Source organism: Cobetia sp. MC34 (assembly GCF_018340035.1).
Lineage (GTDB): Bacteria > Pseudomonadota > Gammaproteobacteria > Pseudomonadales > Halomonadaceae > Cobetia > Cobetia amphilecti.
On sequence record NZ_JADPPY010000007.1, the window covers coordinates 1 to 56753 of the forward strand.

Below are 56753 nucleotides of genomic sequence, written 5' to 3' on the forward strand. Positions count from 1 at the left end.
CGCCGCTGTCGCTGGTGGTGCGGTGGCCGCTCAGCTCGACACGGACAGAGCCGTTGCATGAGGGCGTCCAGGTCGTTAGGGTTTCACCCATGGCGAGTGGTCCTCTTGAATCGTGTTCTGGCAGGAACATCCTGATTCTACAAGAGAAAACCACTCGCCATCTTCGTTTTCAGGTCGGCCTCATGAATAAGCCGGGTTAAAGACTCATCTATGTCATATTGTTATTTTGCTGCTTGGTGCTGGTGCAGCAATATGTCCTGTGCAAAGCATGATTTATCATTGGTAAGTATTTTTTCTTTTTTAGCTGCACTAGGTATTTCAATCCTTATAGCAGTGAAGCGGTATGAGCGAAAATGGTATGGCGCAAGAGCTGTAGCTGAGTCAGTTAAAACGGCTACTTGGCGATATATGATGCGGGCAGATCCTTTCCTAGACGCTGCGTCAATATCAGACGCTAATAAGAAATTCACGGACTTGCTTGTTGAAATCTTGAGGTCTAATAATCAAATAGGAGAGATTCTTTCAGGTCAAAGTTGTACTAATGATCAAATTACCAGTAGTATGATGCAAGTAAGGTCTCAAAGTTTGACTGATAGGAAAGCTTTTTATCTTCAAGAGCGTATCGATGATCAATTAGTCTGGTATGAGAAGAAGAGTAAGCAGAATAAACGTAAAGGAAGTATCTTCTTTGGACTCTTGATCTTTGTACAATCCATAATTATTGCTCTTATGATTACCAAAGTGGTTGCACCTAGCTTCTTGGATATATGGCCTGTTAGCATGCTTGTTGTTGCTGCAAGTTCAATAACAGTGTGGATGCAATTAAAAAGATTTAGAGAAATAAGTTCAGCATATGCACTAACAGCTAATGAAATTGGCATTATTAAAACAAAGCTTCAGTACTCTAATACTGATTCTGATTTTTCAGACTTTGTCCGAGATGCTGAGAATGCATTCTCAAGAGAGCACACACAATGGATAGCTAAAACTGAAGATAGTGTCTCGCCTCACATCCCCTGATGCCGACACGCCAGCGCCATGTGATAGACGATTTCATCGGCTAGGGCGTTGTCGAGGGTGCGTTCAAGATCGATGATCAGCTGGTTGGGGTAGTAGGCACTGAGGTCCAGCCCGACGCCGAGGCCGAGGATGGCCTGGCGGCCGGAGCGGGTCTGTTGCGCGACCACCTGCTTGAGGTGGCTGTCGAGGTACTGTTCATCATTGGCCATGTTGGTGGCGCTGTCACAGGGGCTGCCATCGGAGATGACGACCAGCAGACGGCGTGCGCCTTCGTCGGCAGGAGTGTTATCGGCGAGTCGTGAGCAGGCCCATTGCACGGCTTCGCCATCCACGCCTTCGCGGTAGAGATCGGCCTTGAGCAGGGCGCCGAAGTTGCGGCGCGCACGGCGCCACGCCAGTGAGGCTGGCTTGAAGACCAGATACTGCACTTCATTCAGGCGGCCCGGACGCGCGGGCTTGCCGGCGCGTCGCCAGTCCTTCAGGGCGCGGCCGCCATTCCAGGCGCCAGTGGTGAAGCCGAGCACCTCGGTGGGCACACCGGCCATGTCGAGCGCGCGGGTGAGTATCTCGATCAGCATCGCCACCGCCTCGCCATGCACCTTCATCGAACCGGAGCAGTCGATCAGGAAACTGACCTGCGCACTGGCCTCGGGCACCCAGCGCTCGCGCTGGAAGACCCGCCGCTCGGCCGGCGAGGAAATCACCTGACTCAGCCGCCGCCCATCGATGATTCCTTCCTCCTCCCCGAAGTGCCAGCCCTCACGCTGCGGCGAGCTGAAATGGCGCGCCAGCTGACGTGCCAGGCGCCGCACGTTGATCTTCTGCTCCGCCAGACGCGTATCCAGCGCCTGACGATACTCATCGAGCAGGGCCGCGCGCATGCGCCTGGCCGGTTCCAGCTCGCGGTCATAGGCCGTGGTGAACACCTGATAGGGCAGCAATTCCTCCGGCGCGCCACGCCGATGACTCGGCAGCTGCGATGCCGCCTGCTCCTCGAGCAGGCTCGCTTCCTCATCCTCGTTTTCCAGAAACAGCGCGAAGCGCTGACTGGCCTCAGACTCGTCATCCTCCTCGCCGTCCTGCTCCTCCAGCGATGCGGCCAGTTCCTGCTCCAGCCACAGGCTGATGTTCAGCGCATGCTGCTGATAGGCCGCCTGATCGAAACGCGTGCGTCTCAGCCCCGCCATGTCAGCGCCCAGCGCCTGATAGAAGGAGGCGCGCGTCGTCTCGATGTAATCCTCCGTCTCGTGGATCACCGCACAGGCCATCAGGCGCGACCAGCACGACTGGATGACGCTGTAGATGAGGATGCCGCTGCTCGTCTCGGTCAGGCCCGCGTGATAGAAGGCCAGGCACCAGTCGGTGAAGCGCCGCGCCAGATTCTCCTTCACGCCGGGCATGTCAGGGTCGACCAGCGCCTCGACGCGCAGCTGCTCCAGCAGGTCATAGATCAGGCGGGTTTCCGGCAACGCCGGACGCGCCGCCAGATGCAGCGCCTCGTCGGTGTGGAGCAGGCGCAGCGCGATGGCATCGCTGACCGCGCGATAGTTGTCGAGCGTGCAGTCATCTTCCTCAAGGCGCAGATGCGGGGTGCGCAATGGCAGTGCCTGAGCATGCCGACTCAGGCGCCGCCCCCGATAGGCCCAGCCGGCCTGACCGCTGAGTGCCCCGAGACTCGCAGCCGAAAGCTCCTCGAGATACTGCTGACGACGGCGTACCTGCTGGGCCGCACTCATGCCCGGGCTCCCTTGTCGCTGTCCTGTTCATCCATCAGGTCGCTCTCCATCAGCGCCGCGGATTCCTCAAGCTCCTTGGCGAAACAGCGCTGATAGAACTCGGCGACCAGCGGGCGCTCATGCTCATCGCACTTGTTGAGGTAGGAGAGACGGAAGGCCAGCGCCGGGTTGCGGAAGATCTCGCAGTTCTCCGCCCAGGTGATCACGGTACGCGGCGACATCAGGCTCGACAGGTCGCCATTGGCGAAGCCCTTGCGGGTGAGGTCGGCCACCGCGACCATCGCGCGAATCAGGGCGCGGCCACGCTCGTTGTCCTTGGCGGGCACACGCGCCAGCACGATCTTCACCTCTTCCTCACGCGGCAGGTAATCCAGCTTGGCGACGATGTTCCAGCGGTCGATCTGCGCATGGTTGAGCAGCTGGGTGCCGTGATAGAGCCCATCCTGATTGCCAAGCCCGACGGTATTGGCGGTGGCGAACAGCCGGAATTGCGGATGCGGGCGAATCACGCGGTTCTGATCGAGCAGCGTGAAGTGGCCGTCGCGCTCCAGAATGCGCTGGATGACGAACATCACGTCCGGACGGCCGGCATCGTACTCATCGAAGATCAGCGCGATGGGGCGGGTCAGCGACCAGGGCACGATGCCCTCCTGGAATTCGGTGACCTGCACGCCGTCGCGAATCACGATGGCGTCCTTGCCGACCAAGTCCAGCCGGCTGACATGGCCATCGAGATTGACGCGCAGGCACGGCCAGTTGAGGCGCGCGGCGATCTGCTCGATATGGGTCGATTTGCCGGTGCCGTGCAGGCCCTGAACCATCACGCGGCGGTTGTTGGTGAAGCCGGCGAGAATGGCGAGGGTGACATCGGGATTGAAGCGATAGGCGTGGTCGATTTCCGGTACGTGGGCGTCGCGCTCCAGAAATACCGGCACCTTGAGATCACTGTCGATGCCGAACAGCTCGCGCACGCCGCGCAGCTCAGTGGGCTGCAACTGACCGGCGGGCAGCGGCTGCTCGGCAGAGGCGGCGGGGCCTGCATCGCTGGCAGGGCTTGTATCGCGGCTGGAAGGCGTCAAGGTGGCGTCGCTCACGGGGTGTCTCCCTCGTCATTCTTGTTGGTGGCTGCCCGGCAGACCTGTCGCGGGGAGACAGGCAAAACGGGCGGCGGTAATGCTGTGAATATAGCTTTGTTTCTAAAAATAATGCAAATCGTATCGAAATATGAGATTTGTGATTATTCATTCCCCGCAGGAGCAAGGCAGATGAGCGATACCCTGATCATTGGTGGCGGCGTGATGGGCATGATGATGGCGTGGCAGCTGGCCGAGGCCGGCCAGACGGTCACGCTGCTGGAGCGCGGTCAGTGCGGACGCGAGGCATCGTGGGCCGGTGGCGGTATCGTCTCGCCGCTGTATCCGTGGCGCTATTCGAGCGCCATCTCGTCACTGTCACGTTGGTCAGAAGGCGAATACCCCAGACTTGCCGAGGCGCTCAAGGACGCCACCGGCATCGACCCCGAATACCGCCAGAAGGGCCTGATCTACCTGCGGGTCGAGGATGAGGCGCTGGCGCTGGACTGGGCGCGTACCCAGCACAAGCCGCTGGAGGTGATCGAGCGTGAGGCGCTCTACGCGCGCGAGCCGCATCTGGTCAGTGGCCATCAACAGGCGCTGTGGATGCCGACGCTCGGCAGCATCCGCAATCCGCGTCTCGGTCAGGCGCTGCGTGCGCGTCTGCTGGCGCATCCGCGTATCCGGGTGCGTGAAGACTGTGAGGTCACGCAGCTGGTGCTTGCCACCCCGTCGCGTGTCACGGGCGTCCGGCTTGTTGATGAGACCGTCAGCGCAGATATCGTCGTGGTGTGTGGCGGCGCCTGGAGTGGCAGGCTGCTGGCCGCCGCCGGTGTGCTGCTGCCGGTGCGCCCGGTGAAGGGCCAGATGATGGTGTTCAATCCGGTGGCGGCGGGGCTTTGCAGTGTGGATGTGCCGCTGCTGTCGCGGGTGGTGCTGTGCGATGGCCGCTACGTGATCCCGCGCGCCGATGGGCGGATTCTGATCGGCTCGACCCTGGAGCATCAGGACTTCGACAAGTCCACCACCGCGCAGGCACGTGAGTCTTTGCATGCCAGCGCCGCGAGCATTCTGCCGGCGTTGGGTGAGCTGGCGCCGGAGCATCACTGGGCCGGTCTGCGTCCGGGCACGCCGGATGGCACGCCCTTCATCGGCGCGGTGCCGGGGCTTGATGGCCTCTACGTGAATGCCGGTCACTACCGCAATGGCCTGGTGCTGGCGCCCGCCGCCACGCGCCTGCTCAGCGACATCCTGCTCGGGCGCGAGAGCTTCATGTCAGCGGAGGCCTTCATGCCACCGGGCGTGGCAGCGCCCACGGCCCTCGCAGGTTGAGTCGTCCCAAGGCGGCGCAATGGGACCAGTTGGCACCAGGGCAGCCCCGCTGGTGCCAACTGGCCCAATCGGTGGCAGCCAACTGGTGCTAAAGGGCGGTGCAAGTGTCGGCGTAGTCTCGGGTCATGGCGCAGCGCTTGCTGCCGCTCATCAGCTCAACAACAAGCCCAACAACAAGACTGCGGAGCCCGACCCATGACTCACCAAGCCACCATCGAACTGCTGACCGCCTTCTGCGACGCCCTCAACCGTCACGACATCGACGACTGCCTGTCGATGATGACCGATGACTGCGAATTCCTCGCCATCGCCGGGCCGGAACTCGAAGGCAAGACCTTCGCCGGTCAGGACGCCGTGCGTGCGGGCCTCTCCGCCGCCTGGCAGAACGCGCCGGATGCCCAGTGGATCGACGCGGAAATCTTCGCCGATGGCGAGCGTGGCTTCGTCATCAGCACCTACACCGGCACCACCGCCGATGGCGCGCGCAGCGAAGCGCGCATGATCGACGCCTTCACGCTGCGTGACGGCAAGATCGCGATCAAGAACGCTTTCCGCAAGAACCGTCCGCCCGTCAACGTCTGAGCGCCAGCGGCGCACCGATCAGGGAAGAGGTTTCTGAAGCTGTCTTTGCCTCGGGGGCAGCACGTCATGGCGTCAGATCATGGCGTGCGCCCCGTAGGTGAGAGGAGGTGTTCGAGATGGAAACTATCGTGCAGCACGGCGCCCGGCCGTCGGACATGGGCAACGAATCAGAGCAGCGCCCGGCCACTCAGGCCTCGCGGCCGTATGACCCGGCCTACGACCCGCTGGTGAGCGCCACCCCCGGCGAAGGGCGTGACTACGCGCCGACCTACTGGGTTGCCACCGCCGGTGAGCCGCCGGCAGACGACGGGCCGGTGATGGGCGATATCGACGCCGATGTGGTGATCGTCGGCTCCGGTTTCACGGGCCTGACCGCCGCCATCGTGCTGGCCGAGAAGTACGGCATCAAGGCCACCGTGCTGGAGGCCAATCGGGTCAGCTGGGGCTGTTCGACCCGCAATGGTGGTCAGGCGCAGTGCGCCACCGGCCGCCTCAAGCGTTCGCAGTGGATCGAGCGTTACGGACTCGAGGCCGCCCACGGCCTGCACCGCGAGTGCGTCGAGGGCATGGAGAATTTCAAGGAGCTGATCAAGGACATCGACTGCGATCCGCAGCCGGGCGGCCACCTGTATATCGCCCACCGCGAGCGCATGATGCCGGGGCTGGAGAAGGAAGCACGCCTGTTGCGCGAGACCTTCAATTACGATGCCCGCATCATCGATGGTGCCACGGTGCGCAATGAGTGGGTCGGTGATGAAGAGGCCTGCGGTGCGATGCACGAGCCGGAAGGTATCGGCGTGCACCCGGGCAAGTTGGCCTTCGGCTATCTGCGCAAGGCGCGCCGCCTGGGCGTCAAGGTGCACCCGGCAAGCCCGGTGGAGAGCTGGGAGACCCGCGATGGCGTGCACTATCTGACGACGCCGGGTGGCGTGGTCAAGGCGCGCTCGGTGGGCATGGCGACTGGCGGCTACACCTCCGGCAAGCTGCATCCGGAGCTCGACAAGCGCCTGATGCCGGTGCTCTCCAACTCGCTGGTGACGCGCCCGCTGACGGCGCAGGAAATCGAGGCGACCCGCTTCCATACCCACCAGGTGCTCACCGACACCCGCGTGCTGCGCCACTACTACCGCCTGCTGCCGGACAACCGCCTGCAGATCGGCAGTCGCAGTGCCGTCTCGGGGCGTGACGCGCCCAAGGCGCAGTACGAGCAGCTGCTGATCGCCGACATGCACCGCAAGTTCCCCGCGCTGAGCGGCATCGAGGTCGACTATTCCTGGTGGGGCTGGGTGGATGTCAGCCACGACATGATGCCGCGCATCCATCAGCCGGACCCCAAGCAGAGCATCTATTACGCCATGGGCTATGGCGGCAACGGCGTGATGTATTCCGCCCAGGCGGGCAAGCGTCTCGCCCAGTGGATCGCCAAGGACGCGGCGGACCTGGTACTGCCGATCTTCCAGTCACGCCTGCCGTACCCCAATGTGCTCAACAAGGTCGAATCCCCGCTGTTCGCACCGTTCCGCCGCACCGGCCAGCGTTGCCTGTATCGCTGGTACGCGATGAAGGATGAGGCGCAGTAGGTGTGACTCGCCACTGATGCCACGATGACCCGAATGCTCCCGCATTGATCGCGTTTCATGATCGGTGCGGGAGCACTTTTCTTATCCAGAAGATAATCATTGCGAGTTATCGTTGCTTGGGAATGGCGCAGGGTTTGCCTCAGCCATGGTCGCTATGGCGGCTCGCCTCGCCTTTCTTCTCCTTGCCTTTCATCTCCTCGCAAGGGGCAGGCTAGCTGGCGCGCTGCCGACGTGATGCGCCGTGGGGAGTGGGCAGGGCGGGCTGAGGGGGTAACGACTGTGCTTGTGTTTCCGGTGCGTCCGTCTTCGTTGCGTCCGTCTCCGGTGCTTCGGTCTCTGTGCCCGCAACTGACGGCGCCTCGTCCATCGCCAGCGGCACCAGCGCGGCCAGCTTGAGGATGCCGGCTTCGATGCGTGCTTCCGGAATCGCCGAGAAGCCAAGCCGGAAGTAGTGGCGGTGGCTGCTGCGATCGCAAAAGAAGTGCAGGTCACCGACCTCGATCAGGATGCTCTGCTCGCGGGCGAGGGCGGCCAGGCGGTGGGCATTCAGATTCTTCGGGCCGTGCATCCAGAAGCAGGAGCCGCCGTAGGTAGCCGGCGTGCTCATCATCGGCAGATGGCGCTGGATGGCGTCACGCATCAGCAGGAAGCGCCGCTGCATCACCTGGTGCATCTGATTGATCAGGCTGTCGTGATAGCCGCGCGCGATGAACAGCCCCACCGCACGCTGATTGTTGGTCGGCGGATGGCGCAGCATCAGGCGGCGCAGGGCGCGGGCCTCTCGAATCAGGGTCGGGTGCGCGACCATGTAGCCCAGGCGCAGACCGGGGGCGAGGGTCTTGGAGAGGCTGCCGACATAGATGACGCGCTTGTGGCGGTCGAGGCTCTTGAGCGCGGGTGTCGGGTTGTCGGCGTAGTTGCTCTCGCTCTCGTAGTCGTCCTCGATGATCAGGAAGTTGCCGGTCTCGGCCATGTCCAGCAGCTGGCGGCGGCGCTCCAGCGGCAGGGTGATGGTCGTCGGCGACTGGTGGCTGGGCGTGACATACACCAGGCGGCAGTCCTTGAGCGATTCCAGCGGCTGCATGCCCTTGTCGTCGATGGGCAACAGCTGGATGTCATCGGTGAAGGTGCTGGCGATGTTGTACATGTCGACGTAGCCGGGGTTCTCCATCGCGAAGCGCTGGCCCTGCTTGAGCAGCAGCATGCAGCTGATCCACAGCGCCTGCTGCGTGCCCACCGTGATCAGGATTTCCTCCGGGCTTGCCCAGACACCGCGGCGGGGCAGCAGCCGCTGGTGAATCTGCTCGATCAGCAGCGGGTCGTCATTGTTGAGATGGTCCACCGACCAGCTGCGAATCGACGGCACGCTCATCGAGTCGCGGCTGCATTCGCGCCAGTGCTGGGTGGGGAAGAATTCCGGGTCCAGCTGGCCATAGAGAAAGGGATAGTCGTACTGGTGCCAGTCGCCGGGTTTCTCGATGGCGCGCTGCACAGAAGGCTTGAAGGCCAGCCGCTCATCCCAGTCGAGGCTGTCGGCCTCGATGTCATTGAGGCGCACCGGCGTGTCGGCGCGACCCTTGAGAATCTCGGGATTGATGAAGTAACCGCTGCGCTCGCGGGCGATCAGAAAGCCGTCTTCCAGCAGCTGCTCGTAGGCCAGCATCACGGTATTGCGCGCGACATTCAGCTCGCGGGCCAGCTTGCGGCTGGAGGGCAGCGCGACATCACGTGGCAGATGGCCTTCGAGAATCGCCTGGGAAATCTGCTCGCGAATCTGGAATTGCAGGCTTTCCTTGCGCGAGGAATCGAGGTGAAACAGCGGGTGGCTCATGCGTGTTCTCTATTGTTTTCGCGAGCGTGTCGTCACGAGGACTTTCCAGCGGAAGTGCCCGTTTTATATGCATTTTCTGTACCTGATTGCCCCGCGGTGCGCCGTCAGTGAGTGGCGCGCGGGACGCTGCCTGCCCTGAGGTGGCAGCCACCGGTACGGCTTCATTGAGGCAGACCCCCGTCGGGAGAGCAATAGCCAGCCGGGACTGGCCCCATCGATGCCGACGGACTGGTTCTATCGAGGAATGGCGCACGGGGAGAAAGTGATCTGGCAGGTACAACGAAAGCACAGTTCAAGCACGACGCGACTTCACACTCCCTTTCCTGGGGCTGTAGATGAGCAGGTGATGGCAATCGTGAATGACATGAGGCGCTGCAAGATAGTGGTGCAGACGCGAAGTCATTGACGATATGAGGTGCAGTACCCCGCTCGCTATCACGCGCAGCCGTCAGGAGCCCGCAACAACAATAACGACGGGACAGACAAGATGATCGACTCGACACAGACCCTTTCAGACCTCCGCTTGCTGACTCGCACTGGCGTATCTTGCACCAGCGTATCTCGCGCCAGCGCCTTCAAGTCCTCGCTGGCCATCGCGGTGGCTGCCGCGAGCCTGAGCATGGCCGCTGGCGCCAATGCCGCAACCTGGAAGATGGCCCTCGGTGATGCGGCCGGCGGCACCCAGTATGAACTGGGCAAGACCTTCGCAAGCCTGGTGGAAGAGAAATCCGGCGGCGACATCAAGGTGGACCTGTTCCCCAACGGCCAGCTGGGCAGCGAGCAGGATACCGTCAACAACGCCAGCATGGGCCTCGTTGACCTGTCCGTGGTGGCGATCAACAACCTGACGCCATTCTCGCCGACCGTCGGCGTGCTGACCCTGCCGTATGTCATCCACGGCCCGGACGATGCCAAGGCGCTGACGCAAGGCAAGATAGGCGATGAGCTGCGCGAGAACACCCTGCGCGATTCCGGTATCCGCATTCTGGGCTGGGCCTATTCTGGCTGCCGCCGTCTGACCAATTCCAAGCAGGCGGTCGCCTCACCGGAAGACCTGGAAGGCATGGTCATTCGCGTGCCCAAGAACGAGATCATGATCTCCTCCTACCAGTCCTGGGGCGTCAACCCCAACCCGCTGGCGTGGTCCGAGACCTTCACCGCCCTGCAACAGGGCGTCGTCGATGGTCAGGACAATCCCTACATCACCATCGATGCCATGAAGTTCTATGAGGTGCAGAACCACGTCACCGACAGCTGTTACGTGTTCTCGATGGAACCGCTGATCATGGGCGAAGGCACCTTCCAGAGCCTCAGCGAAGAGAACCAGCAACTGGTGCTGGCGGCCGGTGAAGAGGCGACGTCGCACAGCTATGACTACCTGCTGGCCACCGAGGATTCCATCAAGAAATCGCTGGTGGAAGAGCACGGCATGACCATCACCCAGCCCGCCAATGACGAGCAGGAATGGATCGCCAAGGCCTCCAGCATCTGGCCGGACTTCTACGACAGCATCGGCGGCCGCGACAAGCTGGTCGAGGTGCTCGAGACCCTCGGGCGTGATCCGTCCACCGCGCCCTGATGACCTCCTGAACGGCTGAGGCTTTCAAGGCCCGCCCGGATTCCCCTGCCTGCCGGCACCTGTCATGAGCATGCCAAGCATGTCGTCGACATGTGATCGCTGGCAGGGGAGACGTGGCGTCAAGTGGTCATCGCTGGCGATGTCGGGGGATGTGTATCCATGCGGGTATTGTTGAAGTTTCTGGATAATATCGAGAACTATCTCTGCCAGTTTCTGCTGGTGGTGTTTGTCATCATTCTCTTCACGCAGATCATGCTGCGTAACCTTTTCAGCTACTCGATTCCCTGGGGAGACGAGTTGGCGACCTATGCCTTCGTGTGGTTTGCCTATCTAGGGGCCGTCTACGCCACACGCATGTCGGCGCATAACCGCGTGACCTTCCAGTTTCGATTCCTGCCGCGTTGGGTGGAAACCCTCTGCGGTGTTCTGACCGATATCATCTGGATCGTCTTCAATGCGGTGTTCATCTATTACAGCTACGACTTCGTGTTCAACAAGATGAATCTGTTCTGGAAGTCACAGACGCTGGGTGTGCCGATGAAGTACTTCTATCTGATTCTGCCGCTGGCCTTTACCGCCATGACGGTGCGCATCATCCAGACCAATTATCTCAAGTTCGTGCGCAAGGAAGACATCGTGGACCCGGATTTCCAGGCAATGGAGGAATTGAAGCAGGGCGGTGACGGCCAGGCCATTGATCCACAGCCCAGTGACAGACAGGAGGGCGGCAAGTCATGATCGATTCCACCATCATCTACATCCTGTTTGGCGTCTTCTTCCTGCTGCTGGTACTGGGCGCACCGATCACCGTCTCGCTGGGTGTCGCGGCGCTGGCGACCTATCTGAGCATCGATGAAAACCCGATGGCGTTCGTGCAGATCGCCTTTACCTCGGTGGGTTCCTTCCCGCTGATGGCCCTACCGGCCTTCATTCTGGCCGGGGCGCTGATGGAGGCCGCCGGCATCTCGCGACGGCTGGTCGATATCGCCGAGGCCTTCGCCGGGCCGGTAACGGGCGGACTTGCCGCCGCCACGGTATTTGCCTGCATGTTCTTCGGCGCGATTTCCGGCTCGGGACCGGCCACCACGGCGGCGGTCGGCATGCTGATGATTCCGGCGATGGCCAAGCGCGGTTACGACCGTGGCTATGCCTCGGCGATCACGGCCTCTTCCGGCGGGCTGGGGGTGGTGATTCCGCCGTCGATCCCGATGGTGATCTTCGGGATTTCCGGCATGGGGCTGCAGCCGCCGCCCGAAGCGGTGGCCATGCACGGTGACTTCCAGACACTGTCGATCCCGAAACTGTTCATCGCCGGCGTCATGCCCGGCGTGGTGATCGCCGGCTTCCTGCTGATGATCAACTACGTGATCTCGAAGAAACGCGGCTATCGCGGGCTGACCAACAGCTGGTCGTGGCCACATATCCGCGCCACCTTGAAGAAGGGCGTCTGGTCGATGCTGGCGCCCTTCATCATCCTGGGCGGCATCTACAGCGGCCTCTTCACGCCGACCGAATCCGCCATCGTCGCCATCGTCTACACCCTGATCGTCGGCATCTTCCTGCACAAGGAACTCAAGTGGAAGCCGACGCTGCGCACCCTGGAGACCACCACCTGGATCACCGGTCGCGTGCTGCTGATCCTGTTCACGGCGACGGTCTTCGGGCGGCTGCTGGTCGAGCAACGCGTGCCGGCCCATATCGCCGAGGGCATGCTGGCGATGACCGACAACCTCTACCTCATCTGGGCGATGATCATCTTCTTCCTGCTGTTCGTCGGCATGTTCATGGAGACACTGGCCGCGATCATGATTCTCACCCCGGTGCTGCTGCCGATCATGTACATGCTGGGGATGGACCCGGTGCACGTCGGCATCGTGGTGGTCTGCGCGCTGGCCATCGGCTTCCAGACACCGCCATTGGGGGAGAACCTCTTCGTGGCCTCGGGAATAGGCGGGGCCTCCATCGAGGAGATATCCCTGAAGGCATTGCCGTTCGCGGCGGGCTCGGTGGCGGCCATCTTCCTGATCGCCTATGTGCCTGAAATCTCGCTGTGGTTACCCAGGGTAATGGGGTACTGAAGCACCACCTGAACGTCAGCCCTGCAACGAATGAGGAGAAGGACGATGCCGGCAGTCAAACGGATTCTGTGTTGTGTGGGCCTGCGAGGAGACTGCGAGCGGGTCTTGGCGCGCTCGGTGTGGCTGGCGGGCGCGACTGGCGCCGAGCTGCACGTGCTGCACGCCGTCAAGTCACTCTCGGATGATGTGATGAACACCCTCAAGGTCAACATCCGTCACAAGCCGACGCTGGAGGGCCTGATGCAGCAGCGGCTCGATCAGGCGAAAGAGAGCCTGGAAAAGATGCTGGAGGACTTCTGGAGCACCCATGACAACGGCGACCCGCGCCCGGTGATCGCCGGACTGAATGTGGTGGAGGGCTACCCGGCCTCGGAGATCATCCGCTACGCCACGCGCCATGACTGCGACATGATCATCATGGCCACCAACAAGCGCGGCTTCGTGGCCTCCTATGCGGGCAAGGTCACCAAGGGGGTGATCAAGCGCGCCAGCATTCCGGTGGTGGTGGTACCGACGCCCTGACCGCAGGAGAGAAACGCTTGAGGGATAGCGGTACTCAGCAATTTGGCAGATGAAAAAAAGTCCGCTGAAAAAAGCTCGCCCCCGCAGACAATCACTGTCTGCGGGGGCGAGCGTTTTGGATCATGGCCCATCGTCAGCGTGGCTCAGGTGTCACCCGGGGCTGGACGGGATCACCTCATGAGTCATGTGCGCACAAGGTGCACGCATCAAAGTGTGCCTTCCAGCTCAGTGGCGATCTGGCGCATCAGCGGCGCCCACTCCAGCAGGGAGTCGATGGAGTGGCGCAGGCGCGGCGCGTGGATCGCCAATGTCGCCTGGATCTGGCCGACCTCATCGAAGACCGGCACCGCGATGGCGACCATGCCCTGGATGAACTCCTCATCATCGGTGCTCAGCTGATTGCGCGCCACGGTGTCGAGTGCCTCTTCCAGCGTGGCACGCGAGGTCAGGGTGCAGGGCGTGTGCGCCTCCAGCGCCAGGTGGGCGAGCAGGGCGCGGCGGCGATGCAGCGGCATCAGCGCCAGAAACAGCTTGCCGCTCGCGGTGCAGTGCAGCGGCAGGCGTGAACCGGGCGCCAGCTGGATGCGCACCGGCCAGTTGGTTTCCACGCGGTCGTAATACATCACCTCGTGGCCATCGAGCAGCGTCAGGTTGCAGGTCTCGCCGACTTCCTTCGCCAGCCGTTCCAGCAGGACACGGCGCGGCACCTTGAGGCCTTCATTGGCCAGTGCACCCAGCGACATGCGCCGAAAGCGCGGGCCGGGCAGCAGGTGACGGCCATCCAGATCACGGCTGATCAGCTGCTGTTCTTCCAGCTGCTTGAGCAGGCGATGGACAGTCGGCTTGGGGATGTCGAAGCGCTTCTCGAGGTCGGCGGCGCTGACGGCGTGCTGGGTGGTGACGATTTCTTCCAGCAGGCCGAGTGCGCGAAAGAGCGTCGAATTGGTGGGCGTGTCTTTGCTCATCTAGTGTCCTCATCCTGCTGTCGGGCGCATGTCACTCGGGGTGACCGGGGCCGACAGGGGCAGGGTGGCAAGGCGTCAGTGCATCGATTCATCACGGCAGTGGGCCCCTTGGCGAAGGCTGCCCTGATGAGACGAAGACAGCCCCTCGCGGGGCTGTCGATGAGGCTAGTGTTACAGGTTTACCAGGAACAGGGAAAGGGAAGGCACCAGGCAGATGGCCAGCCAGCAGGCGATCAGCGCGATGAAGTAGGGAATCACGTACTTGACCAGTCTGACGTAGGAAATGCCGGTGATGCTGCTGGCCACGTACAGGTTGAGCCCGAAGGGTGGCGTGACGAAGCCGATGGCGGCACCGACCAGGAAGATGACCGAGAAGTGGATCGGGTCGACCCCGGCCTGCTGGGCGATGGGCGCGAGAATCGGCGCCAGGATGATCGTCACCGGCAGACTTTCCAGAATCATGCCCGCCAGCAGGATGATCAGCATGCAGGTGCCCAGCGTCAGGTAATAGTTGTCGATGCCGCTGAGCATCTCGCTCAGCGCCTGACCGGCACCCAGCACCGACAGCAGCTGCTGCATGACCACCGAGATGGCGATCAGCGGCGCCAGCATGCCGGCGATCTGACCCGAGCGCAGCATGATGGTCGGCAGCTTCCTGAGGCTGATCTCGCGGGTGATCAACAGCCCCGCGATCATGGTGAAGCCCACGGTGATGGCGGCGGCTTCGGTCGGCGAGAACTTGCCCGAGTAGATGCCGTAGACCACCACGCCGATGGTCGCGAAGCCCAGGTAGGCCTTGCGCGCCAGCCTGGCGCTGACACCGGCCTTGAAGGGCTGCAGCTGGCCCCAGCCATTCTTGCGCGCCACCAGATAGCAGGCGCCCATCATCGCGACCACCATCAGGGCGCCCGGCACCATGCCGGCGATGAACAGGTCACTGATCGACAGGTTCATCATGAAGCCGTAGACGATGAAGATGATGCTGGGCGGAATGATGATGCCCACGGTGCCGCCGGAGGCCGCCGTGGCGGCGGCGAAGCGTTCGTCATAGCCGTTCTTGACCATCTCGGGCTGCATGATCGAACCGATGGTGGCGGTGGTACCAGCGTTGGAGCCGGAAATCGCCGCGAACAGCCCGCAGGCGCCGAGGGTCGACATGCCCATCCCGCCGCGCATCCAGCTCAGCGTCGAGTAGGCGAAGTCGGAGAGTCGCTTGGCGATGCCCGCCGCGTTGATCAGGTCCCCCGTGAGGATGAACAGCGGCAACGCCAGCAGGCCGAAGAAGCTCAGGCCCTGGAAGAGGGTGACGCCGACATTGGCCAGCGTGAAGTCGATCACCAGACTGGTGCCGACCACCCACAGGCCGATGACCAGGAAGATGGGCACGCCGAGCAGGAAGAAGGCGGTCACGCCCGCCGTGATCAGGGAGATCCAGATACCGTCTGTCATGCTGACCTCCTCAGTCCATGATGGACGGTTGCAGGTTGAAGGAATCGCCGCGGCGATAGCGCGCCCAGTCGGCGTAGAGGTTCTGCAGTACGCGATAGATGATCATCACCCACGCCAGCGGTGTGGCGAGATAGAACCACCACTGCATGACGTTGTCGGTGCCCGGCACGATGGCGTAGTTGTCGTAGGCCAGCGTCACCTGGGTGGTGGTGAAGTAGATCACCATCAGCCCGAAGCCGATCCACAGCACGGCATCGAGGATCAGACAGGCGAACTGGCCACCGCGCGGTAGCTTCATGCGAATCTCGTTGAGGCTCAGGTGGGTGCGCTTCTTGACGTTGAGCGAGGCGCCGAACCAGGTCAGCCACAGGAACAGCAGCACGGGAATGCTGGTGCTCCAGGGGGCCTGCAGGCCGAAGAAGAAGCGCCGGATGACTTCGACGAAGATGATGCCGGCCATGCCGGAATAGGCGATCAGAATGACGACCTGTTCCAGATGGGCATCCAGCCACAGGAAGGGGCGCGCCCAGGGCGCGGCCTTCTTGAGGGCAGGTTTCTTGGTCGGTTGGCTGAAAATGGTGGTATCGCCCATTACCCCCTCCACCAGCGCTGCGGCTTGACGTTGACGGCGGCGACATCACGCGGAATCTCGCGCGCGACATCATGGATTTCCTGATAGATATCGAGACCGCCGGACCACTTGTTGAGGCGTTCGCGCCACTGCTCCCACGGATCGGGATTGAATTCCGGCGAGCACATCTGTTCGGCGCGTGAGCGTTCGGCGTCCGACAGCGGCGCCACGCGCACGTTGTTCTCGGCGAAGACGGTGCCGGCGGCGGGGTGCTCGGTGGCACCGACGATCTCGAAGCGCCCGGCCTCGTTCATGCCCTGGGTGAAGATCTGCGCGCAGTAGGCGGACTCCATCACCTGGTCCTGCAGCTCGGAACCGAGGCTGTCGAACTTGGGCAGGCTCATGCCGGTGTGTTCGGTACCGGCGAAGAAGCGCAGGTCGACCGCCTGGGACACCACCGGTGCCATGCCGGCGTAGGCCACGGCGCTCATCCAGGTCTCGGCGCCATCCAGCAGGCCCTGACGCAGGCCATCGAGGGTCTCTTCCCAGGCGACCGGCACCGGGTTCAGGCCCAGCTGCTCCATCGCGATGCGTCCCATCTGGGTGCCGGTGACGCGATTCTTGGTGCCCTTGAGATCATCGATGCTGGTGACCAGCGGTTTGTCCTGCCACTTGAGGCCGAGCATGATGCCGCGCAGGTCACAGTGGGTGAACAGGAACTGCAGGTTGTGGCGATGGCGCAGCGGTTCGCGCAGCAGCTGCTCACTCTTCTTGTGATAGAAGAAGTGGAACATCGAGGCGACGGTGGGGAACATGTAGGCGAAATCGAGCACGTTCAGATACGGCGCGCTGCCCGAGGAATTCTGGGTGGAGGCCGAGTAGATATCGACGATGCCCTGCTGGGTCTTGCCGACGCAGTCCAGCTGGTTGCAGACCTCGTTGCTGCCCATGAACTCGACGCGGATGGCGCCGTTGGTGCGCTCTTCCAGGTCACGCGCGAAGAACAGCTGACCGGATTTCTGGATATCGAGATTGCGCTCATTGAAGCCCGAGGCACCGAAGCGCAGCTGGAACTTGGGCGCTGTCTTGTAGCGTTTCTGCTGCTCCTGGTCGGCGGCGCGCGCCAGCGTGGACGCGGTGAGACCTGCGCCGAGGCCGGTGGCGGCCAGCAGGGTCGAGGTCAGACCGAAGCGACCCGAGATGTCGAGGAAGTCACGGCGTGACAGCTTGCTGAGTGGCGATGGCATGGTAGTGCTCCCGGTATTGTGTTTGCTTTTGTGGTGGGATGCAGGCCTGACGGCCGGGAAGTGATGTCGTATCACTCGCCCTGTGTTGGCGTTGTTATGGGTCTTGCGGTGCGGGGCTTGCTTCCGCTGTTTGTCTGGCAAGCCGTTCGTTGATCACTTCTTTAGCCAAGTGCTTGTTTATCCATCCTTATTTGCTGTCCTGATTTGCCCATCTTTATTTGTCAGGCGTTTTCGCAGTGCTTGTTCAGAGAGTGTCTCTTCAGAGAGTGCTGGGGCGCTTGTCAGACATATCCGCTATTTCTTCAAAGCCACTCCAAAACCACTCCAAAGTCTCTTCAAATTCTTCTCCACTCCCTCTTCAAACTCTCCTCAAGCATGTCTCCAGAGCCCATGAGCCCTGCTTCTGGCCTCTCTGGTGACTGCCATTGATGGCGGTCTGTGTCGTTCTCGCTAGTTCGTCTTACATAGTTGGTCGTATAACGAGACGAAAAGTACCGTTACCGGCGTTTCAAATCTCAATGTAGGGCACTTTTTCAGCTTTGGCAAAGATATTGAGACAATACGTTTCGTATTTGACGAATCCAAATTTTTATACCATGATTATGAGACAATATGTCTCGATATGGTATATAAAATAATGAAAACAACACGTTACGCCAATGCCGACGCATCAGCCGCCTATGACTACATCGTGATCGGAGCGGGGTCAGCCGGTTGCGTGCTAGCCAATCGTCTAACCGAAGACCCCTCCATCAAGGTCTTGCTGCTGGAAGCCGGCGGCTCGGACTGGAATCCGTGGATTCATGTGCCGGTCGGCTATTTCAAGACGATGCATAACCCGGCCACCGACTGGTGCTATCTCACCGACCCTGACAAGGGCATCAATGGTCGTCGGCTGCAGTGGCCGCGGGGCAAGGTGCTGGGCGGTTCCAGCTCGCTCAATGGGCTGCTGTATATCCGTGGCCAGCACGAGGACTACGACGACTGGGCGGCCGCGGGCAATCAGGGTTGGGACTACGCGTCAGTGCTGCCGTACTTCCGCAAGTCGGAGTGTCAGGCGCGCGGCGCCAACCAATGGCACGGTACCGATGGGCCGCTGCATGTCTCTGACCTGCGCCTCAAGCGCGAGATCGCCGAGCGCTTCATCGAGGCGGCGGTGGAGGCGGGGATTCCGCTCAACCAGGACGTCAATGGCGAGCGCCAGGAAGGGGTCGGCTATTTCCAGCAGACCACCTACAAGGGCCTGCGCTGCAGCACGGCCAGGGCTTTCCTGCGCCCGGCGCTTACACGCAGCAATCTGACGCTGGTCAAGCATGCGCACTGTCGCCGCGTGTTGCTGGAAGGCAAGCGTGCGGTGGGAGTGGAATACGAGGTGAAGGGCACGATCCACACGGCGCGCGCCGAGCGCGAGGTGCTGCTGTCCAGCGGCGCCATCGGCAGCCCGCAGATTCTGCAGTGCTCCGGTATCGGTGAGCCCGAGCATCTGGCCAGTGTCGGCGTCGAATGCCTGCACGCGCTGCCGGGAGTCGGGGAAAACCTGCAGGACCACCTGCAGGTACGGCTGGTGTTCAAGACCCAGTGCCGCACCCTCAATGACGAGGTGCGTCATCCGCTCAAGAAGCTGGCGGTCGGCACCCAGTACCTCTTCACGCGTACCGGCCCGCTGACGCTGGCGGCCAGTCAGGTGTGCGCCTTTACCCAGTCGCGCGAGGGACTGACGCGCCCCGATATCCAGTTCCACATGCAGCCGTTGAGTGCCGACAAGCCCGCCGATGGCGTGCATCCGTTCTCGGCGTTCACGTCCTCGGTATGTCAGCTGCGCCCGCACAGTCGCGGCCAGGTGCGCATCACCAGCGCCGACGCCAGCATCTATCCTTCCATCCAGCCCAACTATCTGAGCGCCGAGGAAGACCGCCGCGTGGTGGTCGATGCCATCAAGGTGGCGCGACGTATCGCCCAGGCGGCGCCGCTGGCCTCGGTGATCAGCGAGGAGTACGTGCCGGGCGCGCACTACCAGAGCGATGAGGAGTTGCTGGAAGCCGCGCGTCAGTTCAGCCAGACCATCTATCACCCGGCGGGCACCTGCAAGATGGGTCACGATGCGCTGGCGGTGGTGGATGACGAGCTGCGTGTCCATGGCCTGCACGGCTTGCGCGTGGTGGATGCCTCGATCATGCCGGTGATCGTGTCCGGCAATACCAATGCGCCGACCATCATGATCGCCGAGAAGGCCGCCGACATGATCAAGGCCGCCCAGGTGAACATGGCCCAGGCCAGCTAGCAGGCCTGCGTGCCTGAACGACACATCGCGGCGGGGCAGCTTGCCCGTCACCGCTTGCTGGTCTTCAAGAGGAATCCGCGTGGCCACTGACAACAGTTCATCACTGCACGACACACCCACCCCGCCCACCAGCCTGTGGCGGGCCCTGGAAGGGCGCGTGCGCACCATCATGCCGGGCCTGTTGATCTGCATCATCATCGCGCTGGCGACCACCTTCATCGCCGATCACTACGGCGGCCCGACGCTGCTCTATGCGCTGCTGTTCGGCATGTCGCTACACTTTCTCTCCGAGGAGGGGCCGTGCAAGGCGGGAATCGAGTTCGCCTCCAAGACGGTACTGCGCCTCGGCGTGGCCCTGCTGGGGGTGCGCATCACGCTGGAGCAGGTCGCGAGTCTCGGCCTCGGCCCGGTGATCACGGTGGTGCTCGGGGTGGTGGCGACCATCCTGTTCGGCGCGCTGCTGGCCCGCGTGATGGGGCTGGACCGCGACATGGGGCTATTGACCGGTGGCTCGGTGGCCATCTGCGGTGCCTCGGCGGCACTGGCGCTGTCGGCGGTGATGCCGCGCAACGCCACCAGCGAGCGCCACACCATCATGACCGTGGTCGGGGTGACGACCCTCTCGACCGTGGCGATGATCACCTATCCGCTGATCGTCAGGCTGCTGGGGCTGGATGATGCCGAGGCCGGCATCTTCCTCGGCGGTACCATCCACGACGTGGCTCAGGTGGTGGGCGCGGGCTACATCATTTCCGAGCACACCGGGGACGTTTCGACCTTCGTCAAGCTGCTGCGGGTGGCGATGCTGGTGCCGGCGGTGATGGTCTTCATGCTGCTGTTCCGCAGTGCGCGCCAGGCCAATGGCGATGAGGGCGGCAAGGTGCCGATGTTCCCCACCTTCCTGATCGCCTTCGTGGCACTGGTGTTGATCAACAGCCTCGGCTGGGTGCCAAGCGTCGCCGTGGAAGGCTTCACTGATCTGTCGCGCTGGTGTCTGGTGGCGGCGATTGCCGCGCTGGGCGTCAAGACGTCGTTCCAGAAGCTGGCGGTGGTGGGCTGGAAGCCGGTGATCCTGATGGTGGTGGAAACCCTCTTCCTGCTGGTGCTGGTGACGCTGTGCATCAAGTTCGGGCTGGCCAGCATCTGAGCGACTCTTGGGTGTGCTCAAGTGCGAAGGGCCCCGCCGTGACTGGCGGGGCCCTTCAGGTTGAGTGCAGGGGGTCGTTAAGTTCGTTCGGGTCAGGCGAATGTTCAGATCAGGCGGGCTCATACAGCCAGCCAATCAGGGCGATAAGGTGGCTCAATTGCTTCCTGGCCCACGAGTCGTATGATCTGCGCTTATCGGTACGCGTCTGACGGTTGACCGTCACGTGGCGCGCCGCATCCCCATTTCTCTGGAGTCCGATCATGTCTGAATCCCTCGTGCTGGCCTGTCCGCAATGTCTCGCTCTCAATCGTGTGGCCACCGCGCGTCTGGATGACAACCCCAGCTGCGGCAAGTGCAGCGCCGCCGTACTGCCCCAGGAGCCGCTGGAACTGACCAGCGACAACTTCGAGGCCCTGGTGGTGCGCAGTGAAATGCCGGTGGTCATCGACTTCTGGGCCAGCTGGTGTGGCCCGTGCAAGATGATGGGGCCGATCTTCAATGAAGTCGCGGCGCAGATGGGCACCCGTGTGCGTTTCGCCAAGATCGACACCGAAGCCCAGCAGGCGCTGGCCGGTCGTTTCGGCATCCGCAGCATTCCGACGCTGCTGGTGATGAAGCAGGGCAAGGAGCTGGCGCGCGAATCAGGCGTGATGCAGGCCGGTCAGCTCAAGCAGTGGCTGGCACCGCACGCGGTGTGACCACGGCCCGCTCAAGACAAGTCCGTAGTTGAGCGTTCAGGGAATCCGGACGCAGCTCAAGAACTGACAACGCCTGACGTGCAATCGCGTCAGGCGTTGTCGTCTCGGTCGGCCTTGTCGTCTCAGTCGGCCTTGTCGTCTCAGTCGGAATAGACCATCTTGCGCGTCATGCCGCCATCGACGACATGATTCTGGCCGGTGATGAAGCCGGCCTTGTCCGAGATCAGGAAGGCCACCAGCGCGGCGATGTCATCGACATGGCCGACGCGCCCGACGGGATGCTGGGCATGGTCTTCGTCACTCAGCGACTCGGCCTCGCCGCTTTTCTGCAGGGCGCTGACGTCGATCCAGCCCGGACTGACCGCATTGACGCGAATCTCCGGCCCGAGGCTCATCGCCATGGCGTGGGTGAGGGCGACGATACCGCCCTTGCTGGCGGCGTAGGCTTCGCTGTGCGGCTCGGACTGAAGCGCGCGGCTGGAGGCCAGATTGACGATGCTGCCGCCAGTCTCGCGCAGATGACGCGCCGCATGCTTGGCGGTCAGGAAGCTGCTGGTCAGGCTGGTGTCGAGTACCTGATGCCAGCGCTCGAGTGACAGCTCCTCAAGCTTGCCCTGGAAGGGGTCGGCGATCGCGGCATTGTTGATCACCGTGTCCAGCCGCCCGAAGGCCTCGCAGGTAGCCGCGAGGCTGGCTGCCACGGATTTCTCGTCACGCACATCCAGCGTGAAGACGCGCAGGCGCTCGCCGATGTCTTCTGCGGGCTGCTCGCCAAGCGGCGCTCCCGAGCGTTGTGCAAGCTCCCCCGACGGCGCTGCAGGCTCCTCTGTGAGCCCGCTCGCCTGTCGCTTCTTCATCTCTCGATATTGCTGGCCTGCCTCGGCATCGATATCCGCCACGGCCACGCGCCAGCCGTGGGCGAGCAGGTAGTCGCTGATGCCGCGGCCGATGCCTTGAGCACCGCCGGTGATATAGGCCACCTTGGCTGTCTTCATGTGATTCTCCTGATGAGGTGCCGGCAGGGCGATATGACGAAGCGCTTCACACATGCTTCGTCGATGGCGCGGTGTGCCCCTGCGGGCAATGATATAGGTGCGGCTGGCGCGCGAGACAAGGGCGGTGCCCGCAGACACCGCGCGGCGACCATGCCTCAGCATGACAGGCCTCAGAGTCGTGATGGGGCTGGCGGGTGGCGCGGCGCCTCACGGCCTGCGTTGAGGGCTGATCCTGATGGCTGATTCTATTGGTCAGGGAGTTATCGCCTCGCGTGGCAGCTGTCAGACTGTGCATGAGTCCACGTCAGGCGTCAGGTGCGTCTGGGTGACCACGAGATATCGCCATTCGACGCGAGGGGCGAGGAACTCGACTGCCGGGCCGTTGCCCGAGTCCCCTCAAGCCGCAAGCGAGTGAATGAGCGAGCGGGTAGCCCCCGATGAAGTATCAGTCGCGCGAGGAATGAAGATGAACAAGGGGATGCAACACTGGCAGGCGATGGTGGCCGTGGCGGTGATGCTGATGGCCACAACGGGATGCGATGGCGTCAATGGCCCGCGCCCTACCAGCGTGGCGACGCTGCTGGAACACTCCGAGGCCTGGCAGGGCGAGCAGGTGGCCGTGCAGGGCAGGGTGCGCAGCGAAGACGTGCCCAACCGCTACTGGCTGGAAGGCGAAGGACAGCAGCGCCTGGAACTGCTGCCACCGGAGCGCATCGGTGCCTATATCGGCCGCGAGGTCCAGGTGAGTGGCCGCTTTGAATTCGAGGTCGGCGGTCAGCGCCGCATACGCCTTTCCAAGGTCACGCCGCTCGACAAGACGTCGCCTGAGGAGTGAGTGGGCACTTGCTGGGGTGGTGGGATGTAGCGCGCTGGAGCGGGCCAGGGCTGGCCAGAGCAGGCTGAACAAGGCGCCTCGGCAAGCCGGAAATGACGGGCTGGAAACGACAGTCCGCAAACGACGATGCCCCGTCGCGCACAGAGCGCAGGCGGGGCATCGTCGTATCAGGCAAGCAGACCTATCAGGCTTTCTTGACGAAGATCGACTTGAGCTTCATCGGGCCGACGCCATCGATCTTGCAGTCGATGTCGTGATCGCCATCCACCAGGCGGATGTTCTTGACCTTGGTGCCGACCTTGACGACGGAGGAGGTGCCCTTGATCTTCAGGTCCTTGATGACGGTGACGGTGTCGCCATCGACCAGCTCGTTGCCGTTGGCATCGCGGAATACCGGGCCGGCTTCCTCGACGGCGGCTTCCTTGGACCACTCATGGGCACATTCAGGGCAGACGTACTGCATGCCGTCGTCGTAGGTGAATTCGGAATTGCAGGCCGGGCAGTTCGGGAGGGCGCTCATCACGGTGTCCTGAAAGCTGTCTCGCGCTTCACCCGCTAAGAAGACGGGCGAAGATTCAGGCCGAGACATGGTGTTGGAAGGCGCGCATCGGGCTCAAGCGGTGCGCGAACGGCGGCAAGCCTACACCGATTCCATGATAGCGACCATCCAGTGCGGCCCTTGGTCGCAATCAGCGCGCGCCACTGCGGCCTCGCTTGGCAGCGTCTCAAACTACTGGTCTTGAGCCACCCACCCTCAACAACTCGCCATCAGCGCCTGACCGACGCGTGAGCCATTCGGCCGCCCAAGCTCACGGCTGATCCAGTCGCCGGTGCGGGCCAGCGATGCCAGATCCACCCCCGTCTCGATACCCATGCCCTCAAGCAGATAGAGCACGTCTTCACTGGCGACATTGCCCGAGGCGCCCTTGGCGTAGGGGCAGCCGCCCAGACCCGCCACCGAACTGTCGATCACCGCGATACCTTCCTCCAGCACGGCGTAGAGGTTGGCGAGCGCCTGGCCGTAGGTGTCGTGGAAGTGGGCGGCGAGCTGCGTGATCGGCACCTCGCGACTGACCTGCTCCAGCATGTGCTTGGCCTTGAGCGGCGTGCCGACGCCGATGGTGTCGCCCAGCGAGACTTCGTAGCAGCCCATGGCCTTGAGCTCGCGAGCGACGGCGGCCACCTCGGCGGGGGCTATCTCGCCTTCATAGGGGCAGCCGAGCACGCAGGACACATAGCCGCGCACACGCACACCGGCCTTGAGGGCGTGTTCTACCACTGGCGCAAAGCGCTCAAGCGATTCGGCGATCGAGCAGTTGATGTTGCGCTGCGAAAAGGACTCGCTGGCCGAGCCGAATACTGCCACCTCGCGCACACCACACTCCAGTGCCGCCTCAAGTCCCTTCATGTTGGGCGTGAGGGCGGAGTAAGTGGTCGCTGACTTGGCGGTTGTTGACTTGGCGTGGCCGTCGCGCAGCGCCAGCATGATCTCGCGGTGATCGGCCATCTGCGGCACCCACCTGGGCGAGACGAAACTGGCGGCCTCGACATGCGCAAGACCGCTGTCGCTCAGACGCCGGATCAACTCTAGCTTGGTGGTAGTCGCGACGGGCACCGACTCGTTCTGCAGTCCGTCGCGTGCCCCCACCTCGACGATGCGTACCTTGCGGGGAAAGTGCATGCTGACTACTCCTTGTCCGACTCGACCTGCGCGGCCGTGAATTCGAGCAGCACATCGCCCTGGACCACGCTGTCACCGGCCGAGAAGTGGAACTGGGCGACCTCGCCATCGGCGGGGGCATTGAGGGTGTGCTCCATCTTCATCGCCTCCATCACCATCAGGGGTGTGCCCTGCGGGACATGGCTGCCCGGCGCGACCAGCTGCGCGACCACGGTGCCATTCATCGGCGCATTCAGGGTCGCCTGGGTCTCGTGGCGCGCGTGGTCCACGGCATCGGCGCGCCGCCACAGCAGGCGTGATTCCCCCTGTGGAGTGCTGCCGGACTGGCTGTGCTGCGCTGACGACAGCACCAGCACTTCACCGCCGCGGGCCGGCGCGTGACTAGCCTGGAAGCGGCGACGATAGCCATCCAGCGTCACGGCGATGGCGTTGCCTTCAAGGCGAGTGAGTCGGCCGATATGGCTTGTGGTCTGTCTTTCATCGCCGCAGTGAGTGGTCACTTCAATCTGCCAGTCGCCGCGCGAATCGCTCCCGGACGACGTACCCGCCGTGTGCGTATTCGCCAAGGAGGCATGCGTTACGGGGCGGCGCGCAATGATATGCGCCACCTTGTCGCTGCGCTCATCGGCATCGGCGTCAGCGGGCAGACACAGCGCCAGGCGCACCTGGTGTGGCAGGCCATTGCGCCAGCCATCGCGGCGCTCCCACGGGCTGGCGCAGGGCTGGCGCGAATGTGATGCGTGGCTGGCTTGCTCATTCAGGCGCGAGAGCGCCAGCAGGGCACTGGCCGCGAGACTATCGTGATCCAGCGTCGCGTTGGGGAACAGGCTGTCGTGATGGCGCTCGATGAAGCGGGTATCCAGCTCGGCGGCGCGGAAGTCAGCATGGCCCGCCAGGCGGGACAGGAAGGCGCGGTTGGTGGTAACGCCGCGCACTTCCAGCGCTGCCAGTGCGCGCAGCAGTGTCTCGAGCGCCTGTTCACGAGTCGGCCCGTAGCTGATCAGCTTGGCCAGCATCGGGTCGTAATGCATCGAGACTTCATCGCCCTCGGCGACGCCGCTGTCCAGGCGTACCTGCCGGGCGGTCAGCCCGGCCCCTGCCAGATCCAGCCGGAAGCGTTCCAGCACACCGGTGGCGGGCAGGAAGTCGTTGTCCGGGTCTTCGGCGTAGAGGCGCGCCTCGAAGCTGTGACCGGTCAACGTCAGCTCATCCTGCTGGCGCGGCAGGCGTTCGCCCCGCGCGATGCGCAGTTGCCATTCGACGAGGTCTTCGCCGGTGATCATCTCGGTCACCGGGTGCTCGACCTGCAGGCGGGTGTTCATCTCCATGAAGTAGAAGGCACCGTGGCTTTCGCTGCCCGGTTGCGGCGCATCGAGCAGAAACTCGATGGTGCCGGCACCGACATAGCCGATCTCGCGCGCTGCCCGCACGGCGGCCTCGCCCATCTCACGGCGCAGCGACGGCGTCAGCCCCGGCGCGGGCGCCTCTTCCAGCACCTTCTGGTGGCGACGCTGGACACTGCAATCGCGCTCGAACAGATAGACACCGCTGCCGTAGCTGTCGCAGAACACCTGGACTTCGACGTGGCGCGGCTGGGTCAGGTATTTCTCGATCAGCATGCGCTCGTCACCGAAGGCGGCGCGGGATTCACGGCGACAGCTGGCCAGTGCCGCCGCAAATTCCCGCGCGCTCTCGACCACGCGCATGCCCTTGCCACCACCGCCGGCGCAGGCCTTGATCAGCACCGGATAGCCCATGCGGTCCGCTTCAGCCTGCAGCAAATCGTCCTGCTGGTCATCGCCATGGTAGCCGGGCACCAGCGGCACATTGGCCGCCTGCATGCGCATCTTGGCGGCCGACTTGTCGCCCATGTCGGCGATCGCGCTCTGGGGCGGGCCGACGAAGATGATGCCGGCCTCGGCCAGCGCGCTGACGAAGGCGGCGTTCTCGGACAGGAAGCCATAGCCGGGATGCACGGCATCGGCACCGCTTTTGCGTGCGGCAGCGATCACCTTGTCGATATCCAGATAGCTTTCGCGGGCGCTGGCGGGGCCGAGACGCAGGGCCTCGTCGGCCTCGCGCACATGCAGGGCATCGGCGTCGGCATCGGAGTAGACCGCCACTGTCTGGATGCCCATCGCGCGAGCGGTGCGCATCACGCGTACGGCGATCTCACCCCGGTTGGCGACCAGCAGCTTGCGGATCTCGCCGCAACCGGCGGGGAGGGTCTGGTCTGTCTCGCGGTTGGCGTTCATGGCAAGCGTCCTGTGGCGAAGGTGGCTAGGGAAATCAGTAAGAGAAAAGTCCAGAAGATGAAAGCTCGGAAGAAGATAGTCCGGAAGAAGTTAGTCCGGCAGTCTCATGGCCGAGGTGGATGTCTGAGATTGATGGCCCAGATTGATGACCGAGAGTGATGACCGAGAGTGATGACCAGTGCCGAGAGCGTCGATATGCCGCCAGCGGCTTTAGGCCTCTGGTGTTCATGAGGGCTTCGACGTCTGAGGTGTTTGGTTCTCGGTCGGCACCCAGGGCGCCGGCGTGCCGGCGAAGAAGGCGGCCAGTCCGGCCTGGCCCTGCTCGCTGACGCGCAGCTGGCTGATCACCTCGCAGCAGCGTTCACGGGTCGCGGCGCTGCTCGGTGCCTGAGCCACTTCGCTGAGCAGCGCCTTGGTGGCGCGGCTGGCGGCAGGCGAGGTGGCCAGCAAGGTCTGCACCATCTCCGTGACGCGCGCCTCCAGCAGCTCATCGGGGCAGGTCTCGTGGACCAGGCCGATGCGCTGCGCGGTGGCACTGTCGATCACCTCGGCGCTGAGGGCATAACGGCGCATCTGGCGTGAGCCGATGGCGCGCTGCACGTAGGGACTGATGGCAGCCGGTGCCAGCCCGATGCGCACTTCGGAGAGACAGAAGCGCGCCCGCTCGGCGGCAATCACGATGTCGCAGCAGGCCGCCAGGCCGACGGCACCGCCGAAGGTGGCGCCCTGGACACGACACACGCTGGGGCAGGGCAGCTCATCGAGCAGCTGCATCAGTCGCGCAAGCTCGCGTGAGTCGGCGAGGTTATCCTCCAGCGAATACTCGACCATGCGCTGCATCCACTTGAGATCGGCGCCGGCCGAGAAGCTCTTGCCCTCGGAGGCCAGTACCACCACACGCACTTCATCGCGACTCGTCCTGGCGTGCAGGCTCTCCAGATGCTGATTCAGCTCCGCAATCAGCAGATCATCGAAGGCGTTGTGCACCTCGGGACGCAGCAGGGTGAGGCGGGCGACGCCGTGTTGATCTATCTCGAGTCGACTCGATTGGCGCGGCTCTGTCATCGTGCTTTCTTCCATTCTGTTAGCTTCAAGATGACTACTTGTGTTCGGTACAGGTCACAAGCATTGTTGTAGCGCTTGACGGGTTACATGCGCAGCACACCGAAGCGACTGTCCTCGATCTCGGCATTCATGGCCGCGGCCAGTGACAGACCCAGGATGTCGCGGGACTGCAGCGGGTCGATCACGCCGTCATCCCACAGGCGCGCACTGGCGTAGGTCGGATGGCCCTGACGCTCGTACTGCTCGCGTACCGGCGCCTTGAAGGCCTCTTCTTCCTCGGCGGGCCACTCGCGCCCCTCGCGGGCATGCTGGTCGCGCTTGACCTGTGCCAGCACGTTGGCGGCCTGCTCGCCGCCCATCACCGAGATGCGTGAGTTGGGCCACATGAACAGCAGGTTGGGGTCATAGGCGCGCCCGCACATGCCGTAGTTGCCCGCGCCGAAACTGCCACCGATCAGCACCGTGAACTTGGGTACCTTTGCGCAGGCCACCGCCGCCACCAGCTTGGCGCCGTGCTTCGCGATGCCTTCGTGCTCGTAGCGCGAGCCGACCATGAAGCCGGTGATGTTCTGCAGAAAGATCAGCGGAATCCGGCGCTGGGTGCACAGCTCGATGAAGTGTGCGCCCTTGAGGGCGCTTTCCGAGAACAGCACGCCATTGTTGGCGAGGATGCCGACCGGATGGCCATGCAGATGCGCGAAGCCGGTGACCAGCGTCTCGCCGTACTCGCGCTTGAACTCGTCGAAGTCAGAGTCATCCACCAGGCGGCCGATCACCTCGCGCACGTCGTAGGGTTTCTTGAGGTCGGTGCCGACGATGCCGTAGAGCTCCTGCGGGTCCAGGCGTGGTGGACGCGATTCGCGCAGCGCGAGCTGGCCCTTGCGTTGCCAGTTGAGGCGCGACACGGCGCGGCGAGCCAGCTGCAGGGCATGGGCGTCGTTGTCGGCCAGATGGTCGGCCACGCCGCTGATCTTGCAGTGCACCTCGGCGCCGCCCAGCGCTTCGGCGCTGATGTCCTCACCGGTGGCGGCCTTCACCAGCGGCGGCCCCGCCAGGAAGATGGTGCCTTGCTCGCGCACGATGATGGATTCGTCCGCCATCGCCGGCACATAGGCGCCGCCTGCGGTACATGACCCCATCACCACGGCGATCTGCGGGATACCCTCGGCAGACAGCGTGGCCTGGTTGTAGAAGATGCGGCCGAAGTGGTCGCGGTCCGGGAAGACCTCGTCCTGGTGGGGCAGATGCGCGCCACCGGAATCGACCAGATAGAGGCAGGGCAGGCGATGCTTGCGGGCGATTTCCTGGGCGCGCAGATGCTTCTTGGCCGTCATCGGGAAGTAGGTGCCGCCCTTGACGGTGGCGTCGTTGGCGACGATGACGCACTCCACGCCGCTGACGCGGCCGATGCCGGTGACCAGGCCCGCGCCGGGGACAGGGCTGTCGTAGACGTCGTGGGCCGCCAGTGCGGAGAGTTCGAGGAAGGGCGAGCCTTCATCGATCAGGTGGTCGATGCGTTCGCGCACGAACAGCTTGCCGCGCGACTCGTGACGCTCACGCGCCTTGTCACCGCCACCGGCCGCGACGGTCTCAAGCAGCTGATGCAGGCGATCGACCTCGGCCTGCATCGCCGCTTCATTGGCGCGGAACTGGTCACTGCGCGGATTGATCAGGGAGGTCAGTATGGCCATCGAGCAAGCTCCAGCGGCGAAGGGATACGAAAAAGAGTAGGGGATGACGAGAGGTGTCAGGCGCTCTCGTTGAACAGTTCACGCCCGATCAGCATGCGGCGAATCTCGCTGGTGCCGGCGCCGATCTCGTAAAGCTTGGCGTCTCGCAGCAGGCGTCCGGTAGCGTACTCGTTGATGTAGCCGTTGCCGCCGAGCAGCTGGATGGCATCCAGCGCCATCTGGGTGGCCTTCTCGGCGCAGTAGAGAATGACGCCCGCGGCGTCCTTGCGTGAGGTCTGGCCGCGATCGCAGGCATTGGCGACCGCATAGAGATAGGCGCGACAGGCATTGAGGGTGGTGTACATGTCGGCGACCTTGCCCTGCACCAGCTGGAATTCACCGATGGCCTGGCCGAACTGGCGACGCTCATGCAGGTAGGGCACCACGATGTCCATGCAGGCCTGCATGATGCCGATGGGGCCGGCGGCCAGTACGGTGCGTTCGAAATCGAGCCCGCGCATCAACACCTTGACGCCACGATTGACCTCACCCAGCACGTTCTCGACCGGCACCTGGCAATCCTGGAAGACCAGTTCGCAGGTGTTGGAGCCGCGCATGCCGAGCTTGTCGAGCTTCTGGGCGGTGGAGAAACCGGGGAAGTCCCGCTCGATGATGAAGGCGGTGATGCCCTTGGAGCCGGCGTCCGGGTCGGTCTTCGCGTAGACCACCAGGGTGTGGGCATCCGGGCCGTTGGTGATCCACATCTTGTTGCCGTTGAGCACGTAGTGATCGCCGCGCAGTTCGGCCTTGAGCTGCATCGAGACCACGTCAGAGCCGGCGCCGGGTTCGGACATCGCCAGCGCGCCGACATGCTCGCCGCTCATCAGTTGCGGCAGATAACGTGCCTTCTGCTCGGCAGTGCCGTTGAGCTTGATCTGGTTCACGCACAGGTTGGAATGCGCGCCGTAGGAGAGCGCCACCGAGGCGCTGGCGCGCGAGATCTCTTCCATCGCGATGCAGTGCGCCAGATAGCCCATGCCGCTGCCGCCGTCCTCGTCGGGCACGGTGATGCCGAGCAGGCCCATGTCGCCGAATTTCTGCCACAGGTCATCGGGGAAGGCATTGCTGGCATCGATCTCGGCGGCGCGCGGGGCGATCTCGTCGCGGGCAAAGGCGTTGACCTGCTCACGCAGCAGGGTGTGTGTCTCGTCGAGTCCGAAATCCAGCGGTGAATAGAGGCTGTGCATGATCTGGCATCCTGTAGATCGGTGAAGCGCGATGAGCAAGGCCCGCCAGGGGCTGTGATGACCTGATGGCAAACGGTCTGTCGCAAACGGGCCGTCGCGAACGGTCTGTCGCGAAGGGTCTGTCACGTAGGGCTTATCAAGTCCGCCCGCCATGGGTCGCCTTGGCGTGTGATGGAAATTACTCTAGGTCAAAGTTGACGTTAACGTAAAGGTCATTATGCGGCGCTTTGACCAAGGTCGCAGGGCTTGCGGCAGACGATCAGCAGGGAGACTCGAGAGGGGAGTGCCAGGTCGAAAAGCTGAGTTACATAACGTCAGGGAGAGAAAGTCAGTCAGAGAGGCTCAGTCAGAGAGGCTCAGTCAGAGAGATTCAGGTCGAGAAGGTCAGGTCGAGAAGGTTAGGCAGAGAAAGTCATTGAGAGAACGTCATTGGGAGAAAATTAGCTCAGGAAACGAAATTGCTCCGGCATCGCCGAGGTGACTTGATAAGCTGAGACGCTGTAGTCACTGTTGATTGAGGAAGTCGTGAGGGCGTCAGTGGGGAGCATTCCCGTCCCCTGTCTGGTGTCACCGGCACTCTTTAGTGTGCAAGTGCGCTGACTCGCCAGCGCTTTTTACCATTCCAGACTCATGCTCACCTGCCTAGAAGGACCTACTCGATGAGTGATGACACCGCCCCGGCAGTCCGCTTCAGCGGCCTGCACAAGGGCTTTGCCGGTCAGCGCCTGTTTGAAGGCATTGATCTTGAACTGCCGCGTGACCGTATCACCGCCCTGGTCGGTGCCAGTGGCTGTGGCAAATCGACCCTGCTGCAGCTGATCAACGGCCTGATCCGCCCGGATGAAGGTGAGGTGAAGGTATTCGGCTCCGCCATCGATTACGCCAACCTGCCAGCCATGCGTCGGCGCATCGGCTATGCCGTCCAGCAGATCGGCCTCTTTCCCCATCTCAGCGTGCGCGACAACGTCGCCATTCTCGCTGACCGCGAAGGCTGGAGCGCCGAGCGCGTCAAGGCACGCATCGCGCGCTTGTTCCAGATGATGGATCTCGACATGGCGCTGCTGACCCGCTATCCCCACGAGATTTCCGGCGGTCAGGCCCAGCGCGTCGGGCTGTGTCGCGCCATGATGCTGGAACCACCGTTGCTGCTGCTCGATGAGGCCTTCTCGGCCGTCGACCCGATCACGCGCATCGAGGTGCACGCCCAGTTCCAGCGCATGCAGCAGGAGGAGCCGCGCAGCGTGGTGATGGTCACCCACGACATGAACGAGGCGCTGAGCCTGTCTGATCACATGGTGGTGATGGCGCCCGGCGTGGTGCTGCAGGCCGCCAGCCCCGACACCATCACCACGGCGCCGGCGGATGAGCGCGTGGCCCGACTGCTGGAGGCACGCGCATGAAGACGCTGATGACGACTCCCGTCCTGCAACGCTCGCGCCGCGGGCTGTCCGGCGCGCTGATGGTCGCCGGCCTGGCGCTTGCCAGTCTTGGGGCGCTGATGAGCAGCCCGCTTGCCAGCGCGGAAGAGCAAGCCGCGGCATGGCCCGAGGACAAGCCGATCGTGGTCGGCTCCAAGGCGGATCGCGAAGGACATCTGCTGGGCGAGGTCTTCGCGCAGGTGCTGGAGGACGCCGGCGTCACGGTCGAGCGCCGTCTGGGGCTGGGACAGACCATCATCACCTATCAGGGGCTGGCGGAAGGCGAGCTGGATGTCTATCCCGAATACACCGGCACCCTGGCGCACGCCATTCTCAAGCTGGATGACGTACCCCCGCTCAAGACGCTCGATGAGCTGAGCCGCGAGCAGGGCTTGCGCGTGCTCGAGCCGCTGGGCTTCAACAATACCTACGCCGTCAGCATGCGCCGCGATCAGGCCGAGTCGCTGGGCATCAGCACCATCGGCGATATGGCTGATCACCCGGATCTGTCCGTCGCGATGTCGCATGAGTTCATCAAGCGTCCGGATGGCTGGCCGGGGCTGGCCGCGGAATACGGCCTTTCCCAGGTGCCGCGTGGCATCGAGCACGGCATCGCCTATCAGGCGCTGCGCGAGAGCAAGATCGACGCCACCGATGCCTATTCCACCGAGGGCGACATCAAGCGCTTCGACTTCGTGCTGCTCGACGATGACAAGGGCTACTTCCCCGAGTATCTGGCGGTGCCCTTCGTGAATGCTGCCTTGCCGGAAGATGCCGTCGCGGCGCTCAACCAGCTGGCGGGCAGCCTCGATGAAGACAGCATGCAGGCGCTCAACGCCCGAGTCTCCACCGATGAGCAGAGCTTCGCCCAGGTCGCCAGTCGCTTCATTCAGGAGCAGGGCATCACCACCGAGCAGCGTGAAGTCAGTGGCGCCAAGTGGGACAAGCTGGGTACCAATCTGATCGAGCACCTGCAGTTGACGCTGTCCGCGCTGCTGCTGGCGTGTCTGGTCGGCCTGCCGCTGTCACTGCTTGTCTATCGCAATCCGAAGGTCTCGCGGGTGGTGCTCTACGTCACCGGCCTGCTGCAGACCATCCCCTCCATCGCGCTGCTGGCACTGATGATTCCGCTGTTCGGCATCGGGGTGGTACCGGCGGTGATCGCGCTGTTCGTCTACTCCTTGCTGCCGATCATCCGCGCGGCGATCACCGCGTTGCTGACGGTGGACCCGCTGCTGGTCAAGGTGGCGCGTGGCATGGGGCTGACGCGACGTGAGCAGCTGCGTCACGTCATCCTGCCGCTGGCGACGCCCAATCTGCTCACCGGCATCAAGACCGCTGCCATCATCAATATCGGCACCGCGACGCTGGCAGCCTTCATCGGCGCCGGGGGTCTGGGCGAGCCGATCGTCACCGGGCTTTCGCTCAATGACTATGATCTGGTGCTTTACGGGGCGATTCCCGCGGCATTGCTGGCCATCTGCGCCGAGCTGCTGTTCGAGCTGTTCGAGCGCCTGGTGATACCGGCGCATATGCGGGGCTTGAAGTCGCGCTGAGCCGGAAAAAACGGCGTAGTACATTACACGACAATCATGTCGCAACTCTTGTACAAGGCGTGCAGTAAAAAAGGAAGGCTGCTGCGAAGGTTTAACGTTGGTCGTCGATCAGAGTAATGTGAAGGGGAAAGTAAGGGCTTGCTGACAGGGCTTGCAGGCAGGGTTTGTAGACAATGCCGGGCAATCTTGTACGGCTCGGTCCTGCAGCAGCCTCTACCCCCCTTTGAAGGAGAGATTCATGCGTATCAAAAATCTGTTTCCGATTGCACTGGTCGCCGCGACTCTGGCCCTGAGTGGCTGTGGTCTGTTCGGTCATGGCCACGGCCATGGTGGTCACGGCGGTGGCGGTGGCGGCAAAGGTCACGCGATGATCGACACCCCGGCCAGCGCACCGGCGGATCACCTGTCCTGATCTAGCCTCGCCTGTCGGTTGACGAAAAAGCCGCCCCTTTCTGCCTCACGGCAAGGAAGGGGCGGCTTTTTTGTGTTCGTTTCCGTGTCCGTGTGCTGAGCAGAGTAGAGCTGAGCTGAGCTGAGCTGTGTGGGGCTGAGCTGTGTGTGGCAAGGCCGTGTGTGCGAGGACGGTGCTTTCCGTCGCGATGCTTTGAGTCGCGATGCTCTGCGAGCGGCAAGCGCCGGGCAGGCGGCAAAAAAAAGACCTCCCCGAGGGGAGGTCTGCAAGCACGTCACCGTATGTCTGCCGTGACGCTCGGCGCCCTTGAGGCAAGGGTCGACCGATAGAGGTGCCGACAGCTGCGGTTCCTGAGTCTGGAAGCGCTACCAGCTGCCATCCTTGGCTTCGGGGTCAGATGATCAGTTGTTCATGGCCTGCGGAAGATAGAGCACGATCTCCGGGAAGACGTGCATCAGCACGATGGAGAAGATCATCAGCAGGAAGAACGGCAGTGTCGCCTTGGTGATGGTGATGATGTCCTTGCCGGTCAGGCTCTGGATCACGAACAGGTTGAAGCCGACCGGCGGGGTGATCTGCGACATCTCGACCACGATGATCAGGTAGATACCGAACCAGATCAGGTCGAAACCGGCGGCTTCGATGACCGGCATGATGATGGAGGTCACCAGCAGGATCAGCGAGATGCCGTCGAGGAAGCAGCCCAGGATCAACAGGAACAGCGTCAGCACCACCAGCAGCATGGTCGGCGACAGACCCAGGGTGGCGATGCCTTCGGCCAGCTGCATCGGAATCTGGGTGAAGCTCATCGCGGAGGACAGGAAGGAGGCACCGGCGATGATGAAGGCGATCATGCACGAGGTGCGCAGCGCCGCGAACAGCGATTCCTTGAAGGTGGCGGCGGTCATGTGGCCGTTGAGGCGCGCGATGATCAGCGACAGTACCACGCCGACCGCGGCCGCTTCGGTGGGTGACGCCAGGCCACCGTAGATGCTGCCGAGGATGCCGCCGATCAGTGCCAGCAGCGGAATCAGCTGGGCGCTGTTGCGCAGCTTGGCCATGAAGCCCATGTGCGGCTCGTCATGGCCGGCGCGGCCCTGCGGCTCACCGACGACCTTCGACCAGATCGCCAGGTAGCCCATGAACAGTGCCAGCAGCAGCATGCCCGGCAGGACACCGGCGATGAACAGACGCGAGATGGACTGCTCGGTGACCACGCCATAGACGATCATCATGATCGACGGCGGAATCAGCAGGCCGAGGGTCGAGGCACTGGCGAGGGTACCGATAGCCAGGTTGCTGTCGTAGCCGCGACGTTCAAGTTCCGGCAGCGTCATCTTGCCGACGGTGGCACAGGTGGCGGCGGAGGAGCCGCACACGGCGGCGAACAGACCGCTGCCGATGATGTTGGAGTGCAGCAGACGGCCCGGCAGGCGATTGAGCCACGGTGCCAGCGCGCGGAACATGTTGTCGGCCAGCCCGGAGCGGAACAGAATCTCGCCCATCCACACGAACATCGGCAGGGCGGTCAGGTCCCAGCCGTAGCTGGCACCCCAGAAATCGGAGGCCAGGATCGGGCCGGTCTCGAAGGTGGAGAAGAAGGTCAGCACGATCCAGCCGGTGCCGATCAGCGAGAAGGCGACCCACACGCCGCTGCCGAGCAGCAAGGCGAGGGCCAGCAGAGTGACGAGAATGAGTGTCAGCATGTCATTCGGCTCCGTCTTCGGGCTCGGGCGCCACGTAGCTTGAGGGCGCGGTGAAGGCGGTGCGCAGCGTGGCGATCAGGGTCTCGAGAATCGCCAGGCACAGCAGGCCGGTACCGGCGACCAGCACGCTCTGCGGAATCCACAGCGGCAGCGCCAGCAGGCCGGAGGAGATGTCGTGGTACTCGAGGCTCTCGCCGACCAGCAGTACCAGTTCATGGGTGATCAACACGCTCAGGCCGAGTGCGATCAGCAGCGCGAGGCTTTCGATCCACACACGCACGGCGGCCGGCAGGCGGTTGATGACCAGCGTCACGCGGATATGGGCGTGATGCGTGAAGGTGTAGGCGAGGCTCAGGAAGGTGGCGCCGACCAGCAGGAAGGCAGCCATTTCCGACACGCCGGAGATCTCGAAGCCGAGACGCTCGGCGCCGAACATCACCATGATGGCGTCGATCAGGCGCAGGAAGACTTGCAGGCTGACGAGGGTGCAGATCAGCAGCATGCAGGCCGCCGCACCCCACGCACCGAGGCGATAGAGTCTGTCGAAGAAATAGGTCATGACGGGCGCTCACAGGGAAGGTGAGGGTGGCCACGCGATGCTGCGCACAGGCTTGTCCGTGGGTCACCTGCCGGCGGACGGCAGGTGTCGGAGTCTCGAGTGGCATATCGCGTGGCGGGATAGCAACGCTGCAGCTGGGGTCAGTCAGGACATCTGCAGCGCTCAGGCAATGCTCAGACGTTGCTCAGGCAGTGCACGGTCGATGCGCTCGGCCGCATGTCCAGCATTCAGCGCCGGGCAGTCGGGCTTGCGAGCGAATCTCAGGCGTCCAGGTCTGCGCGGTAGCGCTCGAGCAGCTGCTGGCCTTCTTCACCGGCACGCGACTTCCAGTCCTGGAACAGCTTGTCACCGGCGGCCTTGAGGTCTTCGGCCAGCTTGGCGTCAGGCTCGCTGATGGTGAAGCCATTCTCGGTCAGCACCTTGGCGCTCTCGTCGGCATCGGCCTTGCTGGCTTCCCAGCCGCGGGTCTCGGCGGCCTTGGCGGCATCGAGCACGGCTTGCTGGGTGCTCTCGTCGAGACGATCGAAGGCACGCTTGTTGACGAAGACGATGTTCTTCGGCAGCCACAGCTTGGCGTCGTTGTAGTGCTTGACGTAATCCCAGGCCGACATGGACTTGCCGGTGGAGCTGGAGGTGATCATCGCGTCGACACGGCCGGTGCTGAAGGCGGTGGGGATGTCGGCTTCTTCGGTCTCGGTGGGCTTGCCGCCGACGTTCTCGACGAAGCGCTGGGTGTTGATGTTGGGCGCGCGGATACGCAGACCCTTGAGCTGGGAGACGTCGGTCAGATCGAAGTCGGTGTAGATGCCCTGGGCCGGCCAGGCGACCGCGTACAGCGGCATCAGGCCTTCCTTGGCGAACAGCTCGGTGATGTCCGGCTTGGAGGCCTGCCAGAGGGCGAAGGCTTCTTCGTAGCTGGAGGCGACGCCGGGCAGGGTGTCCAGCTCGTAGACCGGCGATTCGTTGGAGAGAATCGACAGGAAGATCTCACCGGCCTGGACAGTGCCGCGACGTACGGAAGGCTTGATCTCGCCGTGGGAGATCAGCGAACCGCCGCTGTGCACGGTCACGGTCAGCTCGCCATCGGTAGCCTCGGTGACGTCTTCGGCGAACTGCTTGGTGTTCTTGGTGTGGAAGCTGGCATCGCCATACGGAGTGGCGAGGTTCCACTGTGCCGCGAGTGCCGAGCCACTGAAGGCCAGGGCACCCACTGTCGCCAGCCAGGCGAAGGACTTGACTGTCTGGGTCTTGCGAGTGAGGGAATCGTTGGGCTTACGCATGTCCTGTTCCTCATTATTATTGAATGTTGTCGGCAGACAATTTCATTCTTCAAGCGACGGGGCATCCCGTCCAATCGTTAATTCTGATGCGTAGTATCGATGAAATCTTTCACAGTGTCGTCGCATGAAAGCCTTTGACGATATTGTTAGACCTTGGTCTGACGCTGATCTGATGCAGCGCAGGGCGCGATCAACCCTGACTCAGCGCATGACAGGCGGCCTGGTCAGGGATCGGAATGCGCGTGTTGCTGCGAGTAGGTCTCGGCACACTGGCGGCCGAGGCGTGCCACGCTGGCGCAGAAATCGGGATAGTTGGCATTGCGCCAGATGGCTTCATAGACCATTGGCGGCAATGGGGTCTGCAGTGGCAGGCGCACCAGTTCGCCGTGGCTGATGACATCCTCCACCGTGGCGACCGGCAGTACGCCGATGCCGAGCCCTTCGCTGCTCATGCGTAGGATGGTCATCAGGGTGCTGGTGCAGTGCACCTTGGGCTGGGTGATGCCCTGTTCCGACAGATAGCTGACCAGCTCGGTATAGGGGCGCGCCTGCTTGCTGAAGGAGATGAATGGCGTGGTGGCGAAGCGCTCGCCATCCTCGGCCAGCTGCCCGGCGAGGGTCGGCGAGGCGAACATGCCCATCTCGAAGGTGCACAGCGGAGTCTGGGTGGCGTAGGGCCCCATGGCGGCGCTGTCCATCGCGAACAGCATGTCGAGATCATTGTCGGCCAGACGCTGATGCAGGGAGGGCGAGATATCGACGGTCATTTCCAGCGTCAGCTTGGGATAGCGTTCGGCCAGCTGGCGCATGAAGGCGGGGAACCAGCTGTTGGCGATGGTCTCGATCACGCCCAGACGCAGGGTGCCTGAGAAGGCGCCTTCTTCCTGAAACAGGCGCATGGCTTCGTCGCGGCCACTGAGCAGGCGCTCGGCGTGGGCGAAGAACTCTCGCCCGCGCAAGGTGGGCTGGATGGGGCGGGTGGCGCGTTCCAGCAGGGATTCGCCGACGGTGGCTTCCAGGCGGTTGATGCGGTCCGAGATGGAGGGCTGGGTCAGGTGAAGCTTGGTCGCGCCCTTGCGGAACGAGCCAAGCCGGACCACCCAGACGAAGGCCTCGAGTTCCTTGAAGTCGAACATGGCAGATGCCCCGTGATGAATCGTGAAGACCGCCCATCTTGCCGCATGCGGCGCGGGGCGTCAGCTTTCATCACGGGGCATGGCCCGCGTCAGGCCGGGCGCGGGCTCTCCCGCTTGCGCGGGTCGCTCACGTCATTTGCGAAACAGCTGGCTCTCGCGGTCCTTGAAGGCCTTGAATTCCAGCGCATTGCCGGTAGGGTCGAGGAAGAACATCGTCGCCTGTTCGCCGGGTTCGCCCTTGAAGCGGATATGGGGCTCGATCTCGAAGGTGACGCCCTCGGCGATGAGGCGGTCCGCCAGTGCCTGCCAGGCGTCCATCTCCAGTACCACGCCGAAGTGCGGCACCGGCACGCCATGGCCATCGACCGGATTGCGATGCTGAGCGACGGCGCTTGCCGGGTCGGCCAGCGCCGGGTTCAGGTGGCAGACGAATTGATGGCCATAGAGGTCGAAATCGACCCAGCTGTCGGACGAGCGGCCCTCGGGGCAGCCCAGAAACTCGCCATAGAAGCGGCGTGTCTCGGCGATATCGCGGACCTGGATGGCAAGGTGGAACGGGTCGCTGACGGCCATGGTGAAACTCCTGTTGTTGTTGGGGATTCGGCTGAGCAAGGAATGACTTCAGACCAGCGGTGGGCGGGGTGACAGGCCCTGAAGTCACCGCTCGGCTCGCCCAAGACAGAAGCATGATGCGCGCTGTCGGGCAAGCGATACACGGCCGGTGCTTTCATGGCGCAAGATGATGAAAGATTTCACCGATATGACGAATCATAAAATACGATTGGATACCAAGACGGCCCCTTACATAGAGTGGAGGCATAACAACACACAAGATCTGACCTGTGAGGTTCCGCTATGTCCCGCTCTGCTCCCTCCCTCCCCCTGCTCAACTGCGATATGGGCGAAAGCTTCGGCAACTGGAAGATCGGTCTGGATGAAGAGGTCATGCCCTTCGTCGACTGCGCCAATATCGCCTGTGGTTTCCACGCCTCCGACCCCAGCATCATGCGCCGCACCGTGCGTCTGGCGGTCAAGCATGACGTGCGCATCGGTGCGCACCCGGCCTATCCGGACCTGCAAGGCTTCGGCCGTCGCTCGATGGCGTGTTCGCCTGCCGAGGTCGAGGACATGCTGCTCTATCAGATCGGTGCGCTCGATGGCATCTGTCGCGCCGAAGGCACTCGCGTCCAGTACGTGAAGCCGCATGGTGCGCTCTACAACGACATGGCCGCCGACCCGACGCTGCTGCGCGCCGTCATGCAGGCCGTGGTGAGCTATGACGCCAGCCTGCCGCTGATGGTGATGGCGACCGCCAACCCCGCGCCGATGCAGGCGCTGGCCGATGAGATGGGCATCACGCTGTGGTTCGAGGCCTTCGCCGACCGCGCCTACGACTCACGCGGCCACCTGGTGTCGCGTCGTGAGCCGGGCGCCGTGCATCACGACAGCGAGGTGATCATCGCCCAGTCCGTGACGCTGGCGCGTGGTGAAGCGCTGACCGACAGCAGCGGCGGTGATCTGGTGCTGTCCGCCGATACGCTGTGCGTGCATGGTGACAACGCCGAGTCCGTGGCCGCGGTGCGCGCCATCCGTGAAGCCTTCGATACGTTGGCGGGTGCCTGATGGCGGGGGCTGACAGCCACGGCCGTGGCACGTCACCGCAACTGCGCCTCGAGACCGTCGGCATGGACTCGCTGATCATCCGGCTGTTCGATCGCATCGAGGAATCCAACATGGCCTGGGTGCTGGCCGCCGACAGTGCGCTGCGTGAGGCCTTCGGTGCGGCGCTGGTCGATCTGGTGCCGTCCTACACCACGCTGCTGCTGCATTACGATGTGGCCGCGCTGGAAGAAGGCGAGGCGCGTGCCCGCATTCAGGCCGCGCTGGCGGATCTCGCGCCGGGCAGTGGCCAGCAGGGCCAGCTGCATGAAGTGCCCGTCTGGTATGACGACAGTGTCGGGCCGGAACTGGCGCCGATCGCCGCGCGGCTGGGCATCAGCGTCGAGGCGCTGATCGAGCGTCACGGGGCGCATGACTACTGCGTGTTCGCCCTCGGCTTCGCGCCCGGTTTCGCCTTCATGGGCGTGCTGGAAGAGGCGCTGACCACACCGCGCCTCAAGACGCCGCGCCAGAAGATCGCCCCCGGCAGCGTCGGCATCGCCGACCGTCAGGCCGCCATCTACCCGTCTCGCTCACCCGGTGGCTGGAACATTCTGGGCCGAACGCCCATTACCCTGTTCGGGCGCAACGAGGCCGGTGAACCGTCCAGTCGTTTCATGCCCGGTGATCGCGTGCGCTTTGTCTCCGTGAGCCGAGAGGAATTCGTTCGCCTGGGCGGCGATGTCACCCCGCTGGAGGAACGCGCATGAGCGACGTGAAGACGAAGACGACGCTGCGCGTCGAGCGCAGTGGTGCCCTGGCGCTGGTGCAGGATGCTGGCCGTCTGGGCGTGCGTCACCTGGGCGTGACCCAGGGCGGCGCGGCGGACTGGGTATCGCTGGGCTGGGCCAACTGGCTGCTGGGCAACGCCCATGACGCACCGGGACTCGAGATCACCATGGGCGGCGGCTTGCTGCTCAAGGTCGAACAGGCCGGCACTCTGGCGCTGTGCGGTGCGGACCTGGCCGCGACCCTCGACGGCGAGGCGCTCGCGCCGGGACAGGCCTTCGAGGTGGCCAGCGGGCAGCAGCTCAAGTTCGAGCGTCCCGTTGCTGGCCTGCGCGCCTATCTGGCCTTCCCCGGTGGCCTGGATGTCGCCCCGGTGCTGGGCAGTGCCGCCAGCACGGTGCGCGACGGCCTCGGCGGGCTGGATGGTGAAGGGCGAGCCCTGGCCAGCGGTGATGTGTTGACGGCTGCCAGCAATGAGCTGTCGCTGCGCGAGCTGCCGGCGTCGGCACAGGCATGGCAGCAGTCGCTGGCCGCCAGGGAAGGCGAGGCACTGGAGTTGCCGCTGGTCGTGGGGGCGCAGATCGCCGAGTTCAGTGGCGACAGCCTCTATCGCGCCTTCAACAGCGAATGGGCGGTGGATGGGCGCGCCGATCGCATGGGCGTGCGCCTGACCGGCCCGCGTCTCGAGCGTGAAGGAGCGGGCATGGTGTCCGAGGGCATTCCACTGGGCGCCGTGCAGGTGCCGGCCGATGGCCAGCCCATCATATTGCTCAATGATCGCCAGACCATCGGCGGCTACCCGCGCCTTGGCGCGCTGACGCCACTGGCCTGTGCACAGCTCGGGCAATGTGTGCCGGGCACCCGGGTGCGACTGGCGGCCGTGACACCGGGACAGGCGCGTCGTGATCACCTCGAGGTGCTGGCCGGCTGGCAGTCGTGATGCGCCGCAGCGGAGCTTTCAGCTCGACGCCTGCAGGCCAGAGCGACTAGGCCTGAACATTTAGACCTGAGCGACTGGATCGAAGCGTGCAGACAAAAAAAGGGCCTCCAAGTGGAGGCCCTTTCGGTTTTCCCGTGAGGGAATCTTTGATGCTGTTGGGAGTGATTGATCAGATCACACCCTTGATGAACAGATTCCCGGAGAAACGTTGCGCGAGCATCGGGAAACGTTGCACTGACTCGTGGGTATCGATGAAACACGAAGCAATGCGGTCATCATGTCGGGCACATTACCCTCACATGCTGACGGGTAACGAACGGCTTATCCCCCGAACGGGACTGTACTGGCAAGAATAACGGTTGAGGCAGGCGGATGCCAGTCATTTGCGAGCGCTGTTTCCTAATTTTTTCCTCGCCGCATCCCTGCGGTGAGTTCTGCTGATTCATCGTGCCCTTCACTGCCGGGCAGGACGCTTGCGCAGGCGCCACAGGTGAACCTCCAGCCAGCCGGCTTCCAGGGCCAGCATCAGGTTGCGTTGCATCTGGGAAAAGGCCGGGCCGAACACCAGTTCCGGCGTCAGGCCACGGGCGGCCAGCATGGCCGGCGAGGGCGCAGGCGCGTCCTCGCGGTAGGCACCGGGCTGCTCGCTGGTGCTCTCGCGCATGCGCCGCGCCTGCCAGCTCAGCACCTGATCGGTCAGCTCGACATGGGCATCGACCTCGAAGCCACTGCTGGCCATCGCCTCATGCAACTCCTCGCAACTGGCCAGCTGATCGCCACGCGGTGACAGCGCCCAGGGCAGTGGCAGGGCAGGGCGCTCGCCAAACGCCTGCGCCTGCACGCTGAGCACCGGCTCGTGCAGCAGGAGATAGCCATCCTGCTCGAGACAGTCATGCCACTGGGTGAGCGTGCTGACCTTGTCGCTCAGATGCACCAGCAGGTGCTGGCTGAAGAGGCGATCAAAGCGGCGGCCCGACAGTGCCGGATGCAGCTCGGGGTAGCAGGCGTCGCCCTCCAGCACGCGAATCGACTCGCGCAGTCCGGTGGCCCGGTTGAGGGCGATCGCCAGCTCGCAGAGGCTGCTCGAGAGATCCAGGGTGGTGATGTGGTGGTCCGCGCCTGCGTCACGCGACTGGCTGGCAATATGCCGCGCCAGCCCGCCAAGGCCGGCGCCGAGTTCGAGCATCGCCAGCCCCCGCGGCTGGGGTTCCAGCCGGGCGAGGGCCAGCAGCTCGCGGGTGCCTGTCACGCCCCCCAGATGCAGTTGGTCCAGCCCGGCCAGTGCCATGATCGGCAGATCGCCGCTCGGGTGGGCGTCGATCAGCGTCTCGAGTGCCTCGTCGAGGGCCGCATGATGGTGGCTCGCCGCATAGTGGGCGACCTGCTGACGAGCGCTGCTCAGGTGGCGTGTGGCGGGGGCGTCATCCTCCTCCTCACGTGACGTGCTCACCTGGCCAGTCCCAGCTCTTGCGTCGCGGCCTCGCGCATCTTGAACTTCTGGATCTTGCCGGTCACGGTCATCGGGAATTCCTCCACGAACTTGATGTAGCGCGGCACCTTGAAGTGAGCGATACGTCCCTGGCAGAACGCCTTGAGCGCCGGTTCATCGAGCTGCTCGCCTTCCTTGAGCTTGACCCATGCCATCACTTCCTCGCCATACCGCTCATCGGGCACGCCGATCACCTGCACGTCCGACACCGCCGGGTGGGTGTAGAGGAAGTCCTCGATCTCGCGCGGATAGATGTTCTCGCCACCGCGGATGATCATGTCCTTGATACGTCCCACGATCGTCACGTAGCCGTCTTCATCCAGCGTAGCGAGGTCGCCGGTATGCATCCAGCGGCCGGCATCGATGGCCTTGGCGGTGGCCTCCGGGTTGTTCCAGTAGCCCAGCATCACGCTGTAGCCCCGCGTGCACAGCTCGCCCTTCTCGCCGACTGGCACCACGCGGCCGCTGTCAGGGTCGATGATCTTGATCTCCAGATGTGGGTGCAGGGTGCCGACGGTGGAGACACGCTTGTCCAGCGGCGCCTCACGCGTGCTCTGCAGGCTGACCGGGCTGGTCTCGGTCATGCCGTAGGCGATGGTGACCTCGCGCATGTGCATGCGCTCGATGACCTGGCGCATCACCTCGATGGGGCAGATGGAACCGGCCATGGTGCCGGTGCGCAGGCTGGTGAGGTCGAATTCGGCGAAGCGCGGGTGTTCGAGTTCGGCGATGAACATCGTCGGCACGCCGAACATCGCGGTGGCGCTCTCCTCGCTGACCGCCTGCAGGGTGGCCAGCGGATCGAAGCCCGCTTCCGGATAGACGATGGCGGCGCCGTGGGTCAGGCAGCCCAGGTTGCCCATCACCATGCCGAAGCAGTGGTAGAGCGGCACCGGCATCACCAGTTTGTCGTGCTCGCTGAGATTCATGCGCTCGGCGACGAAGAAGCCATTGTTGAGGATGTTGTGGTGCGAGAGGGTCGCGCCCTTGGGGGCGCCGGTGGTGCCGGAGGTGTACTGGATATTGATCGGGTCATCGAAGGTCAGACTGGCCTGCAGCTCGCCGAGTGTCTCGACGGAGACGCTAGCGGCACCGCTGAGCACATCCTGCCAGTTGAGCATGCCGGGCAGGGCATCCTCGGCCTCGAAGCAGATCAGGCGCCTGAGGTCCGGCAGCGCGCCATTGTGGATGCCATCACGGCCGCGGGCCTCCCTGGCCTCAGGGAACAGCTCCTCGAGGATCGCCACATAGTCGGACGCCTTGAAGCGAGACTGGAAGATCAGCGTCGCCGCACCGGATTGCTTGAGGGCGTAGGCCAGTTCATGGCCGCGGTAACTCGGGTTGAGGTTGACCAGCACCACACCGATCTTGGCGGTGGCGTACTGGATCAGCGTCCATTCGGCGCGATTGGGCGCCCAGATGCCGACGCGGTCGCCGCGCTCGATGCCCATCGCCAGCAGGCCGCGCGCCACGCGCTCGACCTCTGCGTGCAGTTCGGCCCAGGTGTAGCGCAGTCCCTGATGGCGACTGATCAGGGCATCGCGCTCGGGCCAGCGCGCGCAGATGCGGTCGAGGCAATCCCCGATGGTTTCTCCCATCAGTGGGGTGTCGGAGGTAGCGCTGAGATAGCTGGCTGATTGGCTTGCGTGTGCCATTTCGCTGGCAGGCTGGCGTGTGGCGATGGCGTCCTGTGACATGGTGCTTTCCTGTGTCCTTGGTTGTTATTGGTGAGGCAAGGCTTGTCAGGGGGAGCCGCCTCAGGGAGGCGGTGACGCAGTGTTGTCGTTCTTTTCGTTCTTTCCGTTCTTTTCGTTTTTGTCGTCTGGTCGTGCTGTCGTCTTGTCATGAGTCGCGTGATCAGCGGGCGACGCGCTGCTCTCCGGCAGTCTGCTGTCGCCCGCACTCGCGAGGCGCTGGTCAGTTTTCGATAGACGATTCTCCATAGGCAGTCTAGTCGCTGTCACTTGTGTAGCCGGCAGTTATATAGCTGCTGCTGGCGCGAGTGGGGTCTGGTGTTGTGGATTCCAATCAGCTCTCGCTGTCGCTGTCGCCGGCCAGGCGGGCGAGGGCTTCGCGGGCACGTGTCTCGACGTCATCCAGCTCGCGCTGCATGGCGGTGAGATCGCGCAGCTGCCGTTCTAGGCCCTCACGCTTTTCGCTCAGGATGCCAAGCAGGCGGGTGAGCTGCTTCTCGCCACCGCCGTCGGCGGCGTCGTAGAGGTCGACCACTTCACGAATCTCGGCCAGCGAGAAGCCCAGTCGCTTGCCGCGCAGGGTCAGCTTGAGACGCACGCGGTCCTTGTCGCGATAGACGCGCGTCTGACCGCGTCGCTCCGGGTGCAGCAGACCTTCCTGCTCGTAGAAGCGGATGGTGCGCGTGGTCACGTCGAAGTGCCGTGCCAGCTCGCCGATGCTCCAGGTGCGCTGGGTCGGACGGATGGCGTCGCTGGTGCTGGTGGTGCTCAGCAGGGACTCCACACCGGTATCGTGTGTCGCGCCATCAGGCGTTGCCCGGGATTTGGGGTCAGGACTTGGGGTCATCATGGTATCTGTCATGGGCGCTGCCGCTCCGGATGCTGTGCGCGCCAAGGAGAGGGGAATGCTCCTTGGCGCAGTGGGTGCCAGCGGCGTCTGGCCGTGAATTTTCTACAGACTAGCATTGTTTACGTTAACGTAAAGGGTAATAGTATTTGCAGCCAACCAAGCAGATGCTAGGTTGAATCAGATCACAGTCTCGGCTTGCCGTTTTCTGCAGGACGGCCTGGTTCTGCAGAACGTCTTCAGCTCTGCAAGGCGGCTCGCCTGACGACTTCGGCTCTGTTGACACACTGTCTTCCTCCCAATAACAACAGCCACAGGAATGCCACGCCATGTCTTCGACGTCTCTCACGCCCTCTACTACCGGTTCACTGGATCTGCTGTCACGCCTGCGCGCCGTGGTCGCCGGTGACAGCGCGCCGCTGGTGCTGCCTCAGCTGATCAATGGTCAGTTTGTCGAAAGTCGCGCCGATCAGCACCTGAGCGTCACCAACCCGGCCACCAACGGCGAGATCGCTCGCGTGCCCCTGTCACCGCTGAGTGAGCTGGATGAAGCGCTGGACCACGCCGAGCAGGCCTTCCAGCGCTGGCGCAACACGCCGGTGCCGACCCGTGCCCGCCTGATGCTCAGCTATCAGCATCTGCTCAAGCAGCATCATGACGAGCTGGCCGAGATCATCTCCCACGAGCTGGGCAAGACCTTCGAGGACGCCAAGGGCGATGTGTGGCGCGGCATCGAGGTGGTCGAGCACGCCGCCAACATTCCCAGCCTGCTGATGGGCGAGACGGTGGAGAACGTCGCCACCGGCATCGACAGCTATTCCGTGACCCAGTCGCTGGGTGTCTGCCTTGGGATCACGCCGTTCAACTTCCCCGCCATGATACCGCTGTGGATGTTCCCGCTGTCCATCGCCTGTGGCAATGCCTTCGTGCTCAAGCCGTCCGAGCAAGTGCCGCTGACCACGCTGCGGCTGGCGGAGCTGTTCATGGAAGCTGGTGCCCCCGAGGGCATCCTGACCGTGGTGCAGGGCGGGCGCGATCAGGTCAATCATCTGCTCGCCCACGAGGTTCCGCGCACCGTCAGCTTCGTCGGCTCGGTGCCGGTGGGTCAGCACATCTATCGCACCGCCACTGACAACCTCAAGCGCGCCCAGTGCTTCGCCGGGGCCAAGAATCACATGGTGATCATGCCGGACGCCCCGGCCGACCAGGTGGTCAACGCGCTGGTCGGTGCCAGTGTCGGCGCGGCGGGTCAGCGCTGCATGGCGATCTCGGTGGCGGTCTTCGTCGGTGATTCGAAGGCCTTGATCGAGCGCGTGCGCGACGCCCTGGCCGAGGTGCGCCCGGGCGCCTGGGATGACAAGGGCGCTAGCTACGGGCCGCTGATCTCGCCGCAGGCGCTGGAGCGCGTGACCGGCTGGATCCAGCAGGGCGAGCAGGAAGGTGCCGAGCTGCTGCTGGATGGTCGCGGCGTCTCGTTGGCGGGCTATCCCGATGGCAACTGGCTGGGGCCGTGTCTGTTCTCCAAGGTGACGCCGGAAATGGTGCTCTATCGCGAGGAGATCTTCGGGCCGGTGCTGTGCTGCATGGAGGCGGCGGACCTGTCCGAAGCCATCGAGCTGATCAACAACAACCCCTACGGCAACGGCACCTCCATCTTCACGCGCTCCGGCGGCGCGGCGCGGCGCTTCCAGAACGAGATCGCGGTCGGTCAGGTCGGCATCAACGTGCCGATTCCGGTGCCGCTGCCGTTCTTCTCCTTCACCGGCTGGCGCGGCAGCTTCTTCGGCGATCTGCATGCCTATGGCAAGCAGGCGGTGCGCTTCTATACCGAGACCAAGACGGTGACGGCGCGCTGGTTCGACGATGCGCCGGCCGAGGGCAATCAGCCCAACTTCTCGATCCAGATGCGCTGAGGGCTCTCTTCACAAGACCGCTGAGGGCTCTTTTCACAAGACCGCTGAGGGCTCTTCAGATGCGCTGATGGCTCCTCAGATGCGCTGAGCCGCTTTGACAGGCCCGGGCGATAGACCCGGGCCGACAGAACAAGGACAACAGGAAGCAGCTGCATGAACTTTTCGCTGACCGATGACCAGCGTGCCCTCCAGGAGGGGGCGCGTGCCTTCGCGGATGCCGAGCTTGCCCCGCATGCCGCCGAGTGGGACGCCACGGCCCACTTCCCCATCGAGACACTTCGCAAGGCGGGCGAGGCCGGTTTCATGGGGCTTTACGTCCCCGAGGAGCACGGCGGCCTTGGCCTGCCACGCCTCGACAGCTCCATCATTCTCGAGCAGCTGGCGACCGGCTGCATCTCGACCACTGCCTACATCACCATCCACAACATGGTGGGCTGGATGATCGCCAGTTTCGCCACGGACAGCTGCCGCGAGCAGTGGGTGCCGGCGATGGTGGCAGGCGACAAGCTCGGCTCCTACTGCCTGACCGAGCCGGGCAGCGGCAGTGATGCCGCCAGCCTGCGCACCCGCGCCGAGCGCGAGGGCGATGACTACTATCTGAGTGGCTCCAAGATGTTCATCTCCGGTGCCGGCGCCACGGACGTGCTGGTGGTGATGGCGCGCACCGGCGAGCCGGACAGCGGCGCGGCGGGCATCTCGGCCTTCGTGGTGCCGGCTGACGCCGAGGGCATCAGCTACGGCAAGAAGGAAGACAAGATGGGCTGGAACAGCCAGCCGACCCGGCTGGTGAGCTTCGATCGCGTGCGGGTTGCGGCGGCCAATCGTCTGGGCGAGGAGGGCGAGGGCTTCCGCTTCGCGATGAAGGCGCTGGATGGCGGTCGCATCAACATCGCGACCTGCTCACTGGGCGCGGCCCAGAAGGCGCTGGAGCTGTCGCGGGATTATCTCGGCGAGCGCAAGCAGTTCGGGCGCGAGCTGGCCCAGTTCCAGGCTCTGCAGTTCAAGCTGGCCGACATGGCCACCGAACTGACCGCGGCGCGCACCCTGGTGCGGCTGGCGGCCTTCAAGCTCGATGAGGGCGACGCCGAGGCCAGCGCCCACTGTGCGATGGCCAAGCGCTTCGCCACCGACATGGGCTTCGAGGTCTGCAATCAGGCACTCCAGCTGCATGGCGGCTACGGTTATATCCGCGAGTATCCGTTGGAGCGACTGGTGCGTGACACCCGTGTGCACCAGATTCTGGAAGGCACCAACGAGATCATGCGTCTGATCATCGCGCGGCGTCTTCTGACGCCGGGCATGATCGAGTCGCTGGCGTAACGCCGCCTCCACTTCAATTCGTCATTGGTTACCATCTTTCAGGGAGTTACATGATGTCATCCAGTCAAGGGCCATGCCTCGTTCTCGAGAAGGATCGTCATATCGCCCGGGTCACCATCAACAACCCGCCGGCCAACACCTGGACGGAAGCGTCCTTGATCGAGCTGGAGCAGCTGCTCGACGAGCTGGAGGGCGATGGCAGCGTGAGTGCGGTGGTGATCACCGGTGAGGGCGACAAGTTCTTCTCCGCCGGCGCCGATCTCAAGACCTTCGCCGATGGTGACAAGGGCGTCGCCGCCACCATGGCGCGTCGTTTCGGGCTGGCCTTCGAGCGGCTGGCCAACTTCCCGGGCGTGACGATCGCCGCCGTCAACGGCTACGCGATGGGCGGCGGGCTCGAGTGCGCGCTGGCCTGTGACATGCGTATCGTCGAGCGGCAGGCCAGGCTGGCACTGCCGGAGGCCAAGGTGGGGCTGTTGCCGTGTGCGGGCGGCACCCAGCACCTGCCGTGGCTGGTCGGCGAAGGCTGGGCCAAGCGCATGATCCTGTGTGGTGAACAGGTGGATGCCGAGACCGCCGGTCGCATCGGGCTGGCCGAAGAGGTGGTCGAGACCGGCCAGAGCTTCGAGCGCGCGCTGGCGATCGCCGAGAGCGTCGCCAACCAGAGCCCGAGCGCGGTGGCACGCTGCAAGGCATTGATCATGTCGTCGCGCCATCGCGGCATGAGCGATGGCCTGCGCATGGAGCGCGAGCTGTTCGTCGAGCTGTTCGATGACCCCAACCAGAAGGAAGGCGTGAGCGCCTTCCTCGAGAAGCGTGCACCGCAGTGGGTCTCGCGTCAGGAAGAGGTGACGGGAGGAGGGCGCTCATGAGCCAGATAGAAGGTGTCACCGCCAAGGCCGCGACCGATGTCGAGGCGCCCGTGGTGTTCGAGACGCGTCGCGCCCGCGACGGCAAGCAGCTGGGAATCATGCGCCTGAACGCGCCGCGCTCGCTGAATGCGCTGTCGCTGGCCATGATCGAGCGCATCGAGGCGCAGCTGGATGCCTGGGAGCTGGACAGCAGCATCGCCATGGTGTGGCTGGAAGGCGCCGGCGAGCGTGCGCTGTGTGCCGGTGGCGATATCGTGGCGCTCTATCAGGCGATGACCACGGCGCCTGCCAACGAAGGCGCAGACCCCCTCGAGGCGCTGGATGATTTCTTCGCCACCCGCTACTTCACCGCCGAATATCGGCTCGATCACCGCCTGCATACCTTCCCCAAGCCGCTGCTGGTATGGGGTGGCGGCATCGTGATGGGCGGCGGCATGGGGCTGTTCGCCGGCGGCTGTGAGCGTGTGGTCACCGAGAGTTCGCGACTGGCGATGCCGGAAGTCAGCATCGGTCTGTACCCGGATGTCGGTGCCAGCTGGCTGCTCAATCGCCTGCCGCGTGGCATCGGAGAATATCTCGGCGCGACCGGTGCGCAGCTGAATGCCCGCGATGCGCTGGATCTGGGGCTTGCGACACGCCTGATTCCCGATGAGCAGCGCGAGGCGCTCAAGCAGGCGCTGTGCGAGGGAGAATTCGGCCGTCACCCGTCGCGTCATCTGAGCCAGGTGTTGAGCGAGTTCGAGCGCCGTGAACTGGCGCCGCCAGGGCAGGTGCTGCCGCTCTTCGATCACCTTCAGCAGCTGGTCGCCGGGCGTGAAGTGTTGAAGGCCTGCCAGCGAATCATTGATGACCCCCAGGCGCGCAGTGACTGCAATGCGTGGCTGAACGCCAACCGCGAGCGTCTGCTGGCCGGCTGCCCCAGTTCACCGCATCTGGTATTTCGCATGCTGGGGCGCCATCGCCACTCCTCGCTGGCGGAGGCCTTCCGCGACGAGCTGACCCTGTCGGTGCGCTGCTGCATGGGCACCGAGCTTGCCGAAGGGGTGCGCGCCCTGCTGATCGACAAGGACAAGCAGCCGCAGTGGGCCTATGCCTCGATCGCCCAGGTCTCCGAGGAATACATCGACGGCTTCTTCGCGCCGCTGTGGGAAGAGGATGAGCATCCGCTGATGGACCTCTGAGCGCACTTTTCAGTTCAGGCGGCAGGCGCAGGCTTGCCGCCGGACGCCAATGACAACAAGAATCTGTTCACAAGGAAGCATTGCCATGACATCCATCGGTTTCATCGGACTCGGCAACATGGGCGGGCCCATGGCGCTCAATCTGGTCAAGGCTGGCCATGCGGTAAGGGTCTTCGATCTGGTCGAGTCGGCCATGAGCGAGCTGGTCGAGGCGGGCGCCACCCGTGCGGCATCTCCCGGAGAGGTCGTCGAGGGTGTCGAGGTGTTGATCAGCATGCTGCCGGCCGGTCAGCACGTGCGAAAGCTCTATCTGGGTGACAAGGAGGACGGTGCGGGTGGCCTCCTGGCCGCGCTCGACGCCTCGGTGCTGGTGATCGACGCCTCGACCATCGCGCCGGATGACGCCCGTCTGGTCGCGCGCCACGCCGCCGAGCGTGGCATCACCTTCATGGATGCTCCGGTGTCCGGCGGGGTCGGGGGTGCACGTGCCGGTACGCTGAGCTTCATCGTCGGCGGTGAGGCGGACGGCTATGCGCGTGCCGTGCCGCTGCTGGAAGTGATGGGCAAGAATCTGTTCCATGCCGGCCCGGCCGGCAGCGGCCAGGTCGCCAAGATCTGCAACAACATGCTGCTGGGCATCCTGATGAGCGGCACCGCCGAGGCGCTGGCGCTGGGGGTCAAGAACGGGCTGGACCCGGCCGTGCTCTCGGAGGTGATGAAGCAGTCATCCGGCGGCAACTGGGCGCTCAACGTCTACAATCCCTGGCCCGGCGTGATGGAAGCCGCGCCGGCCTCCAATGATTATCAGGGCGGTTTCCTGGTCGATCTGATGACCAAGGATCTTGGCCTTGCCTGGGAGATGGCGCTGGGCTCGAAATCGGCGGTGCCAATGGGCTCCCAGGCGCGTAATCTGTTCGTCCAGCATGCCGCCCAGGGCGCAGGACGCCTCGATTTCTCGAGCATCCAGCGCTTCTATCGCTGTGGCGAGGCGGATGCGTGAGCTGTCACGCCGCCAGCCGCTGACATGCACCCCGAGGACAACATCATCTGCAAGGAGCACCCCATGATTCGACCGGTCAGTGAGCTGGTAGCCGCCGCCGAGACGGAGATCGAGACCCTGTCGCCCCGCGAGCTGCGCGAGGCGCTGGAAGAGGCCCGCGCCGGCGGCACGCCGCTGACGCTGGTGGACATCCGCGATGTGCGTGAGCTGGAGCGGGAAGGGCGCATCCCCGGCGCCATCCACGCGCCGCGCGGCATGCTGGAGTTCTGGGTCGACCCGGCCTCGCCCTATCACCGCGCCGACTTCGCACGCGAGGGGCGCTATGTGCTGTTCTGTGCCGGCGGGCTGCGCTCGGCGCTGGCCACCAAGTCGCTCAAGGACATGGGCTTCGGGCCGGTGGCCCATCTGGGGGGCGGCTTCGCGGCCTGGCGTGAGGCGGGCGGAGAGGTCGTCTCACCCTTCATGCAGGGCAACTGACGCAGCGCGGGGAGGCTCGACGCGATCCAGCGTTGCCCCTCACCTGACACGCTGATGCTTTACACTGTTCGGCCCCGCTGGCGCCTCGCCGGTCGGGGTCGTTTTCTGTCCGGAGCCTGTATGTCTGACCCTGATACCCCTGCCACCCCCAGACGTGCCTCGTCTCGGCGTGGCACGCGCGATCTGGTGCGTGACCCGATCGCCTCGACGCTGGCGCGCATGACGGGGCCGGTGATCGGCGGCATCGTCACCATGATGCTGTTCAACCTGGTGGATGCCTGGTTCATCGCCCAGCTGGGCACGCCGGAGCTGGCGGCGGTGACCATGACTTTCCCGGTCACCTTCGGCGTGATCAGCATCGCCATCGGTCTGTCCATCGGCACCACCGCGGTGGTGGGGCGCCGGCTGGGGCGAGGCGAGCTCGAGACCGTCAAGGCGCGCACCACGGATTCCAGTCTGCTGGGGCTGCTGCTGGGGCTGGTGATGCTGGTGCTTGGGCTTGCCAGCATCGAGCCGCTGTTCGGGCTGCTGGGGGCCGATGACACCCTGATGCCGCATATCCGCGATTACATGCAGGTGTGGTATTTCGGCGCGCCCTTCGTGTTGCTGCCGCGTGTGCTGGCCAGCGTGCTGCGCGCCGAGGGCAATACGCTGGTGCCCTCGCTGGTGATGGCGGCGGCGGGGGTGCTCAATGCGCTGCTCGACCCGCTGCTGATCTTCGGCATCGGTGACTGGCAGGGCATGGGCGTGGCGGGCGCGGCGCTGGCCACGGTGCTGTCGTGGCTGGCGCTGACACTGGGCTTGCTGGCATTGCCACTGCTGCGCGCGCGGCTCGATTTCCGTCACCTGAGCGTGACGCGGCTGGTGACGTCATGGCGAGAGGTCGGGGCGATCGGCCTGCCTGCCGCGCTGACCAGCGTGATGACGCCGATTGCCACCGCGCTGGTCACGCGTATCGTCAGTCAGCATGGTCACGCGGCGGTGGCGGCTTACGGTATCGGCTCGCGCATCGAGTCGCTGGCGCTGATTCTGGTGCTGGCGCTGTCCATGACGCTCTCGCCCTTCATCAGCCAGAACGACGGTGCCGGGCAGCAGAAGCGTGTATGGCGCGCCATCCACGGTGTGCTGGCCTTCATTCTCGCCTGGCAGCTGGTGGTCTGGTTGGGGCTCGGGCTGGGCGGCGAGTGGATCGCGGCGCGTTTCGCCGAGAGCCAGGAGGTCGCGGGACTGGTCAGCACCTATCTGTGGCTGATACCCGCCGCCCTCGGGGCCCAGGGCGTGATCATTCTCGCCAATTCCAGCCTCAATGCGCTGCACAAGCCGCGCCGCGCGATGATGCTCTCGCTGGTGCGTCTGTTCGCCTTGCTGGTGCCGCTGGCCTGGCTTGGCGGCGCCCTGTATGGCGTGATCGGTATCTTTGCCGGGGTGGCGACAAGTTACCTGTTGATGGGCGGCATCAGTTATCTGGCGCTGCGCTCGGTCCTCAGGCAGCGCGCCTGAGCCTGGTAGAGAGACAGTCGTCGTGACGAAAAAGCCGCCGTGACCCGAGAGGGGACGGCGGCTTTTTCATGTCTGGCTTTCAGTGCCTTAGGCGGCTGTTGCCCAGTGCCTTAGGCGTCTGTTTTCCAGTGCCTTAAGCGTCTTCGTACTTGCACAGATAGGCGGATTCGACCGTAGTGCGCACCTCGAAGCTCTGGTTGGCTTCGACGATGAAGCTTTCACCGGCGGCGAGCTGATACCACTCTTCCGCGCCCGGTAGCAGTACCTGCATGTCGCCGCTGATCAGGGTCATGTATTCGCGTTGGCTGGTGGCGAACACGAATTCGCCGATGGCCATCACGCCGACCGTGGCAGGAAGGTCTGCGCTCTGGAAGGCGATGGAGGCCACCTGGCCGTCGAAGTAGTGGTTGGTGTTGAACATGGGAGGATTTCCTGGGTGAGTAGCGGTGTTGTTGTGGTCGATGTCTGTCGTCGTGGTCGACGTGTGTTGTTGTGTTCGACGTGTGTTGTTGTGTTCGACTTGTGATGATCTGGCGTCGGGTCAGCGCGGTGAGAAGCGGCGTGCCAGGCCGGTCTCGGCGATCATGCGTGTCGAGATCTCTTCGATCGAGAAACGCGTGGTATCGATGTAGGGCACCTTGGAGCGGCGGAAGAGCGCCTCGGTCTGCTCGACTTCCTGCAGACACTGATCGATCGAGCAGTAGCGGCTGTTGGGGCGACGCTCGGTGCGGATGGCGGCCAGACGGCGCGGGTCGATGGTCAGCCCGAACAGCTTGTGACGGTATTGCGCCAGTGAAGCGGGCATCTTGAGGGTGCCGGACTCGTCCAGATCATCCTCGGTCAGCGGGTAGTTGGCCGCGCGGATGCCGAACTGCAGCGCCAGATATAGCGAGGTCGGGGTCTTGCCGCAGCGTGAGACGCCGATGAGGATGACGTCGGCCTTGTCGTATTGATGCGTGCGCGCGCCATCATCGTTGTCGAGGGCGAAATGCACCGAATCGATGCGATTCATGTAGACGTCGTCCTGCCCGATGGAATGGGTCTTGCCGACGCTGTAGGACGAGTGGGTGTCCAGTTCCTCTTCCAGCGGCTTGAGGAAGGTCGAGAAGATGTCGACCTTGAAGCCGGAGGATTCGGAGATGATGTCGCGGATGTTCTGGTCGACGATGGTGTCGATGATGATCGGGCGCTCGCCGTCATTGGCATGCGCGCTCTCGATGGCCTTGACCAGTGCCGTCGCCTTTTCGGCCGAATCGATGTAGGGCTTGGTCACCATGCGGATGTCGGTATTCTCGAACTGGGCGAGCAGACTGCGTCCCAGCGTCTCGGCGGTGATGCCGGTGCCATCGGAAATGAAGAAGGCGGTTCGGGTCATGACGGGCACTCGTGAAGAACGAATCGAAGACACCAGCCCGCTCAGGCTGTTGCCCCGTGAAGACCCCAAGTGTCGGTGTTCACTGTCGAGCTTGCAATATCCGGTACAGGGCCAGTGGCGCGATATGAGAAATCCCGTGTTCCCGTTCTCTGCAAAAGCGCCTCATGACTACATTCCTGTAGCGGCCGTTCCTGGCTTGTCGACATGTTCGCCGACGATGGCGACAGAACGTCTGAAACAGGCTCAGGGTT

49 protein-coding genes are annotated in these 56753 nt (G+C 63.7%); 25 read left to right on the forward strand and 24 right to left on the reverse strand.

Going from position 1 to position 56753, the window contains the following annotated elements:
* Positions 1–210 precede the first annotated feature (210 nt).
* Entirely contained in the window at positions 211–1020 is an 810-nt protein-coding gene (locus IZU87_RS05535) for a DUF4231 domain-containing protein (RefSeq protein WP_283248877.1), read from the forward strand.
* Here IZU87_RS05535 and IZU87_RS05540 read toward each other — a convergent pair.
* Both IZU87_RS05540 and IZU87_RS05545 read right to left on the reverse strand, forming a co-directional pair.
* Positions 1008–2756 carry a cobaltochelatase CobT-related protein gene (locus IZU87_RS05540; protein WP_213113939.1) on the reverse strand — a complete coding sequence of 583 codons (1749 nt, stop codon included), beginning with the start codon at positions 2754–2756 and terminating at the stop codon, positions 1008–1010. The genes IZU87_RS05535 and IZU87_RS05540 overlap by 13 nt on opposite strands.
* Positions 2753–3850, reverse strand: a complete 1098-nt coding sequence (locus IZU87_RS05545) for an AAA family ATPase (RefSeq protein ID WP_286173893.1) — start codon at positions 3848–3850, stop codon at positions 2753–2755. Before IZU87_RS05545 ends, IZU87_RS05540 begins: the two co-directional genes overlap by 4 nt.
* A 171-nt stretch (positions 3851–4021) precedes the next feature.
* Between IZU87_RS05545 and thiO the strand changes: the two genes are divergently transcribed.
* The 3 genes from thiO to IZU87_RS05560 all read left to right on the forward strand — a co-directional run bounded on the left by thiO (position 4022) and on the right by IZU87_RS05560 (position 7323).
* Positions 4022–5161, forward strand: a complete 1140-nt coding sequence (thiO, locus tag IZU87_RS05550; RefSeq protein WP_213113940.1) for a glycine oxidase ThiO — start codon at positions 4022–4024, stop codon at positions 5159–5161.
* Positions 5162–5356: 195 nt separating this feature from the next.
* Positions 5357–5743, forward strand: a complete 387-nt coding sequence (locus IZU87_RS05555) for a nuclear transport factor 2 family protein (protein WP_054555520.1) — start codon at positions 5357–5359, stop codon at positions 5741–5743.
* 116 nt (positions 5744–5859) lie between these two features.
* On the forward strand, positions 5860–7323 hold the full coding sequence (locus IZU87_RS05560) for an NAD(P)/FAD-dependent oxidoreductase (protein WP_225347074.1): 1464 nt from the start codon (positions 5860–5862) through the stop codon (positions 7321–7323).
* Positions 7324–7534: 211 nt separating this feature from the next.
* On the opposite strand, the gene pdxR is transcribed toward IZU87_RS05560, so the two are convergent.
* Entirely contained in the window at positions 7535–9154 is a 1620-nt protein-coding gene (gene pdxR, locus IZU87_RS05565) for a MocR-like pyridoxine biosynthesis transcription factor PdxR (protein WP_213113941.1), read from the reverse strand.
* A 487-nt stretch (positions 9155–9641) separates the two neighbouring features.
* Between pdxR and IZU87_RS05570 the strand changes: the two genes are divergently transcribed.
* The 4 genes from IZU87_RS05570 to IZU87_RS05585 all read left to right on the forward strand — a co-directional run bounded on the left by IZU87_RS05570 (position 9642) and on the right by IZU87_RS05585 (position 13333).
* Positions 9642–10733, forward strand: a complete 1092-nt coding sequence (locus IZU87_RS05570; protein ID WP_249330452.1) for a TRAP transporter substrate-binding protein — start codon at positions 9642–9644, stop codon at positions 10731–10733.
* Between the two features lie 159 nt (positions 10734–10892).
* Positions 10893–11471, forward strand: coding sequence for a TRAP transporter small permease (locus tag IZU87_RS05575; protein WP_213113942.1), 579 nt, complete (start codon positions 10893–10895; stop codon positions 11469–11471).
* Positions 11468–12811 carry a TRAP transporter large permease gene (locus IZU87_RS05580; RefSeq protein WP_197738683.1) on the forward strand — a complete coding sequence of 448 codons (1344 nt, stop codon included), beginning with the start codon at positions 11468–11470 and terminating at the stop codon, positions 12809–12811. Before IZU87_RS05575 ends, IZU87_RS05580 begins: the two co-directional genes overlap by 4 nt.
* 45 nt (positions 12812–12856) lie before the next feature.
* Positions 12857–13333: a universal stress protein gene (locus IZU87_RS05585; RefSeq protein WP_213113943.1), complete on the forward strand. Its 477-nt coding sequence runs from the start codon at positions 12857–12859 to the stop codon at positions 13331–13333.
* 206 nt (positions 13334–13539) lie between these two features.
* On the opposite strand, the gene IZU87_RS05590 is transcribed toward IZU87_RS05585, so the two are convergent.
* The 4 genes from IZU87_RS05590 to IZU87_RS05605 form a co-directional block, all read right to left on the reverse strand.
* On the reverse strand, positions 13540–14298 hold the full coding sequence (locus tag IZU87_RS05590) for an IclR family transcriptional regulator (RefSeq protein WP_043331346.1): 759 nt from the start codon (positions 14296–14298) through the stop codon (positions 13540–13542).
* A 171-nt stretch (positions 14299–14469) separates the two neighbouring features.
* Entirely contained in the window at positions 14470–15747 is a 1278-nt protein-coding gene (locus tag IZU87_RS05595; RefSeq protein ID WP_054555518.1) for a TRAP transporter large permease, read from the reverse strand.
* Between the two features lie 10 nt (positions 15748–15757).
* On the reverse strand, positions 15758–16339 hold the full coding sequence (locus IZU87_RS05600) for a TRAP transporter small permease (RefSeq protein ID WP_082388272.1): 582 nt from the start codon (positions 16337–16339) through the stop codon (positions 15758–15760).
* A complete protein-coding gene (locus IZU87_RS05605) occupies positions 16339–17565 on the reverse strand; it encodes a TRAP transporter substrate-binding protein (RefSeq protein WP_213113944.1) in 1227 nt (408 codons plus the stop codon). Before IZU87_RS05605 ends, IZU87_RS05600 begins: the two co-directional genes overlap by 1 nt.
* A 637-nt stretch (positions 17566–18202) precedes the next feature.
* Here IZU87_RS05605 and IZU87_RS05610 point away from each other — a divergent pair.
* From IZU87_RS05610 to trxC, 3 genes are all read left to right on the forward strand, one after another.
* The gene (locus tag IZU87_RS05610) at positions 18203–19846 is read left to right on the forward strand and encodes a GMC family oxidoreductase (protein WP_153636308.1); all 1644 of its coding nucleotides are present in this window, start codon (positions 18203–18205) and stop codon (positions 19844–19846) included.
* Between the two features lie 79 nt (positions 19847–19925).
* The gene (locus IZU87_RS05615; RefSeq protein WP_349305163.1) at positions 19926–20993 is read left to right on the forward strand and encodes a YeiH family protein; all 1068 of its coding nucleotides are present in this window, start codon (positions 19926–19928) and stop codon (positions 20991–20993) included.
* A gap of 260 nt (positions 20994–21253) precedes the next feature.
* Positions 21254–21691: a thioredoxin TrxC gene (gene trxC, locus IZU87_RS05620; protein ID WP_213113945.1), complete on the forward strand. Its 438-nt coding sequence runs from the start codon at positions 21254–21256 to the stop codon at positions 21689–21691.
* Positions 21692–21831: 140 nt separating this feature from the next.
* Here trxC and IZU87_RS05625 read toward each other — a convergent pair whose 3' ends face one another.
* Complete coding sequence (locus IZU87_RS05625) at positions 21832–22686, reverse strand: SDR family oxidoreductase (protein ID WP_213113946.1); 855 nt, start codon at positions 22684–22686, stop codon at positions 21832–21834.
* A gap of 466 nt (positions 22687–23152) precedes the next feature.
* Between IZU87_RS05625 and IZU87_RS05630 the strand changes: the two genes are divergently transcribed.
* Entirely contained in the window at positions 23153–23521 is a 369-nt protein-coding gene (locus IZU87_RS05630) for a hypothetical protein (RefSeq protein ID WP_213113947.1), read from the forward strand.
* Positions 23522–23705: 184 nt separating this feature from the next.
* Here the strand turns inward: IZU87_RS05630 and IZU87_RS05635 are convergent, their stop codons facing one another.
* The 6 genes from IZU87_RS05635 to IZU87_RS05660 all read right to left on the reverse strand — a co-directional run bounded on the left by IZU87_RS05635 (position 23706) and on the right by IZU87_RS05660 (position 31439).
* A complete protein-coding gene (locus tag IZU87_RS05635; RefSeq protein WP_043331342.1) occupies positions 23706–24041 on the reverse strand; it encodes a zinc ribbon domain-containing protein YjdM in 336 nt (111 codons plus the stop codon).
* A gap of 234 nt (positions 24042–24275) precedes the next feature.
* Complete coding sequence (locus IZU87_RS05640) at positions 24276–25202, reverse strand: hydroxymethylglutaryl-CoA lyase (protein WP_213113948.1); 927 nt, start codon at positions 25200–25202, stop codon at positions 24276–24278.
* 5 nt (positions 25203–25207) lie between these two features.
* Positions 25208–27457, reverse strand: a complete 2250-nt coding sequence (locus tag IZU87_RS05645; RefSeq protein ID WP_213113949.1) for an acetyl/propionyl/methylcrotonyl-CoA carboxylase subunit alpha — start codon at positions 27455–27457, stop codon at positions 25208–25210.
* 225 nt (positions 27458–27682) lie between these two features.
* A complete protein-coding gene (locus IZU87_RS05650; RefSeq protein ID WP_213113950.1) occupies positions 27683–28522 on the reverse strand; it encodes an enoyl-CoA hydratase-related protein in 840 nt (279 codons plus the stop codon).
* 83 nt (positions 28523–28605) lie between these two features.
* Positions 28606–30213, reverse strand: a complete 1608-nt coding sequence (locus IZU87_RS05655; RefSeq protein ID WP_213113951.1) for a carboxyl transferase domain-containing protein — start codon at positions 30211–30213, stop codon at positions 28606–28608.
* Between the two features lie 56 nt (positions 30214–30269).
* Positions 30270–31439 carry an isovaleryl-CoA dehydrogenase gene (locus tag IZU87_RS05660; protein WP_213113952.1) on the reverse strand — a complete coding sequence of 390 codons (1170 nt, stop codon included), beginning with the start codon at positions 31437–31439 and terminating at the stop codon, positions 30270–30272.
* 659 nt (positions 31440–32098) lie between these two features.
* Between IZU87_RS05660 and IZU87_RS05665 the strand changes: the two genes are divergently transcribed.
* The 3 genes from IZU87_RS05665 (at position 32099) to IZU87_RS05675 (ending at position 34825) form a co-directional block, all read left to right on the forward strand.
* Positions 32099–32839 (forward strand): ATP-binding cassette domain-containing protein, encoded by a 741-nt coding sequence (locus IZU87_RS05665; protein WP_213113953.1) that lies wholly within the window; start codon positions 32099–32101, stop codon positions 32837–32839.
* A gap of 8 nt (positions 32840–32847) precedes the next feature.
* The gene (locus IZU87_RS05670; RefSeq protein WP_213113954.1) at positions 32848–34413 is read left to right on the forward strand and encodes a glycine betaine ABC transporter substrate-binding protein; all 1566 of its coding nucleotides are present in this window, start codon (positions 32848–32850) and stop codon (positions 34411–34413) included.
* 238 nt (positions 34414–34651) lie between these two features.
* Positions 34652–34825: a hypothetical protein gene (locus IZU87_RS05675; protein ID WP_165873989.1), complete on the forward strand. Its 174-nt coding sequence runs from the start codon at positions 34652–34654 to the stop codon at positions 34823–34825.
* Positions 34826–35226: 401 nt separating this feature from the next.
* On the opposite strand, the gene IZU87_RS05680 is transcribed toward IZU87_RS05675, so the two are convergent.
* The 5 genes from IZU87_RS05680 to IZU87_RS05700 all read right to left on the reverse strand — a co-directional run bounded on the left by IZU87_RS05680 (position 35227) and on the right by IZU87_RS05700 (position 40079).
* Positions 35227–36531: a TRAP transporter large permease gene (locus tag IZU87_RS05680; protein ID WP_043331336.1), complete on the reverse strand. Its 1305-nt coding sequence runs from the start codon at positions 36529–36531 to the stop codon at positions 35227–35229.
* Between the two features lies 1 nt (position 36532).
* A complete protein-coding gene (locus IZU87_RS05685) occupies positions 36533–37090 on the reverse strand; it encodes a TRAP transporter small permease (RefSeq protein WP_043331335.1) in 558 nt (185 codons plus the stop codon).
* Between the two features lie 260 nt (positions 37091–37350).
* A complete protein-coding gene (locus tag IZU87_RS05690; protein ID WP_213113955.1) occupies positions 37351–38370 on the reverse strand; it encodes a TRAP transporter substrate-binding protein in 1020 nt (339 codons plus the stop codon).
* 224 nt (positions 38371–38594) lie between these two features.
* Positions 38595–39506: a LysR family transcriptional regulator gene (locus IZU87_RS05695; RefSeq protein ID WP_213113956.1), complete on the reverse strand. Its 912-nt coding sequence runs from the start codon at positions 39504–39506 to the stop codon at positions 38595–38597.
* Between the two features lie 132 nt (positions 39507–39638).
* A complete protein-coding gene (locus tag IZU87_RS05700) occupies positions 39639–40079 on the reverse strand; it encodes a VOC family protein (RefSeq protein ID WP_213113957.1) in 441 nt (146 codons plus the stop codon).
* Positions 40080–40361: 282 nt separating this feature from the next.
* Here IZU87_RS05700 and IZU87_RS05705 point away from each other — a divergent pair, with 282 nt between their 5' ends.
* Genes IZU87_RS05705 through IZU87_RS05715 form a run of 3 tightly spaced genes read left to right on the forward strand, consistent with a single transcriptional unit; the run spans position 40362 to position 42834 of the window.
* Entirely contained in the window at positions 40362–41129 is a 768-nt protein-coding gene (locus IZU87_RS05705) for a 5-oxoprolinase subunit PxpA (RefSeq protein ID WP_249330453.1), read from the forward strand.
* Positions 41129–41875, forward strand: a complete 747-nt coding sequence (locus IZU87_RS05710) for a 5-oxoprolinase subunit B family protein (RefSeq protein ID WP_054555508.1) — start codon at positions 41129–41131, stop codon at positions 41873–41875. The genes IZU87_RS05705 and IZU87_RS05710 overlap by 1 nt, the downstream gene beginning before the upstream one ends.
* Positions 41872–42834 (forward strand): 5-oxoprolinase subunit C family protein, encoded by a 963-nt coding sequence (locus IZU87_RS05715; protein ID WP_213113958.1) that lies wholly within the window; start codon positions 41872–41874, stop codon positions 42832–42834. The genes IZU87_RS05710 and IZU87_RS05715 overlap by 4 nt, the downstream gene beginning before the upstream one ends.
* Positions 42835–43288: 454 nt before the next feature.
* Here IZU87_RS05715 and IZU87_RS05720 read toward each other — a convergent pair whose 3' ends face one another.
* From IZU87_RS05720 to IZU87_RS05730, 3 genes are all read right to left on the reverse strand, one after another.
* Positions 43289–44284 (reverse strand): SAM-dependent methyltransferase, encoded by a 996-nt coding sequence (locus tag IZU87_RS05720; RefSeq protein WP_213113959.1) that lies wholly within the window; start codon positions 44282–44284, stop codon positions 43289–43291.
* Entirely contained in the window at positions 44281–46020 is a 1740-nt protein-coding gene (locus IZU87_RS05725) for an AMP-binding protein (RefSeq protein ID WP_502711604.1), read from the reverse strand. The genes IZU87_RS05720 and IZU87_RS05725 overlap by 4 nt, the downstream gene beginning before the upstream one ends.
* A gap of 331 nt (positions 46021–46351) precedes the next feature.
* The gene (locus IZU87_RS05730) at positions 46352–46879 is read right to left on the reverse strand and encodes a MerR family transcriptional regulator (RefSeq protein ID WP_339926963.1); all 528 of its coding nucleotides are present in this window, start codon (positions 46877–46879) and stop codon (positions 46352–46354) included.
* A gap of 314 nt (positions 46880–47193) precedes the next feature.
* On the opposite strand from IZU87_RS05730, the gene IZU87_RS05735 reads away from it, so the two are divergent.
* The 7 genes from IZU87_RS05735 to IZU87_RS05765 all read left to right on the forward strand — a co-directional run bounded on the left by IZU87_RS05735 (position 47194) and on the right by IZU87_RS05765 (position 55127).
* Positions 47194–48777, forward strand: a complete 1584-nt coding sequence (locus IZU87_RS05735) for a CoA-acylating methylmalonate-semialdehyde dehydrogenase (protein WP_213113960.1) — start codon at positions 47194–47196, stop codon at positions 48775–48777.
* A gap of 153 nt (positions 48778–48930) precedes the next feature.
* Positions 48931–50097 (forward strand): acyl-CoA dehydrogenase family protein, encoded by a 1167-nt coding sequence (locus IZU87_RS05740; RefSeq protein ID WP_043331325.1) that lies wholly within the window; start codon positions 48931–48933, stop codon positions 50095–50097.
* Between the two features lie 53 nt (positions 50098–50150).
* Positions 50151–50969 (forward strand): enoyl-CoA hydratase, encoded by an 819-nt coding sequence (locus IZU87_RS05745; protein ID WP_213113961.1) that lies wholly within the window; start codon positions 50151–50153, stop codon positions 50967–50969.
* Positions 50966–52150, forward strand: coding sequence for an enoyl-CoA hydratase/isomerase family protein (locus IZU87_RS05750; protein ID WP_213113962.1), 1185 nt, complete (start codon positions 50966–50968; stop codon positions 52148–52150). The genes IZU87_RS05745 and IZU87_RS05750 overlap by 4 nt, the downstream gene beginning before the upstream one ends.
* Positions 52151–52235: 85 nt before the next feature.
* Positions 52236–53150: a 3-hydroxyisobutyrate dehydrogenase gene (mmsB, locus tag IZU87_RS05755; protein WP_213113963.1), complete on the forward strand. Its 915-nt coding sequence runs from the start codon at positions 52236–52238 to the stop codon at positions 53148–53150.
* 63 nt (positions 53151–53213) lie between these two features.
* Entirely contained in the window at positions 53214–53627 is a 414-nt protein-coding gene (locus tag IZU87_RS05760) for a rhodanese-like domain-containing protein (RefSeq protein WP_107336265.1), read from the forward strand.
* A 120-nt stretch (positions 53628–53747) separates the two neighbouring features.
* Positions 53748–55127: an MATE family efflux transporter gene (locus IZU87_RS05765; protein WP_213113964.1), complete on the forward strand. Its 1380-nt coding sequence runs from the start codon at positions 53748–53750 to the stop codon at positions 55125–55127.
* Between the two features lie 133 nt (positions 55128–55260).
* Here IZU87_RS05765 and ppnP read toward each other — a convergent pair whose 3' ends face one another.
* Both ppnP and ppsR read right to left on the reverse strand, forming a co-directional pair.
* Entirely contained in the window at positions 55261–55548 is a 288-nt protein-coding gene (gene ppnP / locus IZU87_RS05770) for a pyrimidine/purine nucleoside phosphorylase (protein WP_043331318.1), read from the reverse strand.
* 120 nt (positions 55549–55668) lie between these two features.
* Positions 55669–56502 (reverse strand): posphoenolpyruvate synthetase regulatory kinase/phosphorylase PpsR, encoded by an 834-nt coding sequence (ppsR, locus tag IZU87_RS05775; protein WP_043331317.1) that lies wholly within the window; start codon positions 56500–56502, stop codon positions 55669–55671.
* Positions 56503–56753 lie beyond the last annotated feature (251 nt).

What these genes read in the sequence shown, in the direction of transcription:
- IZU87_RS05715 (WP_213113958.1), top strand. Translation starts at nt 41,872, where the DNA reads ATGAGCGACGTGAAGACGAAGACGACGCTGCGCGTCGAGCGCAGTGGT.
- IZU87_RS05600 (WP_082388272.1), bottom strand. Translation starts at nt 16,339, where the DNA reads ATGGGCGATACCACCATTTTCAGCCAACCGACCAAGAAACCTGCCCTC.
- ppnP (WP_043331318.1), bottom strand. Translation starts at nt 55,548, where the DNA reads ATGTTCAACACCAACCACTACTTCGACGGCCAGGTGGCCTCCATCGCC.
- IZU87_RS05640 (WP_213113948.1), bottom strand. Translation starts at nt 25,202, where the DNA reads ATGCACTTTCCCCGCAAGGTACGCATCGTCGAGGTGGGGGCACGCGAC.
- IZU87_RS05575 (WP_213113942.1), top strand. Translation starts at nt 10,893, where the DNA reads ATGCGGGTATTGTTGAAGTTTCTGGATAATATCGAGAACTATCTCTGC.
- trxC (WP_213113945.1), top strand. Translation starts at nt 21,254, where the DNA reads ATGTCTGAATCCCTCGTGCTGGCCTGTCCGCAATGTCTCGCTCTCAAT.
- IZU87_RS05665 (WP_213113953.1), top strand. Translation starts at nt 32,099, where the DNA reads ATGAGTGATGACACCGCCCCGGCAGTCCGCTTCAGCGGCCTGCACAAG.
- IZU87_RS05685 (WP_043331335.1), bottom strand. Translation starts at nt 37,090, where the DNA reads ATGACCTATTTCTTCGACAGACTCTATCGCCTCGGTGCGTGGGGTGCG.
- thiO (WP_213113940.1), top strand. Translation starts at nt 4,022, where the DNA reads ATGAGCGATACCCTGATCATTGGTGGCGGCGTGATGGGCATGATGATG.
- IZU87_RS05580 (WP_197738683.1), top strand. Translation starts at nt 11,468, where the DNA reads ATGATCGATTCCACCATCATCTACATCCTGTTTGGCGTCTTCTTCCTG.
- IZU87_RS05765 (WP_213113964.1), top strand. Translation starts at nt 53,748, where the DNA reads ATGTCTGACCCTGATACCCCTGCCACCCCCAGACGTGCCTCGTCTCGG.
- IZU87_RS05735 (WP_213113960.1), top strand. Translation starts at nt 47,194, where the DNA reads ATGTCTTCGACGTCTCTCACGCCCTCTACTACCGGTTCACTGGATCTG.
- IZU87_RS05655 (WP_213113951.1), bottom strand. Translation starts at nt 30,213, where the DNA reads ATGGCCATACTGACCTCCCTGATCAATCCGCGCAGTGACCAGTTCCGC.
- ppsR (WP_043331317.1), bottom strand. Translation starts at nt 56,502, where the DNA reads ATGACCCGAACCGCCTTCTTCATTTCCGATGGCACCGGCATCACCGCC.
- IZU87_RS05760 (WP_107336265.1), top strand. Translation starts at nt 53,214, where the DNA reads ATGATTCGACCGGTCAGTGAGCTGGTAGCCGCCGCCGAGACGGAGATC.
- IZU87_RS05705 (WP_249330453.1), top strand. Translation starts at nt 40,362, where the DNA reads ATGTCCCGCTCTGCTCCCTCCCTCCCCCTGCTCAACTGCGATATGGGC.
- IZU87_RS05650 (WP_213113950.1), bottom strand. Translation starts at nt 28,522, where the DNA reads ATGACAGAGCCGCGCCAATCGAGTCGACTCGAGATAGATCAACACGGC.
- IZU87_RS05695 (WP_213113956.1), bottom strand. Translation starts at nt 39,506, where the DNA reads ATGTTCGACTTCAAGGAACTCGAGGCCTTCGTCTGGGTGGTCCGGCTT.
- IZU87_RS05690 (WP_213113955.1), bottom strand. Translation starts at nt 38,370, where the DNA reads ATGCGTAAGCCCAACGATTCCCTCACTCGCAAGACCCAGACAGTCAAG.
- IZU87_RS05710 (WP_054555508.1), top strand. Translation starts at nt 41,129, where the DNA reads ATGGCGGGGGCTGACAGCCACGGCCGTGGCACGTCACCGCAACTGCGC.
- IZU87_RS05595 (WP_054555518.1), bottom strand. Translation starts at nt 15,747, where the DNA reads ATGACAGACGGTATCTGGATCTCCCTGATCACGGCGGGCGTGACCGCC.
- IZU87_RS05635 (WP_043331342.1), bottom strand. Translation starts at nt 24,041, where the DNA reads ATGAGCGCCCTCCCGAACTGCCCGGCCTGCAATTCCGAATTCACCTAC.
- IZU87_RS05570 (WP_249330452.1), top strand. Translation starts at nt 9,642, where the DNA reads ATGATCGACTCGACACAGACCCTTTCAGACCTCCGCTTGCTGACTCGC.
- mmsB (WP_213113963.1), top strand. Translation starts at nt 52,236, where the DNA reads ATGACATCCATCGGTTTCATCGGACTCGGCAACATGGGCGGGCCCATG.
- IZU87_RS05560 (WP_225347074.1), top strand. Translation starts at nt 5,860, where the DNA reads ATGGAAACTATCGTGCAGCACGGCGCCCGGCCGTCGGACATGGGCAAC.
- IZU87_RS05725 (WP_502711604.1), bottom strand. Translation starts at nt 46,020, where the DNA reads ATGTCACAGGACGCCATCGCCACACGCCAGCCTGCCAGCGAAATGGCA.
- IZU87_RS05625 (WP_213113946.1), bottom strand. Translation starts at nt 22,686, where the DNA reads ATGAAGACAGCCAAGGTGGCCTATATCACCGGCGGTGCTCAAGGCATC.
- IZU87_RS05680 (WP_043331336.1), bottom strand. Translation starts at nt 36,531, where the DNA reads ATGCTGACACTCATTCTCGTCACTCTGCTGGCCCTCGCCTTGCTGCTC.
- IZU87_RS05590 (WP_043331346.1), bottom strand. Translation starts at nt 14,298, where the DNA reads ATGAGCAAAGACACGCCCACCAATTCGACGCTCTTTCGCGCACTCGGC.
- IZU87_RS05700 (WP_213113957.1), bottom strand. Translation starts at nt 40,079, where the DNA reads ATGGCCGTCAGCGACCCGTTCCACCTTGCCATCCAGGTCCGCGATATC.
- IZU87_RS05645 (WP_213113949.1), bottom strand. Translation starts at nt 27,457, where the DNA reads ATGAACGCCAACCGCGAGACAGACCAGACCCTCCCCGCCGGTTGCGGC.
- IZU87_RS05585 (WP_213113943.1), top strand. Translation starts at nt 12,857, where the DNA reads ATGCCGGCAGTCAAACGGATTCTGTGTTGTGTGGGCCTGCGAGGAGAC.
- IZU87_RS05610 (WP_153636308.1), top strand. Translation starts at nt 18,203, where the DNA reads ATGAAAACAACACGTTACGCCAATGCCGACGCATCAGCCGCCTATGAC.
- IZU87_RS05555 (WP_054555520.1), top strand. Translation starts at nt 5,357, where the DNA reads ATGACTCACCAAGCCACCATCGAACTGCTGACCGCCTTCTGCGACGCC.
- IZU87_RS05670 (WP_213113954.1), top strand. Translation starts at nt 32,848, where the DNA reads ATGACGACTCCCGTCCTGCAACGCTCGCGCCGCGGGCTGTCCGGCGCG.
- IZU87_RS05535 (WP_283248877.1), top strand. Translation starts at nt 211, where the DNA reads ATGTCATATTGTTATTTTGCTGCTTGGTGCTGGTGCAGCAATATGTCC.
- IZU87_RS05675 (WP_165873989.1), top strand. Translation starts at nt 34,652, where the DNA reads ATGCGTATCAAAAATCTGTTTCCGATTGCACTGGTCGCCGCGACTCTG.
- IZU87_RS05605 (WP_213113944.1), bottom strand. Translation starts at nt 17,565, where the DNA reads ATGCCATCGCCACTCAGCAAGCTGTCACGCCGTGACTTCCTCGACATC.
- IZU87_RS05660 (WP_213113952.1), bottom strand. Translation starts at nt 31,439, where the DNA reads ATGCACAGCCTCTATTCACCGCTGGATTTCGGACTCGACGAGACACAC.
- IZU87_RS05750 (WP_213113962.1), top strand. Translation starts at nt 50,966, where the DNA reads ATGAGCCAGATAGAAGGTGTCACCGCCAAGGCCGCGACCGATGTCGAG.
- IZU87_RS05540 (WP_213113939.1), bottom strand. Translation starts at nt 2,756, where the DNA reads ATGAGTGCGGCCCAGCAGGTACGCCGTCGTCAGCAGTATCTCGAGGAG.
- pdxR (WP_213113941.1), bottom strand. Translation starts at nt 9,154, where the DNA reads ATGAGCCACCCGCTGTTTCACCTCGATTCCTCGCGCAAGGAAAGCCTG.
- IZU87_RS05740 (WP_043331325.1), top strand. Translation starts at nt 48,931, where the DNA reads ATGAACTTTTCGCTGACCGATGACCAGCGTGCCCTCCAGGAGGGGGCG.
- IZU87_RS05745 (WP_213113961.1), top strand. Translation starts at nt 50,151, where the DNA reads ATGTCATCCAGTCAAGGGCCATGCCTCGTTCTCGAGAAGGATCGTCAT.
- IZU87_RS05730 (WP_339926963.1), bottom strand. Translation starts at nt 46,879, where the DNA reads ATGACAGATACCATGATGACCCCAAGTCCTGACCCCAAATCCCGGGCA.
- IZU87_RS05630 (WP_213113947.1), top strand. Translation starts at nt 23,153, where the DNA reads ATGAACAAGGGGATGCAACACTGGCAGGCGATGGTGGCCGTGGCGGTG.